Genomic DNA, 50206 nt, shown 5'->3' with positions numbered 1-50206 from the left:
CGAAAATTAAATTTAAGATGGCCAGAAGCGGAGGCTTTGCGATCTCTATCAAACCGGTAAATTAATTTTAATACTAACTATACAAAACCTTACAGGTAAACGATCTGTAAGGTTTTTTAATCAGATTCAAGATGAAAAAACTATATGCAGTAATTGCTCTTTCGGCAGCCTCTATCGCTTTTTCCCAGATAAAAACCCTGGAGAGGATAGAACCGGCTTTTTGGTGGAAAGGAATGAAAAATCCTGAACTTCAGATTTTAGTATACGGAAAGAATATAGCCAGCAATGAGATTGAACTTTCAGATGGAGTCCGAATAAAAGACATTCAGAAAGTTGAAAACCCAAACTATATCTTTGTTACGGTTAATACCAATGAAATTAGTGTTCCTAAGTTTCAGATCAGGATTAAGAACGGTAAGAAGACCTTGGGATCCTATACCTATGAGCTGAAGCAGAGAGAACCAGGTTCCGCAGAACGTGAATCTTATACTTCGAAAGACGTGATGTACCTGATCATGCCTGACCGCTTTGCCAATGGCGATGAGAAAAATGATTCGAGCCCGGCTTTAATCGAGAAAGCAGACAGAAGTCTCCCTAATGGAAGGCATGGTGGTGATCTGCGCGGTATTATCAATCATCTTGACTATATTCAAAACCTGGGAGCAACAGCAGTTTGGCTGACTCCCGTAAATGAGGACAATGAAAAAGTATATTCATACCACGGATATGCACAGACAGACCTCTATAAAATTGATGCCCGCTACGGAACCAATGAAGAGTACCGTGAGCTGTCTCACGAGCTGAACAAAAGAAATATGAAGCTCGTGATGGATTATGTGACCAACCATTGGGGAGTTTCACACTGGATGATCAAAGATTTACCGACGAAAGATTGGATCCACTGGTTCAACGACGGGGACAATGGCTTCAAACGTTCCAACTATAAAACAACCACCCAGTTCGATCCCAATGCTTCAGAAATTGATAAGAAATATGCCCTTGACGGTTGGTTTGATACCACAATGCCGGATATAAACCAGAAAAATCCTCTGGTTCTGAAATATTTAACTCAAAATGCCATCTGGTGGATTGAATATGCCGGTTTGGGCGGATTCCGGGTAGATACCTACCCCTATAATGATAAAGAAGCCATGGCTAAATGGGCCAAAGCCATTACGGATGAATACCCTAAATTCAACATTGTAGGAGAGACATGGCTGAATACAGCAGGCCAGATCTCGGCATGGCAGAAGAACTCCAAAACCGGAGAAGCCGCAAACTATAACTCCTACCTGCCTTCCGTGATGGATTTTATGCTGTATGGAAATCTCCCTAAAGCTCTGAAGGAAAAAGACGGCTGGGATACCGGGATGGTAAAACTTTATGATGTCTTCAGCAGCGATTTTCTTTACCCGGATGTGAATAATATCCTTGTTTTCTTTGAAAATCATGATACGGAAAGATGGAATGAGATTTTTAATGATGATCCCGGAGCATATAAAATGGCTTTAACCCTTATCTCCACTGTTCGTGGGATTCCACAGGTCTATTATGGCTCAGAGATCGGGATGAGGGGTGACAAGAACAAGGGCGGGGATGCAGATATCCGGAGGGATTTTCCGGGAGGCTGGAAAACTGATCGTCAAAATGCCTTCAACCCGTCAGAACAGACCCCGGAACAGAAGGAATTTTATGAGTTTACCAGAAAGCTCCTGACCTGGAGAAAAGGCAAAGAGGTGATCCATACCGGCAAAACCAAAAATTACCTTCCGCAGAATAATGTATTCGTATATTTCAGATATAATGATAAGGAAAGTGTGATGGTTGTCCTGAATAATAGTGAGAAATCGGAAACATTGGATTTAAAGCGTTTTGCAGAATCCCTTAACGGCTTGACGAAGGGAAAGAATATTATTTCGGGAACGGCGGTCTCTTTGCAAAACAGTTTGGATGTGCCGGCAAAAACTTCAATGATCATTGAACTACAGAAATAAAAGCTTATTTGTTAAATATGAAAAAAATTACAATTATCTATACCTTTTTATTCGTTGTATTTAATGGTTACGGAGCCTGTGCCCAGGTGAAAGATACCACGTATGAAAAAGAGAAGAAAGAGATCAGCATGGTGCTTGACAGCTTTAATGAAGCGGCGGCGAAAGCAGATTTCAATGCATATTTCAATCATTTTGCCGATGAATCCGTGTTTATAGGAACTGATGCCACGGAAGTCTGGAATAAAAAAGAATTTATGATCTGGGCTAAACCCTATTTTGACAAGAAAAGGACCTGGAATTTTAAATCCCTGAAAAGGAATCTTTATTTCAGTAAAGATGCCAAATTAGCCTGGTTCGATGAGCTGCTGGATACCCAGATGAAGATCTGCCGGGGTTCGGGTGTTCTGGAAAACATTAAAGGAGAGTGGAAGATCAGGCAGTATGTACTTTCAATGACCATTCCGAATGAGGTGACGGATAAAGTGGTCCCTGAAAAAGCAGCTATTGAAGACAAATTAATACAACAGCTAAAAGCAGAATGATGAATACGAATGCTAATATTTCACTTTCAAAAAAACTAAAACCAGATCTTTCCATAGCCAGGATCATCAATATGAGCATGGGATTTCTGGGGATTCAGATGGCCTTTGGATTGCAGAACGGAAATGCAAGCAGGATTCTGGCCAATCTGGGGGCGGATGTGCATGAACTTTCCTGGTTCTGGCTGGTTGCACCTGTTACCGGGCTTATCGTTCAGCCAATCATCGGGCATATGGGTGACAATACATGGAGCCCGCTGGGAAGAAGGAAGCCATATTTCCTGATTGGTGCTGTCTTGTGTGCAATAGGTCTGGTTATGCTTCCCAATGCGGCTTCCGTAACCCGAATGATCGCCGCAAATGTATTGCTGCTGGCTGTGATATTCCTGGCTATGATGGATGCTTCCATCAACGTTGCCATGGAGCCCTTTCGTGCTCTGGTAGGAGATATGCTTCCGAAACATCAGGGAACAATCGGTTTTTCCGTTCAGACTATACTCATTGGTATAGGCGCGGTAATTGGATCGTATATGCCTGACTGGCTGACCGGCTTAGGGATTTCCAATGTCGCTCCGGAAGGATTTGTAGCGGATAATGTGATTTATTCTTTTTATGTAGGAGCTGCATTGCTCCTGCTTACCATACTTTACACCATTATTACCACTAAAGAATATTCCCCGGAAGAATTTGCAAAATTTGAAGACGGAAAAGAAATAGCTGAAGAACCTTCGAGATTCAGTGATATTTTCAAAGATTTTGCAAACATACCCGGTCAGATGAAAAGATTGGGAGCCGTACAGTTTTTTTCCTGGTTTGCGTTGTTTACCATGTGGGTGTTTACAACCAGTGCATTGGCTACCCACCATTTCGGACTTTCACCGGAAGATACCCATTCCAAGGCCTTTAACGATGCAGGGGATCTGACAGGTAAGCTCTTCGGAATGTACAATCTCTGGGCGATTCCGTTTGCTTTTCTCCTGACCCCTATAGCCAAGCTGATCGGTAAAAAACAGACCCATGCATTAGCTTTGTTATGCGGAGGTTTAAGCCTTATTTCAATGTATTTCATCAAAGATAAAAACCTCCTGTGGATATCAATGATAGGATTGGGATTTGCCTGGGCGAGTATCCTGGCCATGCCTTATGCAATGCTGATCGAAGTGATTCCGCTAAAAAAAATGGGGGTGTATATGGGGATTTTCAATTTCTTTATTGTAATTCCCCAGATCATTAACGGGCTTTTCGGAGGTCCTATTGTAAGCGGCTTCTTCAGAAATCTGGCCATAGATTATATTGTCGTCGGCGGGATATGTATGCTTTTGGGAGCTGTTATTACAATGATTTTTATCAGATCGGAACACGAAACACCAAAAGAGATCGAAGAAGAAATTCAGCAGGTACATTTCTGATGCATTCATCATTATAAGGCCATCCACTCCGGATGGCTTTTTTATTTTAAGGAAAGCGTTTTTTCTGATTATGCTTGTATCCTGCGATCCTCTTTTTTGCACTACCAAATTTTATTTTCCGGCCTTCATTATTATGCTGTATTTACATTAATACAAAAGCGGACTGGTAAAGTCCGCTCTCAAAGTGATATAAAACAGAAAAGATCTGATCTTAGAAACTGTATGCTTCGATTTCAGATAAGGTTTTAGAAAGATTTTCCTCCCTCATTGGCGGAATGGCCATGCCTTCGCTTCTGAAAACTTCAACATCGGTAATACCGATAAAACCTAACAAAGCTCTCAGATAAAACTCGGTATTATCAATAATTTCCTTATTTTCATAAACCCCGCCGATAGCAAAATTAAGATACACCTTCTTGTTTTGCAACAGGCCTTTTGGAGTTCCGTCTGCATAAGAGAATGTTTTTCCCGCAACGGCAATATGGTCAATCCAGGATTTTAAAGTAGACGGGAAACTGAAATTATAAAAGGGTACCCCGATCACGATGATATCAGCTTCCTGTACTTCTTTTAACGCCTCATCCGAATACCTTGAAGCTTCTCTCTGCGCGTCGTTTTTTTCTTCATCAGCAATCCCGAAAGCCGTGAAATGATGGATCTCCAAATGCGGGATCGGATTTGATGCCAAATCACGGATGACAACTTTGGCGTCAGGATCTTTTTCCAATAATTGATTAATTACTACCTCAGAAAGTTTGTTGCTCGCGGAATTTTCGCCATTGATGCTTGTTCTGATATTTAAAATACTTGTCATTTTGTTTTTATTTGTTTTTTATTTTTATTGATGACAAAATTATTGTAAATTTACTTTCAAAAGTATAGTGGTTACCTAAAGGAAAGTGGTATGGAAAAAAAACATGATCATAAAGAATGTATGCAGATTTTAAAGCCTGTCCGGGATACACTGGATGTTATCAGCGGTAAATGGAAGCTGCTGATCATTGTTTCGCTGAATGCGGGCAACAGACGCTTTACAGAGATTGAAAGAAGCATACCCAAACTTACATCGAAAGTTCTGGCCAAAGAATTGAAAGAGCTGGAGCAAAACGGTCTGGTTGAAAGAGTTGTAAGGGATACTTATCCTGTCACCATTGAATATTTCCCTACAGAACATACCCAGACACTGACGAATGTGGTAGAATCATTAAAGGATTGGGGAGAAAATCACAGGAAGCATATCTTCGGGACATCTGTGCCTGCAGAAAAAAAAGAGGGCTGATGTTGCCTTTAAGCTTCTGAGCCTTACCCGGTTCTTTCTTATCCTACGTCAATAATTCAGTGGTATACATGCCGTAAATTTGTATCATAAAATAAAGAGATATGAAAACAGTATACCATAAAGCGGATTCAAGAGGCCATGCCAACCATGGCTGGTTAAACAGCTATCACACATTTAGCTTTGCCAATTATCAGAATCCTGAAAGGACACATTTCGGAGTGTTAAGAGTTTTGAATGACGATACCGTATCCCAGGGTATGGGCTTCGGTACACACCCGCACCGGGATATGGAGATCATTTCAATTCCTCTGGAAGGCGACCTGGAGCATAAGGATTCCATGGGAACCACAGCGGTGATCAAAAAAGGAGAAATCCAGGTGATGAGCGCGGGAACAGGGATAATGCACAGCGAATACAACAAAAATAAAGATGTACCGGTAAAATTCCTGCAGATCTGGATTTTCCCGAGAACATTGGGACTTACACCGAGATATGATCAGAAAAGCATCAAAGAAGGTGAAAAGATTAATGGGTTCCAGCAAATCCTGTCCCCGGATAAAAATGATGAAGGGGTCTGGATCCATCAGGATGCATGGTTTAATCTGGCCAACTTTACCAAAGGGAACGGCAAAAACTATACGCTGAATAAAAAAGGAAATGGTGTTTATGCTTTCGTACTGAAGGGAAGCGCCAGAATCGGGGACCGAATCCTCAATGAGAGAGACGGGTTAGGGATCTGGGATACACAAAGCTTGAATATCGAAGCGGTAGAAGACACCGAAGTTTTATTGATGGAGGTACCCATGGAGCTGCCTGATTATCTTAAATAAATAAAATAAATTTGTACACTTTAAATTTTAAAAAATATAATGAAAGTTTTAGCAATAGCAGGAAGTAATTCCGAAGTTTCAATAAATAAGCAGCTGGTTGCTTATGCCTCAACATTGTTTGAAAATGCAGAAGTAGAAGTGGTGGATCTGAACCCTTTCGAAATGCCGATCTATAAACACGAAAGAGAGCTTGCAGGTGGTGTTCCTCAGGAAGCCAGGGATTTTGCAGCCAAAATAGATGCTGCGGACCTGTTGCTGGTTTCCTTACCAGAACATAACGGGACGTACTCTACGGCGTTTAAAAATGTGTTCGACTGGGTTTCAAGAATAAAAGACAGAACAGTATGGAATGAAGTTCCGATGTTGCTGATGTCTGCGGCACCAGGAGCAAGAGGCGGGGCAGGAGTTTTGGAGGCTGCTTCAAAACGCTTTCCTTTTCACGGAGGAAATATCATAGAAACCTATTCACTCCCTTTCTTCAATGATAACTTCGATAAAACTGCTCAGAAAATATCTAATGAGGAGAAAGACAATGAGTTAAGAGAAAAAATCAGGAAGATCTCTGCCATTGAAACGATCCTTGAAAAATAGAATTTGAATATTAATTTAAAATTACTATTTTTGCAAAAAGAAAAAAATGAAAATTCAGACCTCCCATAAGCTATATTTTCCAAAGAAAGGGAAAATTGTGGACTCTGAAATTCTACGATAAATTAACGGCCGATAATCTACCAAGATTGTCGGCTTTTTTGTTTTCTGAATTGGTAAAAAAGTAATATAAAACGATAGAGATATCAGGTGTCAGATAAGGAGATTTAAATGATCTGGAATCTGAAATTTAGCATCTAAAAATCTAATTTAAAAATGAGCAACACTTACAAATCTGCAGGAGTAGACAAAGAAGAAGGATATAAAACCGTTGACAAGATCAAAAAGGCAGTTGGCGAAACCCACAATTCCAATGTGCTGAACCATTTGGGAAGCTTTGGGGCTTTCTATGAAATCGGTGGCTATAAGAATCCTGTTCTGGTTTCAGGTACGGATGGCGTAGGAACCAAGCTGAAAGTAGCTTTGGATACTAAAAAGTACGGCTCTATCGGTATCGATTGTTTTGCCATGTGTGCCAATGATATTCTTTGCCACGGAGCAAAGCCGTTGTTCTTTTTAGATTATCTGGCCTGCGGAAAGCTGGATTCTGAAATAGCAGCCGAAATTGTCCTGGGGATGGTAGAAGCCTGTAAAGATAATAACTGTGCACTGATCGGCGGTGAAACTGCTGAAATGCCGGGAATGTACCAGCCGGGGGATTATGATGTGGCGGGATTCTGTGTAGGAATTGTAGAAAAAGACCAGATCATTGACGGCTCGGCGATCAGGGCAGGGAATAAGATTATTGCATTGCCAAGCTCAGGATTTCATTCAAACGGGTTTTCTCTGGTAAGAAAAATATTCCCTGATTTTGAAGAAGAATTTGAAGGGAAGCCTTTATATGAAACCCTTCTGGTTCCTACAAGATTGTATTATAAAGATATCCATAAAGTCCTGGAAGAAGTAAAGGTTTGTGGCATTGCCCACATCACCGGCGGAGGGCTTTACGAAAACGTTCCGAGAATCATTCCGGACGGGTTATGTGCCTCCATCGATGCTTCAAAGATCCAGATACCGGGTATTATGCTTGAACTGGAAAAAAGAGGAGGAGTGGCCCGTGAGGAAATGTTCGGGACCTTCAATATGGGAGTAGGCATGGTAGTGGTAGTGGCCGCGGAACATGCAGAAAAAGTGTTGCACCTTCTGGATGATGCCTACGAGATCGGAGAAATTACAAAAGGGGACGAAAAAATTAATTTGAAATTTTAAAAGACACCGGATTTTAGATGCAGATTACATCAATCTGGCTCTGAGATCCAGTCATCTGAATCAATGAAAAATATCGTTGTGCTTGTTTCGGGTTCGGGTACCAACCTCCAGAGGATTTTAGATGCGGTTGACAATGGTGAGATCAGGGATGCAAAAGTATCGCTTGTAGTTGCGGACAGAGAATGCTACGGGCTTGAAAGGGCAAAAAAACATCATATAGAAAATATACTCATTCCCAGAGGTAAGAACTTCAGCAGTGAATTGAGCAAAACCATCCCTGAAAATACTGATCTGATTGTATTGGCCGGATTCCTGTCAATCCTCAAACCTGAGTTTTGTGAAAAATGGAGCGGTAAGATCATCAATATACATCCTGCACTGCTTCCCAAATTCGGAGGAAAAGGAATGTGGGGGATGAATGTTCATAAAGCCGTTATTGAAGCCGGGGAAAAAGAAAGCGGCGCAACGGTACACTTTGTCACCGTAGGGATTGACGAAGGCGTGACTATCCTTCAACAGTCATTTTTATTACATGAAAATGAAACTCCTGAAACCCTGGCTCAAAGGATACATGAGGTGGAATATGAGATTTTTCCGAAAGCTATTGACAGGGTTTTGAACGGAAACAAATAAAGAAATATGAAAGAGGGCGCTACAATTGCAATCCTGGACGACTATCAGAACATAATCAGGGAGCTGAAATGTTTTGACATGATAAAGGACAGGAATGTGGTGATCTTTCATGAAACCTATAAAGATCCGCATGTTTTAGCGGAAAAAATAAAAGATGCGGATATTCTGGTACTGACAAGGGAAAGAACAGAAATCAACGAAAAACTGCTTTCTGAATTGCCTAACTTAAAGCTGATCAGCCAGACCGGAAAAATATCAAATCATCTGAACCTGTCAGATTGTACAAAATATAAAGTTGCAGTAGCTGAAGGAACAGGTTCTCCGGTTGCGCCGGCAGAGCTTACCTGGGCCCTGATAATGAACACGGTTCGTCAGATCCCCCAGGCCATGGAAGCTATGAGGCAAGGGAAATGGCAGGCCAATATCGGGGAGACCATTAATGGTAAGACGATAGGAATTTGGGGATATGGTAAAATAGGAAAGAAAATAGCTCAGTATGCCAGGGCTTTTGGCGCCAATGTTTTGGTTTGGGGAAGTGAAAGCTCGAGAGATGCGGCGGTAAATGATGGCTTTGAAAAAGCGGTAAGCAGGGAGTACTTTTTTAGGAATGCGGATATTGTCACTTTACACCTTCGCCTGAATGAAGCCACCCGGGGTATTGTGAAGGAAGCCGATCTGCGATTGATGAAGCCTACGGCAACACTCATCAATACAGCAAGAGCAGAACTGCTGGAAAAAGGAGCCCTTATCAATGCCTTAAAAGCGGGAACACCGGGGTTTGCAGCCTTGGATGTCTATGAGGAGGAACCTGTTTATGACAAAAATTATGAACTTCTCAGAATGCCGAATGTGATATGCACCCCACATTTAGGATATGTGGAAAAGAACGGCTATGAGCTTTATTTTGGGAAGGCTTTTGAGAACATTGTGGAATTTATCAATGGCAACCCTGTTAATATTGCCAATCCTGAAGTATTGTCATTGGAGTCTTGAGAACAAAATGCAGGTGAAGATCTTGAAAATTGAAGAAATCTAAATAATATAAAAGTAAGACCGGGGGTGAAAGACCGGAATACAGTTTGGAATGGCTGTAAAAAGTAAAAAATTGAAAGAAAAATGAGCAAAAAACGAGTTTTAATCAGTGTTTCTGACAAAAGCGGGTTAATAGAATTCGCAAAGTTTTTGGAAGCCCAGGATTATGAGCTGATTTCCACGGGAGGAACTTTCAAACATTTGAAAGATGCTGGTTTAAATCCAATTCAGATTGACGAGGTTACCAATTTCCCTGAAATGCTGGACGGCAGAGTAAAAACATTGCACCCGAAGGTGCATGGCGGGCTTTTAGCCGTTCGTTCAAATGAAGAGCACATGAAAACGGTTCAGGAACACGGGATTGGTCTGATTGACATGGTGATCGTAAACCTTTATCCTTTCTTTGAAAATGTGAACAAAGACATTTCCTTACACGAAAAGGTAGAGTTTATTGATATCGGAGGCCCTTCCATGCTTCGTTCGGCGGCTAAAAACTTTGATTCCGTTACGGTAATTACCGATGTGGAGGATTATGCAACGGTGAAGCTTGAAATGGAGCAAAACGGTGATACCTTTATCGAGACCCGTAAAAAGCTGGCCGGAAAAGTATTTAATCTCACTTCTGCTTATGATGCGGCTATCTCAAAAATGCTTTTGGATGAAGAATATCCGGCCTATTTAAATGCATCCTATAAAAAGGTTTCGGATCTGAGATATGGTGAAAACCCTCATCAGACGGCAGCTTACTATGTCTCTACTTTTGAAAACGGTGCTATGAAAGATTTCGAGCAGCTTGGCGGTAAAGAGCTGTCCTTCAATAATCTCCGTGATATGGACCTTTGTTGGAAAGTTGTTAATGAGTTCAGGGAAGAAATGGCATGCTGTGCAGTAAAACATTCCACACCTTGTGGAGTAGCCATCGGAACTTCGGCCCTGGAGACATACCAGAAGACATTTGAATGTGATCCGGTTTCCATTTTTGGGGGAATTGTTGCCATGAACTATAAAATTGACGCTGCCACAGCCGAAGAACTGAATAAGACATTCCTCGAAATTGTGATGGCTCCGGAATTTGATGAAGAAGCGGTTGAAATTCTGAGGAAAAAGAAAAACCTGAGAATCATAAAAATTGTAAACCCTGTTTCTGATAAACAAACCTGGGTGAAGATCGACGGAGGGATTCTGGTTCAGGATAACGACAGCATTTTCTCGAACGATATCAAAGTGGTTACGGAAGTTCAGCCTACGGAAGAGCAGAAAAAAGCTTTACTCTTCTCCCAGAGAGTAGTGAAATACGTTAAATCAAATGCTATTGTGGTTTCCAACGGGATCCAGGCTTTCGGAATAGGCGGTGGACAGGTGAACAGGATCTGGGCTACCCAGCAGGCGATTGAAAGAGCAAAAGAAAAATTCTCGGGAGATCTTGTTCTGGCCTCTGATGCTTTTTTCCCATTCAGGGATGTGGTAGATTTCTGCGCTCAGGAAGGTATTAAAGCCATCATTCAGCCGGGTGGAAGTGTAAAAGATCAGGATAGCATCGATGCGGCAAATGAGCACGGTATTCCTATGCTGTTTACCGGTATCAGACATTTTTTACACTAAATTAAAATGGCATTAAAATTAATTTTGAGATTGTATTTATAGCATTCAAAATTATATATTTGTAAATTATAGACTAGTTAATTAAATAAAGTATGAGAATATTAATCATAGGTGAAGGTGGTAGAGAATCTGCTTTGGCAGCAAAACTTCATACAGACTCCAGAGTTACTAAAATGTTTTTTGCTAACGGGAACGCAACTACCGATGTAATTGGGAAAAATGTTCATTTATCAGAAATTAAAGAACTTAGAGATTTTGCCATTAAAGAAAAAATAGATTTAACGATCGTAGGCCCTGAAGCACCGCTTGTAGCCGGCTTGAAGGATGAGTTCAAAAAACATGATCTTAAAGTTTTCGGACCGGATCAAAAAGTAGCCAGCCTGGAAGGAAGTAAGGCTTTCTCTAAAAAATTCATGCAAACCTATGATATCAAGACAGCAAAGGCTGTAGTGTTTGATTCATATAATGAAGCTAAAGAATATGTTCAGACACAGGAATATCCTTTGGTGATCAAGGCAAGCGGCCTGGCAGGCGGAAAAGGAGTTGTTATCTGCGATACGCTGGAAGAGGCAGAAGCTACCATCCATGATTTCATGATCCGCAGAATTTATGGAGACGCTGGGATCCGCTTAGTGATCGAAGAATATTTACAAGGCTTCGAAGCATCGATTATCGCTTTCTCAAACGGAGATAAACTTTTCCCTTGCATCCCTGTAAAAGATTATAAAAAGGCAGGAGATGGCGATAAAGGTCCAAATACAGGCGGGATGGGATCTGTGGCGCCAAGTCCTGAATTTACAAAGGAACACTATGCTGACTTTGAACAGAATATACTGGAGCCTACCATTAAAGGCCTTAAGGCAGAAGGATTCAGCTTTAAAGGAATTATCTTCTTCGGATTGATGGTAACCAAAAAAGGAACCTATCTTCTTGAATATAATATGAGATTCGGAGACCCTGAAACCCAGGTTCTTATGGCCCTTATGGAAAACAACCTTCTGGATGTAATCAACGATTGTATGAACGGTAAGGATATCGAGCTTAAATTTAAAGATGAAAAAGCCGTTTGTCTTGTGATGTGCTCAGGAGGATATCCGAGAAATATTGAAACCGGTTTTGAAATCGTAGGCGAAGACAAAGTGAAAAATAGCCAGCTGCTATATGCGGGAGCGATCAGAAAAGGAGATAAAGTGGTATCTAACGGAGGCAGGGTACTCAACATCATTGCTAAAGGGGCTACCTACGAAGAAGCTCGCAAGAAGATCTACGAAGATGCAAGCCATGTTCACTTTGATTATAGCTTCTACAGAGAAGATATTGGAAAATTCTAATAAAAAAATCATGAAAAAAGATTTGGAAAGCTTCCAAGTCTTTTTTTGTAAAACCTTTAATCAGAAGCTGTAAAGTCAGAGACCTTTACTGTCAGTACTTTACATTCTTCAACCCTTATTGAATATATTCAACTCATAACTCATAACTCATAATTTATAACTTATAACTTCAAAATGAATAACGGTATTATCATATTAGATTTCGGATCCCAATATAACCAGCTTATCGGAAGGAGAATCCGTGAAATGGGAGTCTATTCCGAAATCTTGCCTTACAATACATCTATACAGGATATTTTAGAAAAACAGCCTAAGGGAATCATCCTTTCAGGAGGGCCAAGTTCTGTAAATGCGGAGAACGCCCATTTAGTAAAAAAAGAGTTGTATGAACAAGGGATTCCTGTTCTGGGGATTTGCTACGGAATGCAGCTTACGGCACATCTGCTGGGAGGAAAAGTTCACAAAGGAGTAAAAGGAGAATATGGGAAAGCCCATCTGGAAATTGTAAAGGAAAACGAATTGTTAAAAGGAGTTGCCCAAAACTCTGTTGTCTGGATGAGTCATTTTGATGAGGTTGGAATGCTGCCACCGGGTTTTGAACTTAATGCAACATCCGGGGTCATGGCCTCTATTTCCAATCCTGAGAGAAAAATCTATTGTGTCCAGTTTCATCCGGAAGTTTCCCATACCGAAGAAGGCGGCAAGATACTCGAAAATTTCGTTTTTGACATCTGTAATGCGGAAAAAAACTGGAAGCTGACCAACTATATTGAAAAAACGGTTGCCGAGATCCGTGAGAAAGTAGGTGACCAAAAAGTAATTCTGGGACTTTCAGGCGGAGTAGATTCCTCTGTGGCAGCTGTTTTGATCCATAAGGCCATTGGAGATCAGCTGACCTGTATTTTTGTTGATACAGGTTTATTGAGAAAAAATGAGGCTCAGAAAGTCATGGAAAATTACGGAGAACATTTTCACATGAATATCAAGCTTGTGGATGCCTCAAAAAGATTCCTTTCAAAGCTGGCCGGAGTAGATGATCCGGAACAGAAGAGAAAAATCATCGGGAACGAGTTCATTCATGTTTTTGATGAAGAATCACATAAGATTGAAGGCGCAAAATTCTTGGCGCAGGGTACCATCTATCCGGACGTTATAGAAAGCCAGTCCGTAAACGGGCCTTCAGCTGTGATCAAGTCTCACCACAATGTTGGCGGGTTGCCGGAAGATATGGACTTTGAACTATTGGAACCTTTAAGAGAACTGTTTAAGGATGAGGTCAGGAAAGTAGGCGAAGAACTGGGCATTCCGCACCATTTGGTTTACAGACATCCTTTCCCGGGACCTGGCCTTGGCATCAGGGTATTGGGAGCCGTAGATGCCGAAAAAGTAAGGATCCTGCAGGAAGCAGATGATATTTTCATTGAGGAACTCTATAAAAATGATCTGTACGAAAAAGTATCTCAGGCCTTTGTAGTACTGCTTCCGGTAAAATCTGTAGGAGTAATGGGAGACGAAAGAACATATGAATACACAGCAGTAGTACGTTCAGCCAACACTATTGATTTCATGACGGCAACCTGGAGCAAGCTTCCTTACGAATTTCTTGAAACAGTTTCAAACAGGATCATCAATGAGGTGAGAGGAATCAACAGGGTAGCTTATGACATTTCAAGCAAACCACCTGCAACAATTGAGTGGGAATAATCCTAATAAGTACAAATCAAAAAAAAATTACATTTATGATTTGGCTCATAGGAAACCTGCTTTTTGCATGTTAATTTTGTAATTGAAATTCAATCCGAAATAATTTTTTTTTCATCATTTGTGTTTTTGCCTCCCGTAAGGGAGGTTTTTTTTGAATAATCTGAAGATGCTGATAAGACAGGATAATCGCCAGGAAGCAATAAGTAGATTTTTAGTAACTTTATTAAAATTTACATCAGATGCAAATAGAAACGAGAAACCTGACTGTTCAGGATTATGAAGAATTAGTGGAAACCATGAGGCGGGCCTACCCGAAAATGTCTGAATATGTATGGTCTAAAAAAAGTATTGAAAAACTCACCAGAATATTTCCCCAGGGGCAGATCTGCATCACTGTGGATGGCAAACTGGCCGCTGTAGCCCTTTCCATTATAGTCAACTATGATGAATTCGGAGATGATCATACCTACAGTGATATTACGGGAAACTATACTTTTAATACCCACACATCCAGTGGAAACGTTTTGTATGGAATTGAGATCTTTGTGGATCCGGAATATCGTGAGCTGAGATTGGGAAGAAGATTATATGACGCAAGGAAAGAGCTGTGCGAACGGCTAAACCTCAGGTCTATCATTCTGGGAGGAAGAATACCGGATTACCATAAATACAGCCATGAGCTTTCGCCCAGAGAATATATCAGGAAAGTAAGAGATAAGGAAATTTACGATCCCGTTCTGTCTTTCCAGCTGTCCAATAACTTTTTACCTATCAAGGTCTTGAAAAAATACCTTCCGGAAGATGAATCCTCCAGGGAAAATGCTGTTCTGCTCCAATGGAATAATATCTATTACAGTAAAAGGCCGAACACAATGCAGGACAGTATTATACGGCTTGGTCTGGTACAATGGCAGATGAGGCAGTTTAAAAATATCGATGAGTTCTACGAACAGGTAGAGTTCTTCGTAAATGTGATGGGAGACTATAAATCGGACTTTGTGCTTTTCCCCGAGCTTTTTAATACCCCGTTGCTTGCTCCGTTTAATAACCTTTCCGAGAGGGATAGCATGATCGAATTGTCTAAAATGACGGATGAGATCAAAACTAGGATCTCAGAACTGGCCATCAGCTATAATGTCAACATTATTTCCGGGAGCATGCCGGTTTTTGAAAATAATGACCTGTATAACGTAAGCTATCTTCTCCATCGGGATGGCCGTACAGATGAATACCGTAAGATCCACATTACCCCTAATGAAAGAAAATACTATGGTATGAAAGGCGGAAATGAGATCAGGGTATTCGATACTGACTGCGGTAAAATAGGACTTGTTATCTGCTACGATGTGGAATTTCCTGAGCTTCCAAGGATCCTGGCAGATCAGGGTATGAAAATCCTCTTTGTTCCCTACCTTACCGATACGCAGAATGCATACATAAGGGTAAGACATTGTGCAGCTGCCAGAGCGATAGAAAATGAATGTTATGTAGCCATAGCCGGCTGTGTAGGAAACTTACCCGGTGTAAACAATATGGATATCCAGTTTGGGCAGGCCGCAGTATTCACCCCTTCAGATTTTGCTTTTCCCTCAAATGCCGTAAAAGGAGAAGCCACACCCAATACCGAAATGACCCTGATTGTAGATGTGGATTTGAACCTGTTGAAAGACCTTCACCATAACGGCTCCGTCCAGGTGATGAAAGACAGGAGGAAAGACCTGTATGAAACATATCTTAAACAGTAAAAATATTTTATGCTTTATATTCTTCACTGATCCCCTAAAAAAGATCCGAAGACTGATTCTTCGGATCTATATGGTCTGAGCAAGCAGGTATATTTTACTACTATAAATATTCCGGACAAACTACTGCCGGACAGATCAGTTTCGGGCATCTTGGTCTTCCGTCGGTCGGGCAGCATTCATTGGAACACCCGATGATGATGCCACTTCCGTTAATTCCTTTTAACTGTTCTCTTGAAAGCTTGTTGTTACGCAAATTTTTCATAATAAATATTTTTTATGGATTAGTATTAATAATGCTAAAGATAAAAAAAATGATCAATAATTAAAGAAAATTTTTTGTTCATTTATTATTTAATTTTAAAAATATTCTTCAAATGCGCAAGTAAAAGGAAAATAATAAGCCGAAATATAAATTAAGAATCCAACCATTACCGGGACAATGGTATTCCGTTTCTGTTAACAATTGGAGAATAGGAATAATTTTTGAATTAACTTGCAGTTATTATACAGTAAACATGTTTGACAAGCAACAAAGAAAACTCAAAAGATCTGCCAGACTGATTTCCGTGCTCAGCAAATACGGATTCAAAGACATGCTGGCGAGAATGAACGGCGGAAATAAACAGGAAGAAGCTTACGGAAACCCTGAAGAGGTCATTTCCAAAGGCACCGTTTATGAAAGGATCAGGCTGGCATTGGAAGAGCTGGGGCCTACCTTTGTAAAGCTTGGCCAGACATTCAGCAACCGGGAAGACCTGCTGCCTCCGGAGCTGATCCAGGAATTACAGAAGCTACAGGACAAAGTGGATATCATAGAAATGAATGTTGCTGAAATACTCGAAAGTGAGTTCAATATTTCCGTTAAAGACCACTTCCTTGAGATCAAGGAAAAGCCTTTGGCAACGGCTTCCATTGCACAGGTATACCAGGCGGTTCTGTCAGACGGCAGCCAGGTGATCTTAAAAATCAAAAAACCGGATGTACAGACGGTTATTGAAGACGATCTGCTCCTGATCAAAGACCTGGAGAAGCTTGTGTCTTCCTATTCGGAGATAGGGGAGAAATTGAACCTGAAACAGGCGATCTCAACATTTGAAAGATCCCTGCTGGAAGAAGTTTCCCTCATTAATGAAAAAGAGAATATCCTGCAGTTTGCCAGGAACTTTAAAAACAATAAAGAAACCTATGTTCCCAAGGTGTATCATGAATTCTCCAATAATAACATACTTTGTATGGAGTTCATAGAAGGAATAAAGGTAACCGATAAAGCCGCTCTTTTAGCCAGCCATATCGATCCCGTAAAAGTATCCGAAGCAGGATTGAGATTATTTGTCTCCCAGATCCTGGACTATGGGTTCTTCCATGCAGATCCACATGCCGGGAATATTCTGGTGAAAAAAAACGGTAAGGTGGTATTCATTGATTTCGGGGCGGTAGGGAAGATCCCTCCAAATGACAAAGAGGTTCTTGAAAACCTGATCGTAAGCTTTGTTGCCAAAAATCCCCACAAAATTGTAAGATATCTGAAAAAGATGGCGGTAAGCTATGAGATTCCCGATGAAAAAAGATTTGAAAATGATGTGGAAGATATCCTGAACTTTGTTCACAGCTCTTCCCTGCAGGAAATCAACGTACAGGTGATCATCAATAAAATGAAAGATATCCTCAAAGACAACCGTCTTTACATGCCGGATTACTTTTATCTTTTATTTAAAGGGATCAGTCTGATAGAAGGAGTAGGGAGAAATATCAATCCCGATCTGGATATCGTTAAGAGCCTTCATCCATACACAAAAAAAATATTTGCAAGGAAGATAAGCCCGAAAAATATTTTAAAAACAGGGATGGACAGAATGATGAACTTCACGGATAATGTGGATGAGATCCCTAAAGAACTGCGTTCCGTTCTGCAAAAGCTGGACGAAAATAAATTTACCGTTTCCAGTGAGATCAAAAATATTGAAAAAACCAATCAGCTGATAAAATCAAGTGTGGTCAACTTGATTATAACGATGATCCTTGGAGCCAACATTATTGCCACGGCCATAGTTTTTGTTTCAGAAACAGGTCCCAGGATCGGAGAGTTGTCTTTGGTTGCCGTATTGGGATTTACCTTTTCCGTATTGCTGGTTTTGATACTTCTGCTGAGAATAACCAGAAAATAAATACCGGTGAGAATGAGCATCTGGGCCGGATTTATATTTTGCAGTTGATTGCTGTCCGCGCAAACCAGAAAAGAAGAAAGAGTTTCAGGGGATTATGACGGAAACGGAACACAAGAATATGCTTACACAAAGGTAAACGGCTGTAGTGATGAATGTGACGGAAAGTGCGAAACAACCATTTATTTCAGCGATAAAAACATAAAGCCGTTTGTGATCTCACCAGCCAATACGGCACATTGTACAATCTGAAAGATCCGAACGGTGACGGCAGGGATGAAATAGGATTCTTTCCGGACTGGCGTACAAGCTGCTGGCATCCTTTTTATGTTTATACTTTCCGTAAAAATGAATGGAAACCTCTGACGGACCTATCTCCACACACTGCTCGCAGTGGGGATGGAAAATTCCCTGTCAAAAAGGACCCTGAGAAAAGGATATGTGATCATTAAAGCCAGCCGGTGGATAGATGATGATATCAAAGTGACAAGCAGAACCATAAAGGTTGATTGAACCGGATATACTGCTGATGAATTATGACTTTTGAAATCCTCAGCCCTAAATAATTAAATGCCTATCTTTGCAGAATGGAAAAACTCACTTTTGCGGATTTTGACCTGCCGGTTAAAATTCTTGATGTTTTAGCGGATCTTGAATTATTCGAGCCTACTCCTATCCAGGAAAAAAGCCTGAAGCCCATCCTTTCCGGAAGGGATGTGATGGGAATAGCGCAAACGGGGACAGGAAAGACACTGGCCTATCTCTTACCCGTACTTAAAACCTGGAAATACAACAAAAACGGGAATCCTACCGTTTTGATCCTGGTTCCTACAAGGGAGCTGGTAGTACAGGTAACGGAAATACTTGAAAAGCTAACCGAAAGTATTACTGCAAGAGTCATTGGAGTATACGGAGGGAAAAATATCAATACCCAGAAGTTGTTGTTTGATAATGGCTGTGATATCCTGGTGGGCACTCCGGGAAGGGTAATGGACCTGGCCATTGACAACGCGATATCCCTGAAAGAGGTCCAGAAGCTCATTATTGATGAATTTGATGAAATGCTTAACCTGGGTTTCAGGCCTCAATTGACACATATCTTTGAAATGATGAAGGAGAAGAGACAGAATATTCTTTTCTCTGCAACCATGACTGAAGCTGTGGATGAAATGCTGGATGAATACTTTGCCAGTCCTGTTGAGATTTCGCTGGCCAAATCGGGAACCCCTCTTGAAAAAATAGAGCAAACCGCCTACAAGGTAGAGAATTTCAATACCAAGATCAATTTGCTTGAGCACCTGTTGAGAACGGATGAAGAGATGTCCAAGGTATTAATCTTCAACAACAATAAAAAGCATGCAGACTTACTGTTCACTAAGATTGATGAGCTTTTTCCTGAGCAGTTTGATGTGATCCATTCTAATAAATCCCAGAACTACAGGCTGAAAGCCATGAAAAAGTTTGAGAATGAAGAGATCAGGGGATTGATCACTACGGATGTTATGGCCAGGGGGTTGGATATTTCCAACATAACCCATGTCATCAATTTCGAAGTTCCGGAAGTTCCGGAACAATATATCCACAGGATCGGAAGAACAGGCAGGGCAGATAAGGATGGTAAAGCGATAACCCTGGTTACTAAAAAAGAAGAACCTTTGATTCTTGATATCGAGGTGCTGATGGATAAGGAGCTCGAATTTATTGATTTTCCTGCAGAAGTGAAGATCAATCCTAACAAGATCGCTTCTGAAAAAGAGGAAGTGAAAATGAAAAACCCTGCTCAGGTCAGGTTGAATGAAGGTGGAGGAGCATTTCATGAGAAAAAGGATAAGAATAAAAAGGAGAACTGGGGTGGACCGCACAAAAGAAAAGTCCCTAAAAAGTTTGGAGCCAACAGGGCCCAGCAAAAAGCAAAATCCAAATCAAAAAGAAAGAAATAAAATATGCCGGCTATCAGCCGGCATATTTACTCTGATATCCTATTCAGAAAAATTGTTTATTTAAGGATTTCCATTCCCGGAAGTAATAAATATAGGTTACTTCATATAGGGTTTCATTACGGAAGTCCAGAGCCTGTAACCTTCCGGTGTCATATGCAGCATATCTGATACGAAAAGATCCTTTCTCACATTTCCGTTGGGGTCCTGCATTACTTTCGTGATATCAATAAACTCAGCATTCGGCTCTTTTTTCATGAAAGCCGCAATTTTTTTGTTAGCCGCTTTCATCTGTGGCCAGAGTTTTTCCCTGCTCGGCGAATATTTTATGGAAATATAATCCACTTCAATATTCGGGAATTTTTCGCGGATTTTACCGTAAAAAGCTTTGAATCTGTTTACAACCTCTTTTGCTTTTAACTTATCGTTATCAGCAAAATCATTTTCACCGCAATAAATAATAATTTGTTTTGGCTGGTAAGGCGAAAGCAGATCATTGGCATAATAATTAAGGTCTGTTAACCTTGATCCTCCAAAGCCTCTGTTAATAATGGTCTTGTCCGGGAAATAGCTGGCTACATCGGTCCATTTAGTAAAAGATGAGCTTCCGATCAGCAAAATGGCATTTGCCGGCGGGGGTGTTTCCTGGTCAGCTTTTTTAAAATTCTGAATGTCTTGCCAGAACATCGGCTTTTTCTCCTGTGAAAAGAAAAGCGCAAAAGTGAGCAGCAAGCATACTGATAATATCTTCTTCATTTTTTAATAATTGAGTTAATTAATCCACTGCGTTCAAAAAAAACTCCCGATTTTTCGGGAGTCTGAATTTATCTTTTATAAGAGATATAGGTGGTATCAATCACCTGGTCTCCGTCCTGATCTATATTGTCAAACAATTGTTTTAACCTTAATTCTGTATTCGTAAGGATCACTACCTGATATTTCCTCTCACTGTCATTGGTATACTGAATGTTCAGATTTTTAGTATCGGTATCGTAGGTATAGGTACCCTCCGATTTCCCATTAATCTGGCAATCTGCGCCACTTCCGGTGTAATAAGTATAGGATGTGGAATAATCTGTACTGAAATAAGTTATATTCTTTGCACTACATCCGGTAGGCGTATCAGAAGAAATTACGGTTTTATTGTCTTTTCCGGAGATCACCTCGGTTTTACTGGTTTTCCAATCTCCCTTCATCATGTCTAATTCATATCCCTTGATATCATCATCATCACAAGAAGTTAGTGCCAACGCTGAAAAGGCAAATAAAAGTAACTGTTTTTTCATTTTTACAAATTTAAGAATATGCTAAAATATAAATAAATTTGAAATATTTATAATGAATTTAAGGTTTTTTAAACGAATGTTTGTAAATAAAAGAATTTAAGTTCAAAGTTTATGTCCTAAGCCCGGAACCGGTGGATCAGATTATCAGGCCTCAAGCTTAGGACTCTGAACCTTAAGTTTTAAAAATACTAATAGCTCATTTCCACAATTTTATAGGCATCCTGTGGAGTCAGCTTCTTATATTCACCCAATCCCAGCCAGTTTCTGTCTGTAAAAGCTTTTTCTACCCGTTCAGCAGTACCTTTATAATCTTCCACATAGTCTGAAAGTCTGGTCTGAATGTGCAGGCTGTGGAAAAACTCTTCCAGCTTCCTTATTCCCAGCTCTGCCTTTTCTTCAACGGTACCGTCTGTAATTTTCCAGACCCTTTCCGCATATTGGGCTAACTTACCTTTTTTATCTTCAAAGTTGTAACGATAATGGGACGGGGCGATGATGGCCAGGGTTCTGGCATGATCAATTCCGTAATATGCAGTTAATTCATGTCCCATGGCATGAACGGCCCAGTCTGTGATCACCCCTTTCTGGATCAGTCCGTTCAGCGCCATAGTGCAGCACCACATAAAATTTCCTGCCGCATCATAATCAAAATCATCAGCCATTACTTTCGGAGCGGTCTCCTGAAGGCTGATCAGGATGCTTTCGGCTATCCTTTCCTGGAGATCTGCTGAAGAAGGCGCCGTCATATACTGTTCCAGAACATGGGTATAGGCATCCGTGATACCATTGGCGATCTGGTTTTTGGGGATAGAACGTACCACTTCCGGGTCTAAGACAGAGAATTGCGGGAAAAGTCCGGGACCACCGGAAGACAGTTTCTCATTCGTCTCTCTTCTTGAGATCACATATCCTGAGTTCATTTCAGAGCCTGTTGCCGGCAGTGTGAGAATGGTTCCGAAAGGCATTCCTTCACCCTCAAAAGTCCTTACGGGCTTTTTCAGGATTTCCCACGGCTCGCCTTCATAGCGGGCTGCCGCAGAAAGAAACTTGGTACCGTCAATCACCGATCCGCCACCTACAGCCAGAAGATAGGTGATATCTTTTTCTTTGATAAAGTTCAGCGCATTGATCAGTACCTCATATTCGGGATTGGCAGGAACCCCGCCAAATTCATAAAATTCATGATCTGCCAGAGCTTTTCTTACCTGGTCGTAAACCCCATTATTTTTGATGCTGCCACCGCCATACACCAGCAATATTTTTGCATCCTCAGGGATTTCCCGGGCAATTTTGACGATCTCACCTTTTCCGAAAAGTATTTTTGTTGGATTTTTAAATTCGAAATTAAGCATTGTTCTAAATTTATTTACCCAAATTTAGTGAATGCCTGCCAAAAAAAGAATGAATAAAATTTAAATTATTAATTGAATGATTTCAAAGAATCATTACAGTACAATATTAAGGCGAGGTTCCGGTACAGTTTCCGTTACTCTGATGATAAATTCCATTGCTTCGGCTTTCCAGCTGCCCGTTTTTCCTGTTGATCCTTATCCAGAAAGACTCTTTGGTTTCCGGACAATCCTTCACTTTGGCCAGGCACATCAGGATAAAATCATTTTCTATCTTATAAGATCCTCCCGCCGGGTCCTTTGAATCAGAAAAAAAACCATAGGTATTGGCAATAAGCAGGGCTTCGGGAAGATTATCGACATATCCGATAAAATCTCTTAACAATTGCTCATTTGTAAAATATTCCGGCTGATTACTCCGGCAGGCGATGATATATGAAAAGCAACCGGCCGGGCATTTCCGGAAGAAACCTTGTTCAGGAGAAGGCAGGTCGGTCATTCCCATGCTTAAGGGAGCCTGGCTTTCATAGAGCGGATCCTTTTCATCCTTACGCAAAGCCGCCCAATATTCATATTTTTTATCAGGAATGATAAAAGGATATAAGTAATCCGTATTATCCAGAATTTCCGGAATCTTCCTGTAACCATCAGAAGACGCAGCCTGTGATAACCACAGACTGGGGATCAGGATAAAAGCTGCAAAAATAGTTTTCATAATGATGAATGTTCCGTAAATTTACTATATGTTTTGTTCCCGGCAATTAATAATGGATTTTTATTTAATGGATAAGCCGGTAGCCATAATATCAGAATGGCTATAAGCGGCAGCACTACAAAAACTTCATAGGATATGGCGGCTTGATCTTTCCCTTCAGAATATTTTTTAATCTGGTTTCCATTAGTTTTTTTGTCAGAGGCTTCAGATGATCCAGATACAGGATTCCGTTGGTATGATCATATTCATGCTGGATGATTCTGGCGGTAATGCCGGCAAATGTTTTAACCTGCTTTTCAAAGCTGCCGTTGAGATATGCAACAGTAATTTTCCAGGGTCTTTTTACCTTTTGGGATAGTCCCGGGATGCTTAAACAGCTTTCATGATCTTCCCAGGTTTCTTCTGAATACTGAGTTATTTCTGCATTGATGAATACCTCTTTGATCCCCTGGTCCGGCCCTTCAAAAAAAAGTTTACGGTCCCCGGCTTCCAGAAGGTCATAAGTGGTTTTGCTGTCTGCAACGAAGATCTTCAGGGCCTTTCCCGCCTGGCAGGCTGACAATCCGCATCCATTGGCATTTTCCATGGTCTCCCACAGATCACGGATCAGCTGCTGAACCTCCGGGCTGTTGTGGTCTACATTTAGGGACGGCTGTTTCAGGATAGGGCTCCCGTAAGCGAAAATAGGTAGTTTCATTTCGTTCTTTTTAATTGCAAAGTTCAAAAGAACGTCAGCGATATGCAATGAACCTTTGTTAATTAATTTGCCGGCGGATCCTGCTCAGAGCCTGCGGAGTAACGCCGATATAGGAAGCGATATATTTTAAGGGGACACGCTGCAAAACCTGGGGCTGCTCGCGGAATAAATTTAAATAACGCTCTTTTGCGGTACATTTCAATAATGCCAGCTCCCTTTTGCTTTTGGCCAGGAAAAGTTTCTCTGAGGCAAACCTTCCCAGATGATTTCCCACACGGGTATGAGCATAAACTTTCTGTAAGTCTGCATAAGAGATCTGCCATACCACGGTCTCTGTTAGCGCCTGCATTTCGTACTCAGACGGCATTTGTGTCAGGAAAGAATCATACGCGCAGGTAAATTCTTTCTCGAAACTGAAGCCGAACGTGAAGCCATATTCGTCATCCGGAATATAAAACCTCACGAAACCGGACTCGATAAAAGACAAAAAGCTTTCCACATCACCCTGGCGGGTAATGATCTCATTTTTAGAATATACTTTTCTTTGAAAGTATTGCGCGATAAATTCCCATTCCGACTCCTGAAGATCAGTGATCTGCTCATAATATGCCCTGATGTAGCCCATAATCTGTCATTTAACAAACAAATGCAAATTTATAACCATTTTTTATAATTGCATGTTAGTGCCGGTCTTCCATATATGGTAGCTGTAAAAGCTTTTCTGACATTAAATTCATTTAATTTGACATTTAAATAAATGAAAAATCCCTTACATTTGTTATATGATACACGACCAACGCGCAGAAAAATTCAGGCAGATCGTAGAGAATAAATACCAGATCTACAACTCACTGTTTATGAGCCTGCCTTATGATAAAATGACCAATATCGGGATGTTGCTTCCGTTTTTAGGCGAAGAGAGCAAGTTAGGATATGAAGCCGGGAAAACTCCCGAGGAGATCGTTGAAAGCTTCTTTAAAAACCATACGGATCTTCAGACGGAAGAACAGAAGCTGGAGCTGCTCTTTAAAATCATCCAGTATATAGAAAGACAGGTAGTGCTCTTCGATAGTATCGAAGATGCGGCTTTCCCGAATCTCCATTCCGAAAGTGATAACGGAACGGTAACGAACCTTTATGAGCGTTCCCTCCAGGAACATAAACTTGAGAAGGTCCGTGAAAAGCTGAAAGATTTTACGGTGAAAGTGGTGTTTACTGCCCACCCGACCCAGTTTTATCCAAGCTCGGTACAACGTATCATTCAGGATTTAAGGAGTGCCATTGCTACAGATTCCGTAACCAATATTGATATGCTGTTGCAGCAGCTGGGAAAAACACCTTTCGTCAATAAGGAAAAGCCGACACCGGTAGATGAAGCGCTGAGCATTATTTCCTATCTGAGATATGTGTATTACGATACCATAGGAGAGCTGTTCACCAAAATAAAGAGAACATTCGGAAACGGGCATTTTCATTTGCATGAAGATATTATCCAGCTCGGCTTCTGGCCGGGCGGGGACAGGGACGGGAATCCTTTTGTGACCGCTGAGGTTACCAAAAGGGTTGCTTCTGAACTGCATTCCGCAATTTTGAAATCATATTACAGCCATTTGAAATTTATCAGAAGAAGGCTGAGCTTCAGAGGTGTATCTGAAATTTTACAGCAGCTGAATGATGAGCTGTATGCCGCTATTTTTGACGGCCATAAAATAACTACGGAAGATATCCTTAACAGGGCGGATGAAGCCGAAAAGATACTGATAGAGCAGCATAATTCCCTGTTCCTGGATCTCCTGGTGAACTTCAAAGACCGTGTGAAAATTTTCGGGACCCATTTTGCTACGCTGGACATCCGCCAGGACAGCAGGATACATCAGAAAGTGATTGATGAGGTTTTTACGAAGGTATATGGAAATACAGATGCTGATCATGATGAGAAATTCAATAAGCTCATACAGATTTCAGACAAGATCAGTGCGGATGATTTTGAAGACATCGTAAAAGATACTTTGCTGACGGTATCACAGGTTACGGAAATTCAGCAGCTGAATGGACTAAGGGGAATGAACCGTTATATCATCTCCAATTCCGATGCGGTGAAAGACGTGATGAACGTATATGCATTTTTTAAGATCTGTGGGTATAAAGATGAAGAGATCAGAATGGATATTGTTCCTCTTTTTGAAACAATGGAAGGTCTTGCCAGCGCTGAAAGGGTGATGAGAGATCTGTACCGTAACCCGGTCTATAAGAAACATCTTGAAAGAAGGGGAAATCAGCAGACCATAATGCTTGGCTTCTCAGACGGGACAAAAGACGGAGGTTACCTTAAAGCCAACTGGGAGATCTACAGAGCCAAAGAAATATTAACCAGACTTTCCGAGGAGAATGGCATCAAAGTGATCTTTTTCGACGGGAGAGGAGGCCCGCCGGCCAGAGGTGGAGGCAAAACTCACGATTTCTATGCTTCTCAGGGAAAAACCATTGCCAACCATAAGATTGAGCTGACCATTCAGGGACAGACCATTACCAGTATTTTCGGAAATAAGGAACAGGCAAAATACAATTTTGAGCAGCTTTTAACAGCGGGAATTGAAAATGATGTCTTTAAAAGCTTCAAAAAAGATCTCACTGAAAAAGAAAGACAGCTGATCATGGAGCTCGCGGAGATCAGTTATAAGAAATATTCAGATCTGAAAGCCCATCCGATGTTCGTTCCGTATCTACAGGAAATGAGTACGCTGGAGTATTATGGCAAAACCAACATCGGAAGCCGGCCTTCTAAACGCGGGAATGGCAGTGAGCTGAAGTTTGAGGACCTGAGGGCGATCCCGTTTGTAGGATCCTGGTCTCAGCTGAAACAGAATGTTCCCGGATTTTTCGGTTTTGGTTTTGCCATGCAGCAAATGAAGGAGCAGGGCAGGTTTGAGGAAGTGAAAGAGCTCTACAAAGGTTCTGATTTCTTTAAAACCCTGGTACTGAACTCCATGATGAGTATGAACAAATCATATTTCCCACTAACCTATTACATTAAAAATAATCCTAAATTCGGTGCATTCTGGGAAATCCTTTTTGATGAATACAATTTATCAAAAAACATCATGCTGGAGCTGACCGGATTTAAGATGTTGCAGGAGGAGGATCCTCTTTCCAGGAAATCGGTAAAGATGCGGGAAAAGATAGTACTTCCGCTACTCAGCATCCAGCAATATGCCCTGATGAAAATCCAGAAAGGAGACAAAAACAAAGAGGCATATGAAAAGCTGGTGACCCGTTCGCTTTTCGGAAATATCAATGCGAGCAGGAACTCTGCCTGATCCGGGCTGTTGAACGGTAGGGGATTATTGCCTAAGATCGTTCCGTTACTCTAAGTGGCGGATATTCTTTACGAAGGTAAGGTTATACGTCATTTTCGGGTGAATGATTAGCAGGAGAGCGGAACCATTCAGAATTGGGTGGTACAACTTCCCGCTATGCTTCACTTCGTTCCGCTAGTCGAAGTGACGGGTATTATGGACAGGTCGGATTATAATAAGCCAGCAGAATATAGAAGCAACCAGGCCGGTCAAAATGACCGGCCTGGTTGCTTCTATTCTTTTATAAATTTTTCATAATACGTTTTATCCTTTGTCTGGATCTTCAGATAATAGATCCCTTTCGGATAATCTTCCACTTTTACAGATTTTTGCTCCCGAACCCTGGCGATCAGCCGTCCCAAATTATCGTAGACTTCCATAGACATTACCTCTTTTTCAGAGGCTACATTCAGGATGTTTCTTACCGGATTTGGGAATATGGCTATCTTTTCTTTTCTTACCAGTTCAGATGTATTTAAGGTAATATTATAAAAGCTTCCGAAATTAAGGATCCCGTAACCCATCTGATCTGTACTTCCGGGATAGAGGGAAGCCGTCTGTCTCAATCGTTCCCGCATAAGATCTCTGTTCATTGTTGAGAAAGCCTGGATCAGGCAGGCCACACCACCGGCAGCAATAGGAGTGGCTATGGAAGTTCCGCTTACAGAAGTGACGGAGTTATTAGACACTGTGGCAGCATCGGTTCCTCTTGCGCTGGCATCAGGTTTTATAATCCCTGAAGCATTGGGTCCGTATGAAGAAAATCCTGAAGAGGCTCCCGAGGCGTCTACCGAGCCTATAGAGAAAACTTTGGTATTATCGGCGGGAGTAGTGATGTAATGCCATGTATCCTGTCCTGAATTTCCGGCGGCGACAATAACGAAAATTCCCTTGTTTGCAGCGATCTCTGCGGCTTTGGCAATGAAAGAGGTGGTTCCGTTCATATCAGTATAATCATAGCTGTAGCGGGAATCATCAAAAGTAGAATATCCCAGGGAGGTTGTGATAAGGTCAACACCCTTTCTGTCGGCCTCTTCAGCTGCTTCAATCCAGTATAGCTCTTCCTCCGGGATTTCCACACTTGTATTCTCACTTCGGTAAAGGTAAAAATCAGCATCCGGAGCCGATCCTGCAAAAGAATCGCTGATATATCCTCCGATTGCCCCCAGAACCACGGAACCGTGGCTGTTTAAACCGGCATTATAAATATCGGTGCCTTTGGCCACAAAATCATATCCGCCTTTGATATGGTTATTGGCCCACAGTCTTGAAAAGGCAGCTCCGGTATCTACAGCCGGAAATCCGGTATCAATTACGGCAATGGTAACGCCTGTGCCGGTAAATCCTGCAAGATGAAGAGGTCTCAGGTTGATCTGGTCGATCTGTGCAGAAGCAGGGCCGTAGTCAAAAGTGGTAAGTGTTTTATTGGTGCTGGTCACATCCTGCCATTTATTGATGTTTTTGATCTTTGTGCCGGAAGATGAATTTTTGGCAAAGCTTTCTACAGACTGTACATAAGGCTGTGCCTGGAGCGTAAGGATTTGAGAAGGAGTGGCATTTACGGCAACCCCATTCAGCCATTTGGAATAATCTGTAACCGTGAAGCCCAGATTTTGTATATTTTGGATGTAAGACGGCTCAATGGGAGCATCCTGATCATTAAGAGCAATTCCCATGGCTGTACGTCTGTCTAGGGATTTTTGGGACAACTCGGCTAAAGGGTTAGCATAAAATGCAGCTTTATTGGGTTTATCATTAAAGTATACGAATACAAGCTCAGTCTGAGCAGAGATCAGAGAATAACCTGTTAAAAGACAAAAGAGTAAAGTTTTTTTCATAGGTTGATTTTGTATAAAGATAAAACAAAATCAAGAAAATTTTTGATAGGATTTTAAATTCCTTATTTTTACAGAAATATTTATTTATGAAAAAGATTCAGATGGTTGACTTACAAAGTCAGTATTACAAAATAAAAAATGAGGTAGATAATGCAGTTTTAAATGTAATGGATTCAGCGGCTTTTATCAATGGCCCTGAGGTAAAGTCTTTCCAGAATGAATTGGAATCTTATTTGGAAGTAAAGCATGTGATTCCTTGTGCCAACGGAACTGATGCCTTACAGATCGCCTTGATGGCCTTAGACCTGAAAGAAGGGGATGAGGTGATTACGGCAGATTTCACCTTTGCGGCTACCGTAGAGGTGATCCACCTGTTAAAACTTAAATCTGTTCTTGTGGATGTGGATTATGATACATTCACCATTGCACCGGAGCAGATCAGAAAAGTGATAACTCCGAAAACCAGGGCAATCATTCCGGTGCATCTGTTCGGGCAATGCGCAAATATGGAAGAAATCCTTAAAATTGCCAAGGAGCATAATTTATATGTTGTTGAAGACAATGCACAGGCCATTGGTTCTGAATTTACCTTTTCAGACGGAACCACAAAGCTTGCCGGAACAATGGGGACCATCGGGACCACTTCCTTTTTCCCGTCTAAGAATTTAGGCTGCTATGGAGACGGCGGAGCCATTTTTACGAACGATGATGAGCTGGCCCACCGTTTAAGAGGAATTGTGAATCATGGCATGTATGAAAGGTATTACCATGATGAGGTAGGGGTAAACTCCCGTCTGGACAGCATTCAGGCTGCGGTTTTAAGAAAGAAGCTCCCTCATCTCGATACCTATAACGAGGCCAGGAGGAAGGCGGCAGATTTTTATGATGAAGCATTTGCCGGCCATCCAGATATCTTAACTCCGAAAAGAGCTGAAAATTCTACCCACGTATTCCATCAGTATACATTAAGGATTTTAAACGGTAAGCGTAACGAATTGCAGAAATTCCTGGCCGAGAAGGAGATCCCAGCCATGATCTATTACCCTGTAGCACTGAGAAAGCAAAAAGCGTATTTCCAGGAAAGCAATGCTGCAGATTTTGCAAATACAGATAAACTCCTGGATCAGGTGATCTCTTTGCCAATGCACACAGAGCTGGATGAAGAGCAGCTGAAATATATTACGGATGCCGTACTGGAATTTATGGGATAAAGAAATTTCCGGATAAATACAAAAGTGAATATGGAAATGGAAACACAAAAAATAAAATTATTACAAAAAGATGGCAATACTCGTTACGGGCGGTCTTGGATACATTGGTTCCCACACGGTTGTGGAGCTTTTAAATAATAACTATGAAGTTGTTATCGTAGACGATCTGTCTAATTCGGAAAAATTTATTTTAAACAATATCCAGGAGATCACAGGTAAAAAGCCGGCTTTTTATCCTTTTGATCTGAAAAGAAAGGAACTTTTAGCCCAGGTCTTTGATGCCCATCAGATTGAAGGATGCATTAATTTCGCAGCCTATAAAGCGGTAGGTGAGAGCCAGGAGAAACCTATAGATTATTATGAGAACAATCTGTTTTCCCTGATCAATATCCTGCAGGAATTTAAAAAAAGGAATATCTCTAATTTCATATTCAGCTCTTCCTGTACGGTTTACGGACAGGCCGATAAGATGCCGATCGATGAGAATACCCCTTTGAAAATGCCCGAAAGTGTCTATGGAAAGACCAAGCAGATGGGTGAAGAAATCCTGGCTGATTTTGCAAAGGCCTATAAAAGGAAAGTTTCCCTGCTGAGATACTTTAATCCTATCGGAGCGCATCCGTCGGCTAAATTAGGGGAACTACCTATCGGAATCCCCAATAACCTTGTTCCGTTTGTAACCCAGACAGCAGCCGGAATCCGTGAAAAACTGAATGTCTGGGGAAATGACTACGATACGGAAGACGGGACCCCGATTCGTGATTATATTTATGTGGTAGATCTTGCCAAAGCCCATGTAAGCGCTTTAAAAAAATTGATTGAAAATACATCTGAAGAAGCTGTAATTGATGTTTACAATCTGGGAACCGGTAAAGGAGCATCTGTTCTGGAAGTGGTAAAAGCATTTGAAACAGCCAATCAGGTAAAGGTTCCCTTTCAGATCTGCAACAGGCGGGAAGGGGATATTGTAATTGCCTATGCCAATGCGGATAAAGCTGCCAGGGAGCTTAACTGGAAATCTGAAACCCCACTGGAAGAAGCATTAAGAACCGTGTGGGAATGGCAAAAATATTTGGAATCAAGAAACCCTTAAATAGAAGTTATGGCCTGGAATCCCGAGATTTACGAACAGTTTAAAAATGAACGTTCAGCCCCTTTTTTCGAGCTTCTGAATCTGGTAGAATCAAGGCGGAATATTTCCGTTATTGACCTGGGCTGCGGAACGGGTGAGCTTACTTCCAGACTATTGGATTATCTGCAGGACTCAAAAGTTATAGGTATTGATTCCTCGGCAGAAATGCTTGAAAAAGCCAGACATTTTGCAACGGACAGGCTGGCCTTTACCCGGCGTAGTATTGAAGATCAGCTAAATCTGAATGACACTTTCGATCTTGTAATTTCTAATGCTGCCATACAATGGTGCTCCAATCATAAAGAATTATTTCCCAGGATTATAAGTAAAATCAATCCCGGAGGACAGCTGGCCGTTCAGATACCTTCAAACCACGAATTTATCGTACATCAGCTGCTCAGGAAAATTGCTGAGACGGAACCTTATAAAGCTGCTTATAATTCATGGCAGAGGGAATACACCGTTTTAAAAATCGAAGATTATGCCGAGATCCTGTATGACAATAAAGGGAAGGACATCATCGTTTATGAAAAAGTATTTCCTCATGTAATGCAGGATGCCGAAGCCATATTCAACTGGGCATCCGGAACGGCAATGATTCCTTATATAGAGAAGCTTGCTGATGAAAATTTAAAAGAACAGTTTAAAAAAGATTATAAAAAAGAATTGAAAAATATTTTCCCGCAGTCACCTGTGTTCTATCCTTTCAAAAGAACATTTATTTCGGGAAAATTTTAAAAAAGAATTGTATAATATGAAAACACAGAAAATAGGAATTACATTTTCTTCATTTGATCTGCTCCATGCCGGGCATATCAAAATGCTGGAAGAAGCCAAAACAGTTTGCGATTACCTGATTGTAGGGCTGCAGATTGATCCTTCTCACGATCGTCCTAATAAAAATAAGCCTACTCAGACTATTGTAGAAAGATACATTCAGCTGAAGGCAGTGAGTGCGGTGGATGAAATCATCCCTTATTACACGGAACAAGATCTGGAAGATATCCTCAAATCATTTGTAATAGACGTAAGGATCATTGGCGATGATTATATGGACAAGGATTTCACAGGAAAAAAATATTGTGAAGAAAAGGGGATTGAGATCTACTATAACAAACGGGACCACAGGTTTTCTTCAAGCGACCTGAGAAAAAGGATCTATGAGGCCGAGAAAAACAAGATCACTGAAACAGTAAAATAAAAATCCCGAAATATTCGGGATTTTTTTATTACATAGGGCCTTGCTGATCATCACCGCTGTTATCATTGGCATTGATGTCTTTTTTCCTTTTAGGCTGCTCTATTTTCTCTCCTTGTTTGAATCTGTATGTGAAAGATAATGCAAATTGTCTTGGCTGCCACTGCATATAAGAGTTTCTTATAAAATCAGTGGAGTAGGTGGTAGACCTCATAGCTCTGGTATTAAAGATGTCCTGAATATTAAAGCTGATTGTTCCGTTACCATTCCAGATGGTTTTAGACGCACCGAAGTTAATAGCATACATATCTTTTCTGTCCTGGCTTTCGGTTTTTTGTGCCCCCCTATAGAATCCTTGCAGCTGTAAGCTGAAGGTCTTATCAATTTTAAAGGTAGATGTCAGTCTGGCTCTTGTAGAGAACCCGCTTCCTTCAAAAGACATTGGCTTATCCATCGTTTCGGCATCATAATAGGAGCCGGTGGTTTTATATCCGAACAGATCCAGGTTTCCAAGAAATTTTAACCATTTGGTAGCATCCCAGTTAAAATTAAAGTCCAAACCATATCTGTCGTCACTTCCCAGATTGATAGGTTTGGTGTGGAAAACCGGAAGTTCATCCACTTCTGTTTTGTATACCAGCATCTTCACATCGTCACTAGAATGTCTGTAATAAAGAGTCGGATTAATGGTGAAATTCTTTTTAGAGATACTGTATCCAAACTCATAAGAATCTACGTAGGACGGATTTAAATCAATATTTCCATCAAAGATATTTTGGTTATCATTATAGCTTGGGTTAGGGATCATAAAGAAAGAGCGGGGACGATCAATTCTTCTTGAATAATTGATTAAAAACTGATTGTCTTTTGCAATTTCATAACTTAAAAATATACTTGGGAAAAGATTATTATAATTTTTGGTTTGGTTTTTAGCTAAACCGGAAAGGTTAAGATACTCAATATCAACTTTTGAAATTTCATCTCTTAAGCCTAATTGATAGCCGAGATTTCCAATTTTACTTTTAAACTGAACATAAAACGCGTTGAACATCTCCTTGTAAGTCGCATTATATGAATAATCTCCGATATAGCCGTTGTTTACAGCAGAGCTTTCAAAAACCATATTGCTGTAATCGTTATTGTTCACGTCTAGTCTGTAGCCGGCTTCTATTTTAGAGATCTCACCGATTGGAAGTTCATAATCGGCTTTGGCTACAATACTTTTGTTAAGCGTTTTTTGGTTGATATCATCCTTAAGCAGGGAAATGCCGTTTGTAGTATCATCTATGTCCGTATTATTGTAAGAACGGTTTCTTTGTAAACTTAAGGATAAGGAGATATTTTGTCCTTTATCGTCAAATTTGTGATCTAGTCCAAAATCACCCTGAAAAGCCAGGTTATTGTTGTCTCCGTTATTCAGCCTTTGTCTAAAAGAACTTGCCTGGTTTAAATAATCATAAAAATAGTTTACATGCCCGTTATTTTCGCTGTCAAAGGTCCTTACCGTTCCGGATGCATTCACGGAGGTTCTGTCCGTGATATCGAATGTTAATCCGGCGGAAGCATTATAGTTGTTATTTTTGTTTTTTGTGATGGATTCCTGATCAGTATGGGTGAAATCACTGTCTTCTATGGCATTATTAAACCAGGATTCTGTTCTGTTCGTATTCTTAGATTCCCGATAACCGCCACCACCGTTCAGGAACCAGGTGAACTTTCCTTTTCTCCAGCTTAAATTTGTATTCATACTGGTTTGCGGCAAATAACCTACAGTTCCGGTAACACTACCATTAAAACCGGTTTTTTTATTCTTCTTTAAAATAATATTTAAAATACCTGCGGTTCCGCTTGCTTCAAACTTGGAAGAAGGGTTTGTAATGACCTCGATCCTTTCAATCTGATCGGCAGGAATACTTTGCAGAGCATTGGCGCCATCATCTATTCCTAGTAGGGCAGAAGGTTTCCCGTTGATGAGGAACTTAACGTTTGAGCTACCCCTCATAGAAACGGTACCATCCGTATCTACGGAAACGGAAGGAACGTTTGAAAGCACATCCTGCAGGTTTCCTCCTTTACTTACAATATCCTGAGACGGATCGTATGTCTTTTTATCAAGCTCCACCTTATACGGTTTTGTAGCCTGTACGGTGATGGTAACACCTTGGATGTCCTGAGTTTTCAGATTGGTGGCGCTTGGTTCAGGCTCTATGGATAAAGCCCCGATATTTCCGGCCGCTGTGATCTGCTTATTTACTACACTTTTTTTATAATCGATTGCTTCTACAGCAATATCATAATTTCCAGGGGTAAGATCAAGCTTATATTGTCCTTTCTCATCGGTAAGGGTGGCATCGCTTAACAGCTTATTGGCTTTGTTACTGAATGTAACCGAAGCATAAGGAACCGGCTGGTTGTTTTTACTCACCACCGTTCCCGAAATACCTACCTTCTCCTGTGCAAAGGCCAGCGCAGCTGCCGAAAGTACAAAAGTAAGCCCTAAGGTTTTTTTTGTAAAAATGTTAGTAATTTCCGTCTGATTCATAAGGTATTTTTTGTGTAAAATCGTAAAAGATCTCTCATAATATTGCAAAATTGCTAATGAAAAAATTTCGCAAATATTATGAATAGTTTTTTATTTGTTAACGTATATGTCGCTTTTTGTTCTTAAATGTTAATTGCTAAATTGTTAAAATAAAGTTAAATTACTTTATATTTTTTGAATTCAGCCAGTCCTGATAAGCTTTCGCATTGATGGCATGTTCTTCAGCGCTGGCGGTGAATTTGTGGTAACCAGGTCTGGAAGGATCGGCACACATATATATAAAATGATTGTTTTCAGCATTTAATACAGCATCCACGGAATTTTTATCCACGATGCAGATAGGTCCCGGCGGAATCCCTGCATTAGCGTAAGTATTATAGGGCGAAGGTGTGGAAAGGTGCTTATATAGAACCCTTTTAATAGGTTCCCTGAAATTGGTCTGTTTATTAATGGCATAGATCACCGTGGGATCGGATTGTAATTTCATTCCTTTTCTGTAACGGTTCAGGTACAATCCTGCAATGGTTTTCATCTCGTCCGGTTTTCCGCCGGATTCCTTATAGACAATGGAAGCCAGCGCATAGATCTGATCTCTCGTAAGGCCGGACTGCTGTTCTCTTGTCTTTCTGTCGCTGTTCCAGAAACTGTCGTATTGATTCTGGAATTTTGTGAAAAATTCCTGGGGGGTTACCGTCCAGAAAAAATTATAAGTATCAATGAAAAAATATTTCTTCAGATCTTCCGCATTATGATATCCCTTTTCGGTAGCGATGGAATTCAGGCCATTGACAAAGGCCAAAGAATCCAGTTCTGTTTTTCTGGTGACCCTGCCTATCATTTGATAAATATCACCAAAATCACCAATCCTGAAGCTATTCTCTGTCTGGTTTCCCGCCTTGATCATGTTGATAAGGTTTGAGTTTCCCATCCCTTTTTGAAAATGATAGCGCCCCGCTTTGAAATATCTGTCAAGGCCTTTTTCCCTGGCTACAGCCTCAAAGGTTTCCCTGTTACCTACATACTTCGCCGCAGAATCCAGGATCTGCTTAAAGCCTGCCTTATGGGGGATTAGCACATATCCTTCTTTTTCCACATTGTTGCCGTAATATTTTTTGTAAAATCTGAAGCCCAAAAACCCGGCCACCACAATGGCGATAAGAATGATGATGAGAACAGCTTTTTTCATTAATGAATTATTAAATTTTGTTTTTTAAATCAGGTCTATCTTCCCTCTGAAAACTTGTTTTGCGGGACCTTCAAGCCAGATGTTCCGGAAAAAGTTTCCATTTTTTTCAGCATAAACCTTAAGATTTCCGCCCAGAGTTTTCACTCTTACGGAGATTAGATTATGTTTTTGCAGAAAAGTTAAAGCAGAAGCCGTAACTCCTGTCCCACAGCTGTAAGTTTCATCTTCAACGCCTCGTTCATAGGTTCTTACGAAAATCTCATCATCCGTGATTTTTTCCACAAAGTTGACATTGATCCCTTTTTCTTTATAATCTCCGGAGTTTCTGATCTCATGCCCGTTGGCAAAAACATTATAATTAACCAGGTCTTCAACATATTTTACATAATGCGGGGAGCCTGTATCCAGAACCAGGTCATTGCCGTTATTTGAAATAGCTTCCACATCAATCATCTTCAACTTTACGATACCGTTATGGATTTCGGCTTCATGTTCCCCGTCGATGGCTATAAATTTGCACCTGTCCTCAAAAATATCAAGGAAAAAGGCAAAGGCCACCAGACATCTTCCCCCGTTTCCGCACATGGTGCTCTCCCGGCCGTCAGAATTATAATATACCATTTTAAAATCATAATGGTCATCATTTTCCAATAGAATAAGTCCGTCTGCACCGATTCCGAAGCGTCTGTCACAAAGCTTTTCAATAATGTTCCTGTCTTTTGGGAACTGTAAATCACGGTTGTCGACCATTACAAAATCGTTTCCCGTACCCTGATATTTATAAAAATCCATAATTGTATCTGATCTGAAAAATAAACATGCAAAATTACTATAATTAAAACTAAAAAACGAACAGTGTTAGCTGTTCGTTTTTGTTATTTAGGAATGATTAATTCCTGAAACCGCTGCCCGAATTTGAGGATCTGTTCTCAGGGGCATTGTTTTGCGGGGTATTCCTAAATCCGCTGCCGGAATTACCGGAAGAATTATTGTTTCTGAATCCTCCGTTATTTTCCTGCCTTGACGGATTGTTTTGCCTTGGAGCAGGAGTTCTGAATCCGCTTCCCTGATTAGAATTGTTTCTGTTTGAATTCTGATTTCTGAATCCGCCGCTGTTGCTCCTGTTATTGTACCTGTTACTATTATTATAATTACTGTTATTATAATTAGTATTGTTGGTAGGCGTATTTTGGAATCCGTTGTATTGTCTCTGGGAAACAGAGCCTCTCCTTTCTACATACACCTTTCTGCGGTTGTTTCCATAATTATAATAATAATAAGGGACACCGCCATCATAATAATAGTTTATATCATTCCTGTAATAATATCCGTCATTTCCCCAATATCCGCCACTACCGTAATATCCCGGAGGAGCGTAGTAATAACCGTTATCATAATAAGGGTCTCCATAAGAGTACCCGCTGTCTGTATACAGCGCACAAGATGTTAAACTAGCTATAGTGAAAATACTTAATGCTATTTTAAATAAATTTTTCATGACTTTATTGTACTATTTTCTTTTAAACTTTTTTTCCAATTGACGTATCCTAAGATCGCCATTATAGTAAATACCAAATATTGAACCGAAGTGATCCCCAGACCTTTAAAAATCATCATGGGCATACAAATAAAATCTCCGATGATCCAGAAAATCCAGTTTTCTATGCGCTGTTTCGCCATAAACCACATCCCTACCAAAAAGAGGGAAGTAGTAAAAACATCCATCCAGTTGGCCCAATCCAGATGGTACAGCCCCAGGCTTGTCCCCTCCATTGAAAAATGGTTGTCGATATAGGGCTTATAATAATAGACAATGGTGACCAGAAACAGGCTTACAATGAACAGAAAGCCTCCGAAGAACCATTCTTTCCTGGTAGCCCAGGTTACTTCCACATGAATATGGTCTTCAGAATTTCTCGCCCATAGAATCCAGCCATAGATACTCATGGCAGTATAATATACATTGATCATACAATCTCCCAATAATCCGAAATTGAAAAGGATATACACATAGATCAGGGTAGATATGATGCCCGTAGGATAAACCCAGATATTTTTTTTTATGGAGAAATATACGCTCAGGATCCCGAAGATGGTTCCGCAGGCTTCCAGAAAAATCTGAAAGTGAGTGTATTGTTTGTAAGGATCTATAAAAAGATCATATAAATTCATGCGGTCAAAAATAAAGAAAAAACTCCACACCGTAAAATGATTTAAATAATATGAAAATCAGAATTTTAAATCTTTTTATGTAAAATTAATCTTGAAAATTTATTAATAAAGGTGTCGGTTGCCAAAAATTTTATATTTTCGTAAATCTTAAAAAAAATAAAAAATATGTCTAAAATATGGACTAAAAAACCCATGAGTGCTTTTGAGAATGATGTGAAAAGCAGTCAGCTTAAAAGGGTACTTGGTAAGTGGAGTCTTACGGCTATTGGAATAGGAGCAATTATCGGAGGAGGAATTTTTGTACTCACGGGTACAGGAGCATACTACCATGCGGGGCCTGCACTGGCTATCTCTTTTGTTATTGCAGGGATTGCATGCGTCTTCGCAGCATTATGTTACTCGGAATTTGCATCTATTTTGCCGGTGGAAGGTTCTGCCTATGCCTATGCTTACGGAACAGTGGGGGAGATCTTCGCATGGATCATCGGCTGGGGCCTTATTCTTGAATATGCCATGGGATCCATGACGGTAGCCGTATCCTGGTCCGGATATTTTAATAAACTCTTGAAAATGTTTGGTCTTCACCTGCCGGATTATCTTACATCTGACCCGGCAAGCTATGCCGGTGAAGGCTTTTCCATGAATTTGCCGGCTTTTGTCATTGTACTGGTAGTAATCTCTTTATTGATAAAAGGAACCAAGGAAGCGGCGAAAGCCAATAACCTTATTGTAATTATGAAAGTATCGGCGGTGTTGTTTGTGATCATTGCAGGTGCTTTTTTTATTAATACAGCCAACTGGGATCCTTTCATCCCGGCTCAGAAAATGGTGCTGGAAGGTGATAAAATGAAAGAAGCCTATGGAATCCAGGGCGTAATTTCCGGTGCAGCTGCCATATTCTTTGCTTATGTAGGCTTTGATGCGGTTTCCACCCAGGCCGGCGAAGCCATTAATCCTAAGAAGGATGTTCCATTTGCCATTATTGCTTCCCTTCTGGTGTGTACGGCATTATATATATTGGTATCTCTGGTGCTGACAGGGATGATGAATTATTCAAATTTTGATCCGCATGGAAAATACCCGGATGCCATTAAAGCACCTGTAGCATACGCATTTGAGATTGCAGGACAGGGATGGGCCGGATATATCATTACCATTGCCGCAACGGTAGGTCTTATTTCCGTATTAATGGTAATGATTATGGGGCAGTCAAGGATCTTCCTGGGAATGTCTAAAGACGGATTGATCCCTAAAATGTTCAGTGATGTACATCCGGTAAGAAAAACACCGGCAAAAAGCTTAATGCTTCTGGGGATCGTAATTGCCACTGTGGCGGCCCTTACTCCGATCAGTAAATTAGCGGATATGACGAGTTTCGGAACACTGTTCGCCTTTACGATGGTATGTGTTGCCGTATGGATCCTAAGAAGGAAAGAGCCACAGCTGCCGAGAAACTTTAAAGTTCCTGCGCTCCCGGTGATCGCGACATTGGGAATCTGCATCAACATTTACCTGATCTGGAACCTGAGCCATGAAGCCAAGCTGCTATCTATGGGATGGCTGGTTTTAGGAGTCATCATTTACTTTACCTATAGCCTCAGAAACAGTAAGCTGCATAAGATAGGTTACGGAGAAACGTTCAAAGCAGAACAGGAACCTTTACAAAAAACAGACTTAGATCTATAAAATGATAACCTGAATCCACAGAATGCTGTGGATTTTTTATTTTTGTTCTATGAAAAATATCCTGTTTCTTTTCTTTTTTGTTTCGGGAATCCTGGCCTTTTCCCAGCAGGTGACCTTCCACACGGTTTTTAATGATAAAATAAGCATAAGAGCAATTGAGATGTATGATAACAAGGTCTGGTACAGCGGTACGGACTCTAAATTTGGCTTTGTAGAGCTGAAGAATCCCCGGAATCAGAAACAGATCACGATTTCAGACAAGAAGCTTCAGTTCAGAACCTTAGCCCAGGATAAGAACAGTTTTTACACCATTAATATTGAAAGTCCGGCATATTTTTTTAAGATCAGCAAAAAAGATCTGAAGCCGGAAATCATATTCACGGATACGGTAAAAACCGCATTTTATGATGCGTTACATTTTGTTGATGCCCATTTAGCCTATGCTTTTAGCGATCCTGATAAAGACGGATATCTGAAATTAGTTTTTTACAAGGATAATAAATGGATTGCTGCCAGACCACAGGGCCGGCCTCGGCTGAATGAAGGAGAAGCAGCTTTTGCGGCAAGCAATACGAATATCGCTTCCTCCGGGAGCTATGTATGGCTTGCCACAGGAGGTAAAACTTCAAGGATCTTTAAATTCAGAAAATCTGATATTGATCATTGGAAGCTGATCAATACCCCTATTGTTCAGGGAATGCCTTCACAGGGGGTATATTCTATAGATTTCTGTAACGACCGGTTTGGGATTGTGGCCGGTGGAGATTATACAAAACAGGAGGAGAATGTCAACAATATAGCAACCACTCACGATGGTGGCGAAACCTGGCAGATACAGGCATCCGGTAAAAACGCGGGATATACCACCTGCATTAAGATCAGACCCGGGTCCGAAGGAAAAGAAATCATTGCAGTAGGAGACAGGCATATCAGCTTTTCCTCAGATTATGGAAAAACCTGGAAGGTGATTTCCGACGAAAAGAATCTGTATACCTGCCAATGGGCGGATACGGAGACTGTTGTTCTGGCCGGAAAAGACAGGATTGCCGTGATGACATTAAAATTTTAGATCTTCAGCATAGAGTTTATCTTTGTAAACAATGTTCCTGTAATACTTTCCCGGACTAACTTTGAAAAAAAACTGTATGAAACCTTTAAGAATACTCTTTCTGATATTGATTCCGGCATTGTGTTATACCCAGAAAATAAGGATTTTTATTCTTGCCGGACAATCCAATATGAATGGCTTCGGCTATAATAAGGATCTTCCTGCTGACCTGAAAGCTTTTAGAAACATATATATATTTCAGGGAAACTCCGCTCCGGATGGAGATCCGAACGGCGGATCCGGGAAATGGGATGTTTTAAAGCCCGGAAACGGAACCGGATTTAAATCAGACGGAAAGATAAACAGGCTTTCAGACAGGTTCGGTCCGGAACTTTCTTTTGCGAAGAGGATGCAGGAGCTTTTTCCGAATGACAAAATAGGCATTATAAAATATGCGAGAGAGGGAACTTCTATCGACAGTCTGGCAAGAGGTGACTTTGGCTGCTGGGATCCCGATTTTCATGGAAAGAACGGTATCAATCAGTATGACAATTTTCTGAAGACGGTTAAAAATGCCTTATCAGAAGCCGATATTGACGGTGATGGTAAAAAAGATGACATCATTCCTTCAGGAATAATCTGGATGCAGGGAGAAGGGGATGCCAGCTATACGGAGGAGATCGCAGATAATTATTACCAACATCTGAAAACACTGATGAACCTGATGAGAGCTGCATTGCGTATCGATGATCTGCCCGTTGTCATCGGAAAGATTTCGGATTCAGGTAAGGATAAATCAGGGAAGGTATGGGCAATGGGAGAGCTGGTGCAGTTCGCGCAGGAAAAATTTGTGAAAGATGATAAAAATGCCGCCATCGTTCGTTCCACCCAAAAATATAATTACGGGAATGATCCATGGCATTACGATAGTGCGGGATATATAGATCTGGGCAAAAATTTTGCTGACGAAGTATTTAGACTCATTATAAATTTTGAAAATAAACCCTAATATAATTCATGATTCAAAATTCATAAGTTATACTTAATTTTGCATATTGGATTCCGTATCACATATGGATAAAATTTTAGTTTAAATGAATTCTTTAATCGACAAATATAATATTCCCGGACCGCGTTATACTTCTTATCCCACCGTACCTTATTGGGATGAAAGCACCTTTTCAGCTGAAAAATGGCAAGAAAGTGTAACCAGGTCTTTTAAGGAGAGCAATGCGAAAGAAGGGATCTCTATATATATTCACCTGCCTTTTTGTGAAGCCCTATGCACGTTTTGCGCCTGCCATAAACGCATTACAAAACAGCATAGTGTTGAAATCCCGTATCTGGAAAGTGTTTTGAAGGAGTGGAAGCTTTACCTTGAACTTTTCGATGAAAAGCCAATATTGAAAGAGCTCCATCTTGGTGGGGGAACACCAACTTTTTTCTCGCCCCGGAATTTAAAGACATTACTGGAAGGCATTTTTGATACTGTTGAAATTGCAGACCGTCCCGAATTTTCCTTTGAAGGACATCCTAACAACACGACCAAAGAGCATCTTCAGACTTTATATGATCTGGGGTTCAGGAGAGTAAGCTTTGGGGTCCAGGATTATGATCCTAAAGTTCAGAAAGCCATAAACAGGATACAACCTTTTGAAAAAGTAAAGGATGTTACGGAATGGGCCAGGGAGATAGGCTATAAAGGCGTAAGCCATGACCTGGTTTTTGGGCTGCCCCACCAGCACTGGGATGCCATGGAATACACCATCCGGAAGACAATGGAGCTGAAGCCGGACCGGCTTGCCTTCTATTCCTATGCACACGTTCCGTGGGTAAAAGGAGTAGGGCAGAGAGGCTTTGATGAGAATGACCTTCCCACTGGAGAAGAAAAGCGCAGGCTATATGAGGATGGTAAAAAATTATTGCAGGAACTGGGCTATATTGAGGTAGGAATGGATCATTTTTCTCTGGAACATGATGATCTTTACCAGTCACTGATCCAGAAAAAACTTCACCGTAACTTCATGGGATATACCTCAAGCAAAACCCAGTTGATGGTAGGTCTTGGTATGTCTGCCATTTCAGATTCATGGTATGCGTTTGCGCAGAATGTAAAAACGGTGGAAGAGTACCAGAAGATTGTGGAAGAAGGGAAGATTCCCGTTGTCAAAGGACATATTTTAAATAATGAAGACCTGATCATGAGAAGGCACATCCTGAACCTGATGTGCCAGCTTGAAACATCCTGGGATCCCCAAAATTCCTTCCCTGAACTGGAGAATGCGCTGGAGATGCTGGAGGAAATGGAAAAAGACGAGCTGGTGGAAATTCATGACAATCAGATAAAGATCACTGAAAAAGGAAGAGCGTTTATCCGAAATGTTGCTATGGTTTTTGACCTCAGAATGATGAGGAATAAGCCTGAAACAAGAATTTTCTCAATGACGATCTAGGGCCATGAAAAAGAAGGTCCTGTTGGTAACGCTTTACCTGTATGCGTTTATTTTCAGCATTCTGAGGACCTTAAGGCTTCCTAATGAGTGGTCGGAAGCTCACTGGATGATGGATTACCGTTTCGGTTTCATCAAGAGGGGGCTTGCCGGGGAGATTTTTGGGTGTTTTTTTGAGAAAAACGAATTTAATATCCTTGTCCTTTCCGCGGTAATACTATTTTTGCTATATGTTGCGATATTTGCCATTGCGGTAAAGGAAACATTCAGCAATGAGAATAATATTTGCAGAATATTATTTTATCTGATTTTCTTTTTATCCCAATATGTTGTATTTACAGCCCACCTTATAGGATACCTGGATCACATTGTTTTCCTCCTGACCATGCTTATTATTTTCCTTATCAGGCGGCAGAAGATATTTTTGGCATCAGTGCTTGCATCATTAGGTATATTGGTACATGAAATTTCATTTTTCCTGATGTTGCCGGTATGTTTCTTTGCTTTGATGGTTACAACGATTCCCGTAAATCAATTTTCATTAAAAAGCATCTTTGGTCCCGGCATTCTTAAAAAGATGGCTCTACTTCTTGTACTGCCTTTCCTTACTACCGTTTCGGTTTCGGTGTACCAGGAACTTCACGGAGAAAACTATTTTTCGGAGATCTTTAATTATCTGAGCCACAATAGTATGGTTTCCCAAAGGGCTGATTCGGTAGCCTCCGCCTATACGAAAAGTTTTAGTTATTACTTTTCGGAAGAGAGCGGACATTTTTTCCAAAGATTGTTCATTTCCAGGTGTACAATATTTTATGGAATTCCCGTACTTTTTTCCTTATGGATGATGTATAAGGGGCTTAAAATAAATATCCCGCTTCTGCTTTTATCGGGTGCTGTCTGTGCATTTCCTTTACTGCTTCATGCCATTGCATGGGATACCTTCAGGATCTGGTCGTTTCCCTTCATGATGCTGTTCTTATGTTTCTGGATATTAAGTTCAGTATCCGGAACCCGCACTCTTTCCCCTCAGAAGTTATCCGGGGTAGATATCGCGGCCTTTATTGCTTCATTCTTATTGGTTACATTAATTCCTAATAGTTTATTTGATGGCGAAGTGGAAAGGTTTTCCCTGGTTGAAAGGCTGATCATACTTGTGCCGCTATGTTCGGGAATTTACCTCGTTATAAGACAGTCCCGACCGGAATGATAATCTTTATCATTCTTGCTTGTTAATATTTCCGCACCGGCCGGCCTATTTGATAATTAATTTCTGACTGTAAGACTTCAGATCTCCGGATTTCAGGGTGATGTAATAAACGCCCGCCGGAATCCATGAAATATCAATGCCGTTATCCTCTTCAACTTTGGCAGATTCCAAAACTTTTCGGCCTTCTTCGGTAAATATGTCGGCCGTAGTATCTCTATTTTCCAAACCTTCAATAAAAACTCTTTCGGATGCAGGGTTAGGGTAAATTCTGATCTGGCCGAAGGCAGTGTTTTCCTGAGCGGATAAAGTTCCTGTTGTGATCTTATAGATTTTTCCGTTATTGACGGCAGCTATATACAACTCATTCTGGTTGTCCACCCCAAAAGTTGAAAAGTTATTGCCTGAAAATGCCGGAGTCCAGGTAATGGAATTGTCAACGTTTAGCATTCCTATCTGTGAAGAGCAATAGTCTGCAAAAAAATATTTTCCGTTCAAAGCGGGATATAGTGAACCTCTGTACACATAGCCTCCGGTGATGGAACATCTTCCTCCCGAATGATCATAGACGGCAACCGGAAAAGTCATCGTCGCAGAACTGGCACATCCGGCGGTATTGTAGCTGTTATTGCCTTCATAGCATCTCCAGCCGTAGTTCACCCCGCCTTGTGTGATCGGAACCCTGTTGATCTCTTCAATCTGCCCCTGGCCCACATCGGCGATCAGGGCATTCCCCGTTAAAGTATCAAATGAAAATTTCCAGGCATTCCTTAGCCCGTAAGCCCAGATCTCATCCGCTCCGTCCATCCCTACAAAAGGATTATCAGGAGGAATATTGTATGGTCCTGTGGCATTCACATCAATTCTCAGCATTTTTCCCAGCAGGGAATTTTTATTCTGAGCATTATTGTTAGGATCACCGCCACTTCCACCGTCACCCGTTACTGCCCATAAATAGCCATCAGGTGAAAAATGGATGCTTCCGCCGTTATGGTTTTCGAAAGGCTTTGGAATACTGATCAGGACCTTTTTTGAAGTGGCATCCGCAACATTGGGATTGCCGGAGCTGACCGTAAATCTGGAAATAGTGATATTGCCCTCCGTGTCATTATAGTAGACAAAAAAATACCCGTTTGTAGAATACTGCGGATGAAATGCCAGGCCTAAGAGACCTCTTTCTCCACCATAGGTGATCTGGGAGCTTATATTTAAAAAATCGGAGGTATTGATGGTTCCGTCAGGCTGAAGAATCTTGATGATCCCATTTTGCTGAACGACAAACAATCTGTTATCGTTGGCATGGGTAATTTCAACAGGAGCGGTAAGCCCGGTAGCAAATTCTTCCAAATTAATGCTTTGGGAATTAAGGATTAAGGAAGAAAAAATACTTGCTGTAAAGAGTAGTTTTTTCATAATATTTTGATATTTAGTGGTTTGGGTTAATGAATGAAAATTTCGTACCAATCAAAATTGAAGAATTGACGGAAAAAAGAGTAAAAAATTAATAAATATTTAATAACAGCGGAAATGCTGATATAGCTGAGAATAAACCATTTCTGTTGTTAAAAAATTCATAAAATTGAAGAAAATGATTATATTTGCCGACTTAATTTAACGTAGTATAACAAAATGCAAGGAAAAGGACTTATTACAATTGTTGCTATTGTACTGGGGCTAATTTGCTTAAATGAGCTATTGCCTACCTGGTATGCCGGCAAAATTGAATCGCAGATAGAAGCTGCGAAAGGAAATGAGAAAGAGATCAAGCGAATAAAGGAAGATACTCTTAATCTCGGATTTACGAAACTTTATTATTCCAAGGCTAAGGATAAAGAAATGAAGCTTGGTCTTGACCTTAAAGGCGGAATCAACGTTCTTTTAGAGATCAACCAGAGAGATTTGGTGAATGATTTGACGAATTATTCCACAAATCCTGTTCTTATTGAAGCTTTAAACAAAACCGATGAGGTTCAGAAAAATTCTACAAAATCTTATATAGACAATTTTTTTGAACAGTTTGATGCTGTAAATAAAGCAAAAGGTACCAATCTTAAACTTGCAGATCCTGAGATTTTCGGGAATACTAATCTTACCGAGATCAAATACAATACTACTGATGAGCAGGTAAAGAGCATCGTGAAAAGAAGGATCGATGCTTCTGTAGGAACTGCTTTTGAAGTGATCAGAACGAGAATTGACAAGTTGGGGGCCATTCAGCCGAATGTTCAGAGAGTACCGGGAACAGCAAGAATCTCCGTAGAGATGCCTGGTATGAAAGACATCGATAAGGTGAAAAAAATGCTTCAGACTTCTGCAAAACTTCAGTTCTGGGAAGTACAGCAGGTACCTGAGGTAATACCTTATTTCCAGACCCTGACCACTATGGTGACTGCGAAAGCGGATTCTATGGGAGTGGCAAAAAATGTAAACTTCATGAATCTTATACACCTGGATAAATTAAGAACCAATGGTGTTGCCAATGTAAAGCTGTCTGATACCGCTGTTGTGAACAAGATACTGAACAGTAAAGTAGCTCAGTCTTTACGCCCGGCAAATATTAAATATACACAATTCATGTGGGGATATAAACCTGAGGCTACAGATCCTGAAAGCCTTGTGTTGTATGCCATCAGAGGAAATATTAATCAGAAAGCTCCGGTAGACGGTGCTGTAGAAACCGCCAATATCAGCTATGATGAACTGGGCAGGGTAGTGGTAGACATGCAGATGGATTCCAAAGGGGCAAAAGACTGGAAAACCCTGACTGAGAAAAATGTAGGAAAGCCGGTAGCCGTGACACTTGACAACAGAGTTTATACCGCTCCAAACGTTGTGAATGCAATTCCTAACGGTAGAACGCAGATCTCAGGAAACTTCTCTCAGGAAGAGGCTAAGGAACTCGTTGACGTTTTAGGAGCAGGAAAATTGCCTGCCGGAGCTAAAGTAGTTCAGGCTACTCAGGTGGGACCTTCTTTAGGGCAGGAGTCCATCAACGCAGGATTGATGTCATTTGTTATTGCCTTCCTGATTATCATCGTTTATATCATTTTCTATTATGGTGGTGCCGGTATCTATGCGGTAATCGCAATGATCATCAACCTTTTCTATATCTTCGGTATCATGGATTCGGGAGATTTCACCCTTACACTTCCTGGTATCGCGGGTATTGTTCTTACGATGGCCGTTGCAGTAGATACGAACGTAATCATTTATGAAAGGACCAAAGAAGAATTATTTGCAGGGAAAAATATTCTTGAAGCCTATAAAGACGGTTTCAAACATGCATTGAATGCGATCATTGATGGTCACACGACCACTTTCCTTACCGCTGTGGTTTTATTCTTCTTCGGAACCGGGCCAATCAAAGGCTTTGCCCTTACCCTGATGATCGGTATCGCGATGACGTTATTCACTTCTGTACTGCTTTCAAGAGTAATGATCTTCAGCAGGCTGAACAAAGGAAAAGGTCTTTCTGTATGGACGGCTCCTACGAAGAACCTGTTCAGGAATACGTGGATTGATTTCATCGGAAAAAGAAAATATGCCTATATCTTGTCTGCAGTTTTAACGGTTATCTGTATCGGATCAATTTTTACCCACGGGTTCAAATACGGAATTGATTTCACAGGAGGTAGAAACTATGTGGTAAGATTCGACAAGGATGTGAATGCAAATGAAGTAGAAGAAAATCTGGTAAAATTATTCAGAACGGAAGATGGTAAAAATTCTTCAGTAGAAGCTAAAACCTTTGGAAACAACAGACAGTTAAAGATTTCTACGGATTACCTGATCGAAGATGAATCCTTGAAGGCAGACCAGACTATCGAGCAAAAGCTGTACGAAGGATTAAAATCAAACCTGCCTGCAGGACTTACGTTGAAAGATTTCAAATCTGCCGATAAGGATCATGCCGGAATCATCTCTTCTGAAAAAGTAGGACCTACGGTGGCCGATGATATCAAAACTCACGGTATCTTTGCGGTTGTAGGCGCATTGGGGATCATCTTCATCTACATCTTGTTGAGATTCAGAAAATGGCAGTTTTCCCTTGGGGCTGTTGCGGCATTATTCCACGACGCGGTTATCATTTTGGGAGCTTATTCCTTGCTTCATAAGTATATGCCGTTCAACATGGAGATCAACCAGGACTTCATTGCGGCGATCCTTACCGTACTGGGATACTCTATCAATGATACCGTGATCATTTTTGACAGGATCAGGGAATATCTGAGAGAGAAGAAATCAATAACATTGGCAGGGCTGTTCGACGATTCTATTTCCAGTACTCTGGGCAGAACGTTCAATACCTCATTCACTACCATTCTTGTTATCCTTGCGATCTTTATCTTTGGTGGGGATAACCTGAGAGGATTCATGTTTGCCATGTTAATTGGTATCGGATTCGGTACCTATTCATCGATCTTCATTGCCTCAGCTATCGCTTACGATTTCCTGAAGACCGGAAAGGAAGAGGATGTACACGGTAAATCGACTACCAACAAAGAAGTACTTGCTTCAAAATAATCATACTACATTTAAATAAATAAAAGGCTGCCTGTTTCAGGGAGCCTTTTATTTTTTGCTTATACCTTGGCGGATATTTTCATAATGTTTTGGATTTATTAAGATGTTGGATGATAAAAGGACAAAGCTTCTTTTGCTGTGCTCCTAAATCATTCTTTTGGTTCGGCTGTGGTTTTTGTATACCTGTTGTCTCCTTCCAACAGGATATGAAGATTAACAAAGCTGCATGTACTACCTCTGAACTATTCATGATCGACAGTAAGAGAAGTACATATGTAGTATGGATTAATTTGTTATTTCTTCTAAATCAATAATATTTTTGCCTGAAACAAACAATATGAAAGAAAAAAAGTTATTACTGCAGCCTTCACTGCTGCAATATTATTCACACGCAAATAGGGTATAAACACTCCCATACAGATTATCAATACAGTAATGTGCCATAAAGTAATCATTAAGTATTGTCTTATCAGATATATCATATCCAACAGGATGATTCATTCAAATTTTAAATAAAAATTTCAGTAGTAATAGTTTTGGTTAGGCCTATTTCATACA

42 protein-coding genes are annotated in these 50206 nt (G+C 40.7%); 27 read left to right on the top strand and 15 right to left on the bottom strand.

Features of this window, described 5'->3' with window-relative positions:
* The first annotated feature begins 131 nt into the window (after window positions 1-131).
* The 3 genes from ABMQ40_RS07935 to ABMQ40_RS07925 are packed head-to-tail and all read left to right on the top strand — an operon-like array spanning window position 132 to window position 3942.
* Entirely contained in the window at window positions 132-1994 is a 1863-nt protein-coding gene (locus ABMQ40_RS07935; protein WP_370898308.1) for a glycoside hydrolase family 13 protein, read from the top strand.
* Window positions 1995-2011: 17 nt separating this feature from the next.
* Window positions 2012-2536, top strand: a complete 525-nt coding sequence (locus ABMQ40_RS07930; RefSeq protein ID WP_370898306.1) for a nuclear transport factor 2 family protein — start codon at window positions 2012-2014, stop codon at window positions 2534-2536.
* On the top strand, window positions 2533-3942 hold the full coding sequence (locus ABMQ40_RS07925; RefSeq protein ID WP_370898304.1) for an MFS transporter: 1410 nt from the start codon (window positions 2533-2535) through the stop codon (window positions 3940-3942). The genes ABMQ40_RS07930 and ABMQ40_RS07925 overlap by 4 nt, the downstream gene beginning before the upstream one ends.
* 211 nt (window positions 3943-4153) lie before the next feature.
* Here the strand turns inward: ABMQ40_RS07925 and ABMQ40_RS07920 are convergent, their stop codons facing one another.
* Window positions 4154-4756, bottom strand: a complete 603-nt coding sequence (locus ABMQ40_RS07920; RefSeq protein ID WP_370898302.1) for an FMN-dependent NADH-azoreductase — start codon at window positions 4754-4756, stop codon at window positions 4154-4156.
* Window positions 4757-4846: 90 nt separating this feature from the next.
* Between ABMQ40_RS07920 and ABMQ40_RS07915 the strand changes: the two genes are divergently transcribed.
* The 10 genes from ABMQ40_RS07915 to ABMQ40_RS07870 all read left to right on the top strand — a co-directional run bounded on the left by ABMQ40_RS07915 (window position 4847) and on the right by ABMQ40_RS07870 (window position 15955).
* Window positions 4847-5221 carry a winged helix-turn-helix transcriptional regulator gene (locus ABMQ40_RS07915; RefSeq protein ID WP_370898300.1) on the top strand — a complete coding sequence of 125 codons (375 nt, stop codon included), beginning with the start codon at window positions 4847-4849 and terminating at the stop codon, window positions 5219-5221.
* Between the two features lie 101 nt (window positions 5222-5322).
* On the top strand, window positions 5323-6051 hold the full coding sequence (locus tag ABMQ40_RS07910; RefSeq protein WP_370898298.1) for a pirin family protein: 729 nt from the start codon (window positions 5323-5325) through the stop codon (window positions 6049-6051).
* A 39-nt stretch (window positions 6052-6090) separates the two neighbouring features.
* Window positions 6091-6642 (top strand): NADPH-dependent FMN reductase, encoded by a 552-nt coding sequence (locus ABMQ40_RS07905; RefSeq protein WP_370898296.1) that lies wholly within the window; start codon window positions 6091-6093, stop codon window positions 6640-6642.
* Window positions 6643-6915: 273 nt separating this feature from the next.
* The gene (gene purM, locus ABMQ40_RS07900; protein ID WP_370898294.1) at window positions 6916-7908 is read left to right on the top strand and encodes a phosphoribosylformylglycinamidine cyclo-ligase; all 993 of its coding nucleotides are present in this window, start codon (window positions 6916-6918) and stop codon (window positions 7906-7908) included.
* A gap of 63 nt (window positions 7909-7971) precedes the next feature.
* The gene (gene purN / locus ABMQ40_RS07895) at window positions 7972-8541 is read left to right on the top strand and encodes a phosphoribosylglycinamide formyltransferase (protein WP_370898292.1); all 570 of its coding nucleotides are present in this window, start codon (window positions 7972-7974) and stop codon (window positions 8539-8541) included.
* A 6-nt stretch (window positions 8542-8547) separates the two neighbouring features.
* Window positions 8548-9534, top strand: a complete 987-nt coding sequence (locus ABMQ40_RS07890; protein ID WP_370898290.1) for a D-2-hydroxyacid dehydrogenase family protein — start codon at window positions 8548-8550, stop codon at window positions 9532-9534.
* 123 nt (window positions 9535-9657) lie between these two features.
* Window positions 9658-11175, top strand: a complete 1518-nt coding sequence (gene purH, locus ABMQ40_RS07885) for a bifunctional phosphoribosylaminoimidazolecarboxamide formyltransferase/IMP cyclohydrolase (RefSeq protein ID WP_370898288.1) — start codon at window positions 9658-9660, stop codon at window positions 11173-11175.
* Between the two features lie 92 nt (window positions 11176-11267).
* Complete coding sequence (gene purD, locus ABMQ40_RS07880; RefSeq protein WP_370898286.1) at window positions 11268-12506, top strand: phosphoribosylamine--glycine ligase; 1239 nt, start codon at window positions 11268-11270, stop codon at window positions 12504-12506.
* A gap of 174 nt (window positions 12507-12680) precedes the next feature.
* Window positions 12681-14210, top strand: a complete 1530-nt coding sequence (gene guaA / locus ABMQ40_RS07875; RefSeq protein ID WP_370898284.1) for a glutamine-hydrolyzing GMP synthase — start codon at window positions 12681-12683, stop codon at window positions 14208-14210.
* Window positions 14211-14449: 239 nt separating this feature from the next.
* Window positions 14450-15955: a carbon-nitrogen hydrolase family protein gene (locus ABMQ40_RS07870; protein ID WP_370898282.1), complete on the top strand. Its 1506-nt coding sequence runs from the start codon at window positions 14450-14452 to the stop codon at window positions 15953-15955.
* A gap of 100 nt (window positions 15956-16055) precedes the next feature.
* Here the strand turns inward: ABMQ40_RS07870 and ABMQ40_RS07865 are convergent, their stop codons facing one another.
* On the bottom strand, window positions 16056-16217 hold the full coding sequence (locus ABMQ40_RS07865; protein WP_370898280.1) for a hypothetical protein: 162 nt from the start codon (window positions 16215-16217) through the stop codon (window positions 16056-16058).
* 253 nt (window positions 16218-16470) lie between these two features.
* On the opposite strand from ABMQ40_RS07865, the gene ABMQ40_RS07860 reads away from it, so the two are divergent.
* The 3 genes from ABMQ40_RS07860 to ABMQ40_RS07850 all read left to right on the top strand — a co-directional run bounded on the left by ABMQ40_RS07860 (window position 16471) and on the right by ABMQ40_RS07850 (window position 20057).
* A complete protein-coding gene (locus tag ABMQ40_RS07860) occupies window positions 16471-18120 on the top strand; it encodes an ABC1 kinase family protein (protein ID WP_370898278.1) in 1650 nt (549 codons plus the stop codon).
* 48 nt (window positions 18121-18168) lie between these two features.
* Window positions 18169-18369, top strand: coding sequence for a hypothetical protein (locus ABMQ40_RS07855; RefSeq protein ID WP_370898276.1), 201 nt, complete (start codon window positions 18169-18171; stop codon window positions 18367-18369).
* 335 nt (window positions 18370-18704) lie between these two features.
* Window positions 18705-20057, top strand: coding sequence for a DEAD/DEAH box helicase (locus ABMQ40_RS07850; protein WP_370898274.1), 1353 nt, complete (start codon window positions 18705-18707; stop codon window positions 20055-20057).
* Between the two features lie 96 nt (window positions 20058-20153).
* On the opposite strand, the gene ABMQ40_RS07845 is transcribed toward ABMQ40_RS07850, so the two are convergent.
* The 6 genes from ABMQ40_RS07845 to ABMQ40_RS07820 form a co-directional block, all read right to left on the bottom strand.
* Entirely contained in the window at window positions 20154-20810 is a 657-nt protein-coding gene (locus ABMQ40_RS07845; protein ID WP_370898272.1) for a GDSL-type esterase/lipase family protein, read from the bottom strand.
* Window positions 20811-20878: 68 nt separating this feature from the next.
* Window positions 20879-21340: a lipocalin-like domain-containing protein gene (locus ABMQ40_RS07840; protein ID WP_370898270.1), complete on the bottom strand. Its 462-nt coding sequence runs from the start codon at window positions 21338-21340 to the stop codon at window positions 20879-20881.
* Window positions 21341-21528: 188 nt separating this feature from the next.
* The gene (locus ABMQ40_RS07835) at window positions 21529-22692 is read right to left on the bottom strand and encodes an iron-containing alcohol dehydrogenase (RefSeq protein WP_370898268.1); all 1164 of its coding nucleotides are present in this window, start codon (window positions 22690-22692) and stop codon (window positions 21529-21531) included.
* A 106-nt stretch (window positions 22693-22798) separates the two neighbouring features.
* A complete protein-coding gene (locus tag ABMQ40_RS07830) occupies window positions 22799-23404 on the bottom strand; it encodes a hypothetical protein (protein ID WP_370898266.1) in 606 nt (201 codons plus the stop codon).
* Window positions 23405-23519: 115 nt separating this feature from the next.
* A complete protein-coding gene (locus ABMQ40_RS07825; protein ID WP_370898264.1) occupies window positions 23520-24101 on the bottom strand; it encodes a peptide deformylase in 582 nt (193 codons plus the stop codon).
* Between the two features lie 58 nt (window positions 24102-24159).
* On the bottom strand, window positions 24160-24726 hold the full coding sequence (locus ABMQ40_RS07820; protein ID WP_370898262.1) for a Crp/Fnr family transcriptional regulator: 567 nt from the start codon (window positions 24724-24726) through the stop codon (window positions 24160-24162).
* 157 nt (window positions 24727-24883) lie between these two features.
* Here ABMQ40_RS07820 and ABMQ40_RS07815 point away from each other — a divergent pair, with 157 nt between their 5' ends.
* Window positions 24884-27418 carry a phosphoenolpyruvate carboxylase gene (locus tag ABMQ40_RS07815; protein WP_370898260.1) on the top strand — a complete coding sequence of 845 codons (2535 nt, stop codon included), beginning with the start codon at window positions 24884-24886 and terminating at the stop codon, window positions 27416-27418.
* A gap of 272 nt (window positions 27419-27690) precedes the next feature.
* Here the strand turns inward: ABMQ40_RS07815 and ABMQ40_RS07810 are convergent, their stop codons facing one another.
* Complete coding sequence (locus ABMQ40_RS07810; protein WP_370898257.1) at window positions 27691-29295, bottom strand: S8 family peptidase; 1605 nt, start codon at window positions 29293-29295, stop codon at window positions 27691-27693.
* A gap of 86 nt (window positions 29296-29381) precedes the next feature.
* Here ABMQ40_RS07810 and ABMQ40_RS07805 point away from each other — a divergent pair, with 86 nt between their 5' ends.
* The 4 genes from ABMQ40_RS07805 (at window position 29382) to ABMQ40_RS07790 (ending at window position 32839) form a co-directional block, all read left to right on the top strand.
* On the top strand, window positions 29382-30506 hold the full coding sequence (locus ABMQ40_RS07805) for a DegT/DnrJ/EryC1/StrS family aminotransferase (RefSeq protein WP_370898255.1): 1125 nt from the start codon (window positions 29382-29384) through the stop codon (window positions 30504-30506).
* A 70-nt stretch (window positions 30507-30576) separates the two neighbouring features.
* Window positions 30577-31599 carry a UDP-glucose 4-epimerase GalE gene (gene galE / locus ABMQ40_RS07800; protein ID WP_370898253.1) on the top strand — a complete coding sequence of 341 codons (1023 nt, stop codon included), beginning with the start codon at window positions 30577-30579 and terminating at the stop codon, window positions 31597-31599.
* A gap of 9 nt (window positions 31600-31608) precedes the next feature.
* Entirely contained in the window at window positions 31609-32376 is a 768-nt protein-coding gene (locus ABMQ40_RS07795; RefSeq protein WP_370898251.1) for a methyltransferase domain-containing protein, read from the top strand.
* Between the two features lie 16 nt (window positions 32377-32392).
* Window positions 32393-32839: an adenylyltransferase/cytidyltransferase family protein gene (locus ABMQ40_RS07790; protein WP_370898249.1), complete on the top strand. Its 447-nt coding sequence runs from the start codon at window positions 32393-32395 to the stop codon at window positions 32837-32839.
* Window positions 32840-32867: 28 nt separating this feature from the next.
* On the opposite strand, the gene ABMQ40_RS07785 is transcribed toward ABMQ40_RS07790, so the two are convergent.
* The 5 genes from ABMQ40_RS07785 to pnuC all read right to left on the bottom strand — a co-directional run bounded on the left by ABMQ40_RS07785 (window position 32868) and on the right by pnuC (window position 38736).
* On the bottom strand, window positions 32868-35378 hold the full coding sequence (locus tag ABMQ40_RS07785; protein ID WP_370898247.1) for a TonB-dependent receptor domain-containing protein: 2511 nt from the start codon (window positions 35376-35378) through the stop codon (window positions 32868-32870).
* A 160-nt stretch (window positions 35379-35538) separates the two neighbouring features.
* Complete coding sequence (mltG, locus tag ABMQ40_RS07780; protein ID WP_370898245.1) at window positions 35539-36564, bottom strand: endolytic transglycosylase MltG; 1026 nt, start codon at window positions 36562-36564, stop codon at window positions 35539-35541.
* Between the two features lie 24 nt (window positions 36565-36588).
* Complete coding sequence (gene dapF / locus ABMQ40_RS07775) at window positions 36589-37356, bottom strand: diaminopimelate epimerase (protein ID WP_370898243.1); 768 nt, start codon at window positions 37354-37356, stop codon at window positions 36589-36591.
* A gap of 97 nt (window positions 37357-37453) precedes the next feature.
* Window positions 37454-38062, bottom strand: a complete 609-nt coding sequence (locus tag ABMQ40_RS07770) for a hypothetical protein (protein WP_370898241.1) — start codon at window positions 38060-38062, stop codon at window positions 37454-37456.
* Window positions 38059-38736 (bottom strand): nicotinamide riboside transporter PnuC, encoded by a 678-nt coding sequence (gene pnuC / locus ABMQ40_RS07765; RefSeq protein ID WP_370898239.1) that lies wholly within the window; start codon window positions 38734-38736, stop codon window positions 38059-38061. The genes ABMQ40_RS07770 and pnuC overlap by 4 nt, the downstream gene beginning before the upstream one ends.
* A gap of 165 nt (window positions 38737-38901) precedes the next feature.
* Between pnuC and ABMQ40_RS07760 the strand changes: the two genes are divergently transcribed.
* The 5 genes from ABMQ40_RS07760 to ABMQ40_RS07740 all read left to right on the top strand — a co-directional run bounded on the left by ABMQ40_RS07760 (window position 38902) and on the right by ABMQ40_RS07740 (window position 45127).
* Window positions 38902-40422 carry an APC family permease gene (locus tag ABMQ40_RS07760; protein ID WP_370898237.1) on the top strand — a complete coding sequence of 507 codons (1521 nt, stop codon included), beginning with the start codon at window positions 38902-38904 and terminating at the stop codon, window positions 40420-40422.
* A gap of 49 nt (window positions 40423-40471) precedes the next feature.
* The gene (locus tag ABMQ40_RS07755; protein ID WP_370898235.1) at window positions 40472-41491 is read left to right on the top strand and encodes a WD40/YVTN/BNR-like repeat-containing protein; all 1020 of its coding nucleotides are present in this window, start codon (window positions 40472-40474) and stop codon (window positions 41489-41491) included.
* Between the two features lie 76 nt (window positions 41492-41567).
* On the top strand, window positions 41568-42479 hold the full coding sequence (locus ABMQ40_RS07750) for a sialate O-acetylesterase (protein ID WP_370898233.1): 912 nt from the start codon (window positions 41568-41570) through the stop codon (window positions 42477-42479).
* Window positions 42480-42564: 85 nt separating this feature from the next.
* Window positions 42565-43923, top strand: a complete 1359-nt coding sequence (hemN, locus tag ABMQ40_RS07745) for an oxygen-independent coproporphyrinogen III oxidase (protein WP_370898231.1) — start codon at window positions 42565-42567, stop codon at window positions 43921-43923.
* Between the two features lie 4 nt (window positions 43924-43927).
* Window positions 43928-45127, top strand: coding sequence for a hypothetical protein (locus tag ABMQ40_RS07740; RefSeq protein WP_370898229.1), 1200 nt, complete (start codon window positions 43928-43930; stop codon window positions 45125-45127).
* Between the two features lie 45 nt (window positions 45128-45172).
* On the opposite strand, the gene ABMQ40_RS07735 is transcribed toward ABMQ40_RS07740, so the two are convergent.
* Entirely contained in the window at window positions 45173-46537 is a 1365-nt protein-coding gene (locus ABMQ40_RS07735) for a PQQ-dependent sugar dehydrogenase (protein ID WP_370898227.1), read from the bottom strand.
* 216 nt (window positions 46538-46753) lie between these two features.
* On the opposite strand from ABMQ40_RS07735, the gene secD reads away from it, so the two are divergent.
* A complete protein-coding gene (gene secD / locus ABMQ40_RS07730) occupies window positions 46754-49648 on the top strand; it encodes a protein translocase subunit SecD (protein ID WP_370898225.1) in 2895 nt (964 codons plus the stop codon).
* Window positions 49649-50206 lie beyond the last annotated feature (558 nt).

Origin of the sequence: Chryseobacterium gossypii, assembly GCF_041361455.1 — a bacterium.
GTDB lineage: Bacteria > Bacteroidota > Bacteroidia > Flavobacteriales > Weeksellaceae > Chryseobacterium > Chryseobacterium gossypii.
Note: the sequence above shows the minus strand (reverse complement) of the source record. Positions and strands in the feature narration are given on the sequence as shown.

Bases quoted from the DNA above. Each gene is read 5' to 3' on its own strand.
- purH (WP_370898288.1), top strand. From the start codon at position 9,658: ATGAGCAAAAAACGAGTTTTAATCAGTGTTTCTGACAAAAGCGGGTTA.
- ABMQ40_RS07795 (WP_370898251.1), top strand. From the start codon at position 31,609: ATGGCCTGGAATCCCGAGATTTACGAACAGTTTAAAAATGAACGTTCA.
- purM (WP_370898294.1), top strand. From the start codon at position 6,916: ATGAGCAACACTTACAAATCTGCAGGAGTAGACAAAGAAGAAGGATAT.
- ABMQ40_RS07825 (WP_370898264.1), bottom strand. From the start codon at position 24,101: ATGAAACTACCTATTTTCGCTTACGGGAGCCCTATCCTGAAACAGCCG.
- hemN (WP_370898231.1), top strand. From the start codon at position 42,565: ATGAATTCTTTAATCGACAAATATAATATTCCCGGACCGCGTTATACT.
- galE (WP_370898253.1), top strand. From the start codon at position 30,577: ATGGCAATACTCGTTACGGGCGGTCTTGGATACATTGGTTCCCACACG.
- ABMQ40_RS07750 (WP_370898233.1), top strand. From the start codon at position 41,568: ATGAAACCTTTAAGAATACTCTTTCTGATATTGATTCCGGCATTGTGT.
- ABMQ40_RS07850 (WP_370898274.1), top strand. From the start codon at position 18,705: ATGGAAAAACTCACTTTTGCGGATTTTGACCTGCCGGTTAAAATTCTT.
- ABMQ40_RS07930 (WP_370898306.1), top strand. From the start codon at position 2,012: ATGAAAAAAATTACAATTATCTATACCTTTTTATTCGTTGTATTTAAT.
- guaA (WP_370898284.1), top strand. From the start codon at position 12,681: ATGAATAACGGTATTATCATATTAGATTTCGGATCCCAATATAACCAG.
- ABMQ40_RS07920 (WP_370898302.1), bottom strand. From the start codon at position 4,756: ATGACAAGTATTTTAAATATCAGAACAAGCATCAATGGCGAAAATTCC.
- ABMQ40_RS07740 (WP_370898229.1), top strand. From the start codon at position 43,928: ATGAAAAAGAAGGTCCTGTTGGTAACGCTTTACCTGTATGCGTTTATT.
- ABMQ40_RS07755 (WP_370898235.1), top strand. From the start codon at position 40,472: ATGAAAAATATCCTGTTTCTTTTCTTTTTTGTTTCGGGAATCCTGGCC.
- dapF (WP_370898243.1), bottom strand. From the start codon at position 37,356: ATGGATTTTTATAAATATCAGGGTACGGGAAACGATTTTGTAATGGTC.
- ABMQ40_RS07770 (WP_370898241.1), bottom strand. From the start codon at position 38,062: ATGAAAAATTTATTTAAAATAGCATTAAGTATTTTCACTATAGCTAGT.
- ABMQ40_RS07870 (WP_370898282.1), top strand. From the start codon at position 14,450: ATGCAAATAGAAACGAGAAACCTGACTGTTCAGGATTATGAAGAATTA.
- pnuC (WP_370898239.1), bottom strand. From the start codon at position 38,736: ATGAATTTATATGATCTTTTTATAGATCCTTACAAACAATACACTCAC.
- ABMQ40_RS07785 (WP_370898247.1), bottom strand. From the start codon at position 35,378: ATGAATCAGACGGAAATTACTAACATTTTTACAAAAAAAACCTTAGGG.
- ABMQ40_RS07830 (WP_370898266.1), bottom strand. From the start codon at position 23,404: ATGAAAACTATTTTTGCAGCTTTTATCCTGATCCCCAGTCTGTGGTTA.
- ABMQ40_RS07915 (WP_370898300.1), top strand. From the start codon at position 4,847: ATGGAAAAAAAACATGATCATAAAGAATGTATGCAGATTTTAAAGCCT.
- ABMQ40_RS07815 (WP_370898260.1), top strand. From the start codon at position 24,884: ATGATACACGACCAACGCGCAGAAAAATTCAGGCAGATCGTAGAGAAT.
- ABMQ40_RS07760 (WP_370898237.1), top strand. From the start codon at position 38,902: ATGTCTAAAATATGGACTAAAAAACCCATGAGTGCTTTTGAGAATGAT.
- ABMQ40_RS07735 (WP_370898227.1), bottom strand. From the start codon at position 46,537: ATGAAAAAACTACTCTTTACAGCAAGTATTTTTTCTTCCTTAATCCTT.
- ABMQ40_RS07890 (WP_370898290.1), top strand. From the start codon at position 8,548: ATGAAAGAGGGCGCTACAATTGCAATCCTGGACGACTATCAGAACATA.
- ABMQ40_RS07910 (WP_370898298.1), top strand. From the start codon at position 5,323: ATGAAAACAGTATACCATAAAGCGGATTCAAGAGGCCATGCCAACCAT.
- ABMQ40_RS07810 (WP_370898257.1), bottom strand. From the start codon at position 29,295: ATGAAAAAAACTTTACTCTTTTGTCTTTTAACAGGTTATTCTCTGATC.
- ABMQ40_RS07790 (WP_370898249.1), top strand. From the start codon at position 32,393: ATGAAAACACAGAAAATAGGAATTACATTTTCTTCATTTGATCTGCTC.
- ABMQ40_RS07840 (WP_370898270.1), bottom strand. From the start codon at position 21,340: ATGAAAAAACAGTTACTTTTATTTGCCTTTTCAGCGTTGGCACTAACT.
- ABMQ40_RS07860 (WP_370898278.1), top strand. From the start codon at position 16,471: ATGTTTGACAAGCAACAAAGAAAACTCAAAAGATCTGCCAGACTGATT.
- mltG (WP_370898245.1), bottom strand. From the start codon at position 36,564: ATGAAAAAAGCTGTTCTCATCATCATTCTTATCGCCATTGTGGTGGCC.
- ABMQ40_RS07935 (WP_370898308.1), top strand. From the start codon at position 132: ATGAAAAAACTATATGCAGTAATTGCTCTTTCGGCAGCCTCTATCGCT.
- ABMQ40_RS07805 (WP_370898255.1), top strand. From the start codon at position 29,382: ATGAAAAAGATTCAGATGGTTGACTTACAAAGTCAGTATTACAAAATA.
- ABMQ40_RS07865 (WP_370898280.1), bottom strand. From the start codon at position 16,217: ATGAAAAATTTGCGTAACAACAAGCTTTCAAGAGAACAGTTAAAAGGA.
- ABMQ40_RS07820 (WP_370898262.1), bottom strand. From the start codon at position 24,726: ATGGGCTACATCAGGGCATATTATGAGCAGATCACTGATCTTCAGGAG.
- purN (WP_370898292.1), top strand. From the start codon at position 7,972: ATGAAAAATATCGTTGTGCTTGTTTCGGGTTCGGGTACCAACCTCCAG.
- ABMQ40_RS07905 (WP_370898296.1), top strand. From the start codon at position 6,091: ATGAAAGTTTTAGCAATAGCAGGAAGTAATTCCGAAGTTTCAATAAAT.
- ABMQ40_RS07835 (WP_370898268.1), bottom strand. From the start codon at position 22,692: ATGCTTAATTTCGAATTTAAAAATCCAACAAAAATACTTTTCGGAAAA.
- secD (WP_370898225.1), top strand. From the start codon at position 46,754: ATGCAAGGAAAAGGACTTATTACAATTGTTGCTATTGTACTGGGGCTA.
- ABMQ40_RS07845 (WP_370898272.1), bottom strand. From the start codon at position 20,810: ATGAAGAAGATATTATCAGTATGCTTGCTGCTCACTTTTGCGCTTTTC.
- purD (WP_370898286.1), top strand. From the start codon at position 11,268: ATGAGAATATTAATCATAGGTGAAGGTGGTAGAGAATCTGCTTTGGCA.
- ABMQ40_RS07925 (WP_370898304.1), top strand. From the start codon at position 2,533: ATGATGAATACGAATGCTAATATTTCACTTTCAAAAAAACTAAAACCA.